This is a genomic window from Neorhizobium sp. BT27B (genome assembly GCF_050455485.1).
In the GTDB taxonomy this organism is placed as follows: domain Bacteria; phylum Pseudomonadota; class Alphaproteobacteria; order Rhizobiales; family Rhizobiaceae; genus Neorhizobium.
Genome location: NZ_JBCIYT010000019.1, coordinates 1 through 54,026, shown reverse-complemented (window position 1 = coordinate 54,026; position 54,026 = coordinate 1). Strand labels below are relative to the sequence as shown.

At 57.3% G+C, this 54,026-nt stretch carries 62 protein-coding genes and 2 pseudogenes (1 of these 64 running past the window's edge); 27 read left to right on the top strand and 37 right to left on the bottom strand.

Annotated features, from left to right (window positions below; genetic code table 11):
• The 7 genes and pseudogenes from AAIH70_RS29365 to AAIH70_RS29335 form a co-directional block, all read right to left on the bottom strand.
• Positions 1 to 709 carry the 5' portion of a ribokinase gene (locus AAIH70_RS29365; RefSeq protein WP_132281089.1) on the bottom strand. The gene continues 170 nt to the left of window position 1, outside the view, so 709 of the gene's 879 nt are visible here — the first part of the coding sequence; the start codon lies at positions 707 to 709; its stop codon lies beyond the left edge, outside the window.
• Positions 706 to 1,581 carry a MurR/RpiR family transcriptional regulator gene (locus AAIH70_RS29360; protein ID WP_132281092.1) on the bottom strand — a complete coding sequence of 292 codons (876 nt, stop codon included), beginning with the start codon at positions 1,579 to 1,581 and terminating at the stop codon, positions 706 to 708. Before AAIH70_RS29360 ends, AAIH70_RS29365 begins: the two co-directional genes overlap by 4 nt.
• Positions 1,578 to 2,552, bottom strand: coding sequence for an ABC transporter permease (locus tag AAIH70_RS29355; RefSeq protein WP_148147922.1), 975 nt, complete (start codon positions 2,550 to 2,552; stop codon positions 1,578 to 1,580). The genes AAIH70_RS29360 and AAIH70_RS29355 overlap by 4 nt, the downstream gene beginning before the upstream one ends.
• Entirely contained in the window at positions 2,545 to 4,083 is a 1,539-nt protein-coding gene (locus tag AAIH70_RS29350) for a sugar ABC transporter ATP-binding protein (RefSeq protein ID WP_132281098.1), read from the bottom strand. Before AAIH70_RS29350 ends, AAIH70_RS29355 begins: the two co-directional genes overlap by 8 nt.
• Before the next feature lie 58 nt (positions 4,084 to 4,141).
• Positions 4,142 to 5,203: a sugar ABC transporter substrate-binding protein gene (locus tag AAIH70_RS29345; protein WP_132281101.1), complete on the bottom strand. Its 1,062-nt coding sequence runs from the start codon at positions 5,201 to 5,203 to the stop codon at positions 4,142 to 4,144.
• 52 nt (positions 5,204 to 5,255) lie between these two features.
• Positions 5,256 to 6,245: a sugar phosphate isomerase/epimerase family protein gene (locus AAIH70_RS29340; protein ID WP_132281105.1), complete on the bottom strand. Its 990-nt coding sequence runs from the start codon at positions 6,243 to 6,245 to the stop codon at positions 5,256 to 5,258.
• A 453-nt stretch (positions 6,246 to 6,698) separates the two neighbouring features.
• Positions 6,699 to 6,869: pseudogene (locus tag AAIH70_RS29335) on the bottom strand (IS5/IS1182 family transposase); the annotation flags it as partial.
• A 61-nt stretch (positions 6,870 to 6,930) separates the two neighbouring features.
• On the opposite strand from AAIH70_RS29335, the pseudogene AAIH70_RS29330 reads away from it, so the two are divergent.
• Together AAIH70_RS29330 and dinB are read left to right on the top strand one after the other, a co-directional pair.
• Positions 6,931 to 7,158 (top strand): annotated as a pseudogene (locus tag AAIH70_RS29330) (SOS response-associated peptidase); the annotation flags it as partial.
• A 127-nt stretch (positions 7,159 to 7,285) separates the two neighbouring features.
• Entirely contained in the window at positions 7,286 to 8,389 is a 1,104-nt protein-coding gene (gene dinB, locus AAIH70_RS29325) for a DNA polymerase IV (RefSeq protein WP_132281108.1), read from the top strand.
• Between the two features lie 265 nt (positions 8,390 to 8,654).
• Here dinB and AAIH70_RS29320 read toward each other — a convergent pair whose 3' ends face one another.
• Together AAIH70_RS29320 and AAIH70_RS29315 are read right to left on the bottom strand one after the other, a co-directional pair.
• Positions 8,655 to 9,626, bottom strand: a complete 972-nt coding sequence (locus AAIH70_RS29320) for a 3'-5' exonuclease (RefSeq protein ID WP_430037533.1) — start codon at positions 9,624 to 9,626, stop codon at positions 8,655 to 8,657.
• 201 nt (positions 9,627 to 9,827) lie between these two features.
• Complete coding sequence (locus AAIH70_RS29315) at positions 9,828 to 10,136, bottom strand: hypothetical protein (protein ID WP_132281114.1); 309 nt, start codon at positions 10,134 to 10,136, stop codon at positions 9,828 to 9,830.
• A gap of 137 nt (positions 10,137 to 10,273) precedes the next feature.
• Here AAIH70_RS29315 and AAIH70_RS29310 point away from each other — a divergent pair, with 137 nt between their 5' ends.
• The 5 genes from AAIH70_RS29310 (at position 10,274) to AAIH70_RS29290 (ending at position 12,140) form a co-directional block, all read left to right on the top strand.
• Entirely contained in the window at positions 10,274 to 10,744 is a 471-nt protein-coding gene (locus AAIH70_RS29310) for a hypothetical protein (protein WP_430037530.1), read from the top strand.
• Positions 10,745 to 10,795: 51 nt separating this feature from the next.
• Entirely contained in the window at positions 10,796 to 11,008 is a 213-nt protein-coding gene (locus AAIH70_RS29305) for a hypothetical protein (protein ID WP_132281120.1), read from the top strand.
• A 40-nt stretch (positions 11,009 to 11,048) separates the two neighbouring features.
• Complete coding sequence (locus AAIH70_RS29300) at positions 11,049 to 11,192, top strand: hypothetical protein (protein ID WP_165932170.1); 144 nt, start codon at positions 11,049 to 11,051, stop codon at positions 11,190 to 11,192.
• A gap of 218 nt (positions 11,193 to 11,410) precedes the next feature.
• Positions 11,411 to 11,914: a ferritin-like domain-containing protein gene (locus AAIH70_RS29295; protein WP_132281123.1), complete on the top strand. Its 504-nt coding sequence runs from the start codon at positions 11,411 to 11,413 to the stop codon at positions 11,912 to 11,914.
• A gap of 58 nt (positions 11,915 to 11,972) precedes the next feature.
• Positions 11,973 to 12,140 carry a DUF2934 domain-containing protein gene (locus AAIH70_RS29290; RefSeq protein ID WP_132281126.1) on the top strand — a complete coding sequence of 56 codons (168 nt, stop codon included), beginning with the start codon at positions 11,973 to 11,975 and terminating at the stop codon, positions 12,138 to 12,140.
• Between the two features lie 185 nt (positions 12,141 to 12,325).
• On the opposite strand, the gene AAIH70_RS29285 is transcribed toward AAIH70_RS29290, so the two are convergent.
• A complete protein-coding gene (locus tag AAIH70_RS29285) occupies positions 12,326 to 13,252 on the bottom strand; it encodes a manganese catalase family protein (RefSeq protein ID WP_132281129.1) in 927 nt (308 codons plus the stop codon).
• Positions 13,253 to 13,352: 100 nt separating this feature from the next.
• Positions 13,353 to 13,745 (bottom strand): DUF6894 family protein, encoded by a 393-nt coding sequence (locus AAIH70_RS29280; protein WP_132281132.1) that lies wholly within the window; start codon positions 13,743 to 13,745, stop codon positions 13,353 to 13,355.
• On the opposite strand from AAIH70_RS29280, the gene AAIH70_RS29275 reads away from it, so the two are divergent.
• Entirely contained in the window at positions 13,746 to 14,453 is a 708-nt protein-coding gene (locus tag AAIH70_RS29275) for a Crp/Fnr family transcriptional regulator (protein ID WP_132281135.1), read from the top strand.
• A 10-nt stretch (positions 14,454 to 14,463) separates the two neighbouring features.
• Here AAIH70_RS29275 and AAIH70_RS29270 read toward each other — a convergent pair whose 3' ends face one another.
• Entirely contained in the window at positions 14,464 to 14,964 is a 501-nt protein-coding gene (locus AAIH70_RS29270) for a sigma-70 family RNA polymerase sigma factor (RefSeq protein ID WP_132281138.1), read from the bottom strand.
• Between the two features lie 199 nt (positions 14,965 to 15,163).
• Between AAIH70_RS29270 and AAIH70_RS29265 the strand changes: the two genes are divergently transcribed.
• Positions 15,164 to 15,697: a DUF4142 domain-containing protein gene (locus AAIH70_RS29265; RefSeq protein ID WP_132281141.1), complete on the top strand. Its 534-nt coding sequence runs from the start codon at positions 15,164 to 15,166 to the stop codon at positions 15,695 to 15,697.
• 179 nt (positions 15,698 to 15,876) lie between these two features.
• Here the strand turns inward: AAIH70_RS29265 and AAIH70_RS29260 are convergent, their stop codons facing one another.
• The 3 genes from AAIH70_RS29260 to AAIH70_RS29250 are packed head-to-tail and all read right to left on the bottom strand — an operon-like array spanning position 15,877 to position 19,384.
• Positions 15,877 to 16,707 carry an SMP-30/gluconolactonase/LRE family protein gene (locus tag AAIH70_RS29260; protein WP_430037522.1) on the bottom strand — a complete coding sequence of 277 codons (831 nt, stop codon included), beginning with the start codon at positions 16,705 to 16,707 and terminating at the stop codon, positions 15,877 to 15,879.
• Positions 16,704 to 18,485, bottom strand: coding sequence for a glycoside hydrolase family 15 protein (locus tag AAIH70_RS29255; protein ID WP_132281147.1), 1,782 nt, complete (start codon positions 18,483 to 18,485; stop codon positions 16,704 to 16,706). The genes AAIH70_RS29260 and AAIH70_RS29255 overlap by 4 nt, the downstream gene beginning before the upstream one ends.
• Complete coding sequence (locus tag AAIH70_RS29250) at positions 18,485 to 19,384, bottom strand: SDR family oxidoreductase (protein ID WP_430037543.1); 900 nt, start codon at positions 19,382 to 19,384, stop codon at positions 18,485 to 18,487. The genes AAIH70_RS29255 and AAIH70_RS29250 overlap by 1 nt, the downstream gene beginning before the upstream one ends.
• Positions 19,385 to 19,528: 144 nt before the next feature.
• Here AAIH70_RS29250 and AAIH70_RS29245 point away from each other — a divergent pair, with 144 nt between their 5' ends.
• Positions 19,529 to 20,395: an SDR family oxidoreductase gene (locus tag AAIH70_RS29245; protein ID WP_165932171.1), complete on the top strand. Its 867-nt coding sequence runs from the start codon at positions 19,529 to 19,531 to the stop codon at positions 20,393 to 20,395.
• 367 nt (positions 20,396 to 20,762) lie between these two features.
• On the opposite strand, the gene AAIH70_RS29240 is transcribed toward AAIH70_RS29245, so the two are convergent.
• The 4 genes from AAIH70_RS29240 to AAIH70_RS29225 form a co-directional block, all read right to left on the bottom strand.
• Positions 20,763 to 21,926 (bottom strand): zinc-dependent alcohol dehydrogenase, encoded by a 1,164-nt coding sequence (locus AAIH70_RS29240; RefSeq protein ID WP_132281150.1) that lies wholly within the window; start codon positions 21,924 to 21,926, stop codon positions 20,763 to 20,765.
• 13 nt (positions 21,927 to 21,939) lie between these two features.
• The gene (locus AAIH70_RS29235) at positions 21,940 to 23,748 is read right to left on the bottom strand and encodes a YbhB/YbcL family Raf kinase inhibitor-like protein (protein ID WP_430037517.1); all 1,809 of its coding nucleotides are present in this window, start codon (positions 23,746 to 23,748) and stop codon (positions 21,940 to 21,942) included.
• Positions 23,749 to 23,966: 218 nt separating this feature from the next.
• On the bottom strand, positions 23,967 to 25,073 hold the full coding sequence (locus tag AAIH70_RS29230; RefSeq protein WP_132281156.1) for an alpha/beta hydrolase: 1,107 nt from the start codon (positions 25,071 to 25,073) through the stop codon (positions 23,967 to 23,969).
• A gap of 31 nt (positions 25,074 to 25,104) precedes the next feature.
• Positions 25,105 to 25,671, bottom strand: coding sequence for a hypothetical protein (locus AAIH70_RS29225; protein ID WP_430037513.1), 567 nt, complete (start codon positions 25,669 to 25,671; stop codon positions 25,105 to 25,107).
• Positions 25,672 to 26,101: 430 nt separating this feature from the next.
• Here AAIH70_RS29225 and AAIH70_RS29220 point away from each other — a divergent pair, with 430 nt between their 5' ends.
• The 4 genes from AAIH70_RS29220 (at position 26,102) to AAIH70_RS29205 (ending at position 30,470) form a co-directional block, all read left to right on the top strand.
• Complete coding sequence (locus AAIH70_RS29220; RefSeq protein ID WP_132281162.1) at positions 26,102 to 27,310, top strand: sensor histidine kinase; 1,209 nt, start codon at positions 26,102 to 26,104, stop codon at positions 27,308 to 27,310.
• Between the two features lie 109 nt (positions 27,311 to 27,419).
• Positions 27,420 to 28,883, top strand: a complete 1,464-nt coding sequence (locus AAIH70_RS29215) for a PAS domain-containing sensor histidine kinase (RefSeq protein ID WP_132281165.1) — start codon at positions 27,420 to 27,422, stop codon at positions 28,881 to 28,883.
• Entirely contained in the window at positions 28,884 to 29,255 is a 372-nt protein-coding gene (locus AAIH70_RS29210; RefSeq protein ID WP_132281168.1) for a response regulator, read from the top strand.
• A gap of 132 nt (positions 29,256 to 29,387) precedes the next feature.
• Positions 29,388 to 30,470, top strand: a complete 1,083-nt coding sequence (locus AAIH70_RS29205; RefSeq protein ID WP_245519410.1) for a sensor histidine kinase — start codon at positions 29,388 to 29,390, stop codon at positions 30,468 to 30,470.
• 21 nt (positions 30,471 to 30,491) lie between these two features.
• Here the strand turns inward: AAIH70_RS29205 and AAIH70_RS29200 are convergent, their stop codons facing one another.
• The 3 genes from AAIH70_RS29200 to AAIH70_RS29190 all read right to left on the bottom strand — a co-directional run bounded on the left by AAIH70_RS29200 (position 30,492) and on the right by AAIH70_RS29190 (position 32,244).
• Positions 30,492 to 30,872: a response regulator gene (locus AAIH70_RS29200; RefSeq protein WP_132281171.1), complete on the bottom strand. Its 381-nt coding sequence runs from the start codon at positions 30,870 to 30,872 to the stop codon at positions 30,492 to 30,494.
• 700 nt (positions 30,873 to 31,572) lie between these two features.
• Complete coding sequence (locus tag AAIH70_RS29195; RefSeq protein ID WP_132281174.1) at positions 31,573 to 31,977, bottom strand: PAS domain-containing protein; 405 nt, start codon at positions 31,975 to 31,977, stop codon at positions 31,573 to 31,575.
• 69 nt (positions 31,978 to 32,046) lie between these two features.
• Positions 32,047 to 32,244, bottom strand: a complete 198-nt coding sequence (locus AAIH70_RS29190; protein WP_430037506.1) for a hypothetical protein — start codon at positions 32,242 to 32,244, stop codon at positions 32,047 to 32,049.
• A 393-nt stretch (positions 32,245 to 32,637) separates the two neighbouring features.
• On the opposite strand from AAIH70_RS29190, the gene AAIH70_RS29185 reads away from it, so the two are divergent.
• The 7 genes from AAIH70_RS29185 to AAIH70_RS29155 all read left to right on the top strand — a co-directional run bounded on the left by AAIH70_RS29185 (position 32,638) and on the right by AAIH70_RS29155 (position 37,959).
• Positions 32,638 to 32,898: a type II toxin-antitoxin system prevent-host-death family antitoxin gene (locus AAIH70_RS29185; protein ID WP_132281177.1), complete on the top strand. Its 261-nt coding sequence runs from the start codon at positions 32,638 to 32,640 to the stop codon at positions 32,896 to 32,898.
• The gene (locus tag AAIH70_RS29180) at positions 32,888 to 33,310 is read left to right on the top strand and encodes a hypothetical protein (RefSeq protein ID WP_430037503.1); all 423 of its coding nucleotides are present in this window, start codon (positions 32,888 to 32,890) and stop codon (positions 33,308 to 33,310) included. Before AAIH70_RS29185 ends, AAIH70_RS29180 begins: the two co-directional genes overlap by 11 nt.
• 1,573 nt (positions 33,311 to 34,883) lie before the next feature.
• Positions 34,884 to 35,228 (top strand): IS66-like element accessory protein TnpA, encoded by a 345-nt coding sequence (gene tnpA / locus AAIH70_RS29175; protein WP_209018763.1) that lies wholly within the window; start codon positions 34,884 to 34,886, stop codon positions 35,226 to 35,228.
• Positions 35,225 to 35,572: an IS66 family insertion sequence element accessory protein TnpB gene (gene tnpB / locus AAIH70_RS29170; protein ID WP_430037500.1), complete on the top strand. Its 348-nt coding sequence runs from the start codon at positions 35,225 to 35,227 to the stop codon at positions 35,570 to 35,572. The genes tnpA and tnpB overlap by 4 nt, the downstream gene beginning before the upstream one ends.
• Positions 35,573 to 35,644: 72 nt before the next feature.
• On the top strand, positions 35,645 to 37,210 hold the full coding sequence (gene tnpC / locus AAIH70_RS29165) for an IS66 family transposase (protein WP_430037497.1): 1,566 nt from the start codon (positions 35,645 to 35,647) through the stop codon (positions 37,208 to 37,210).
• The gene (locus tag AAIH70_RS29160; RefSeq protein WP_430037494.1) at positions 37,210 to 37,515 is read left to right on the top strand and encodes a hypothetical protein; all 306 of its coding nucleotides are present in this window, start codon (positions 37,210 to 37,212) and stop codon (positions 37,513 to 37,515) included. The genes tnpC and AAIH70_RS29160 overlap by 1 nt, the downstream gene beginning before the upstream one ends.
• Positions 37,516 to 37,575: 60 nt before the next feature.
• Positions 37,576 to 37,959, top strand: a complete 384-nt coding sequence (locus AAIH70_RS29155; protein ID WP_132281930.1) for a hypothetical protein — start codon at positions 37,576 to 37,578, stop codon at positions 37,957 to 37,959.
• On the opposite strand, the gene AAIH70_RS29150 is transcribed toward AAIH70_RS29155, so the two are convergent.
• The 5 genes from AAIH70_RS29150 to AAIH70_RS29130 form a co-directional block, all read right to left on the bottom strand.
• Positions 37,935 to 38,171: a DUF6894 family protein gene (locus AAIH70_RS29150; RefSeq protein ID WP_132281928.1), complete on the bottom strand. Its 237-nt coding sequence runs from the start codon at positions 38,169 to 38,171 to the stop codon at positions 37,935 to 37,937. The two genes, AAIH70_RS29155 and AAIH70_RS29150, sit on opposite strands and share 25 nt — an antisense overlap.
• A gap of 138 nt (positions 38,172 to 38,309) precedes the next feature.
• Positions 38,310 to 38,786, bottom strand: a complete 477-nt coding sequence (locus tag AAIH70_RS29145) for a PRC-barrel domain-containing protein (protein ID WP_132281926.1) — start codon at positions 38,784 to 38,786, stop codon at positions 38,310 to 38,312.
• 642 nt (positions 38,787 to 39,428) lie between these two features.
• Complete coding sequence (locus AAIH70_RS29140; RefSeq protein WP_132281904.1) at positions 39,429 to 39,557, bottom strand: entericidin; 129 nt, start codon at positions 39,555 to 39,557, stop codon at positions 39,429 to 39,431.
• Between the two features lie 98 nt (positions 39,558 to 39,655).
• Positions 39,656 to 39,979 (bottom strand): ATPase, encoded by a 324-nt coding sequence (locus tag AAIH70_RS29135; protein ID WP_430037490.1) that lies wholly within the window; start codon positions 39,977 to 39,979, stop codon positions 39,656 to 39,658.
• A 65-nt stretch (positions 39,980 to 40,044) separates the two neighbouring features.
• Positions 40,045 to 40,251: a hypothetical protein gene (locus tag AAIH70_RS29130; protein WP_430037487.1), complete on the bottom strand. Its 207-nt coding sequence runs from the start codon at positions 40,249 to 40,251 to the stop codon at positions 40,045 to 40,047.
• A gap of 173 nt (positions 40,252 to 40,424) precedes the next feature.
• Between AAIH70_RS29130 and AAIH70_RS29125 the strand changes: the two genes are divergently transcribed.
• Positions 40,425 to 40,601, top strand: coding sequence for a hypothetical protein (locus tag AAIH70_RS29125; RefSeq protein ID WP_430037484.1), 177 nt, complete (start codon positions 40,425 to 40,427; stop codon positions 40,599 to 40,601).
• A gap of 2 nt (positions 40,602 to 40,603) precedes the next feature.
• A complete protein-coding gene (locus AAIH70_RS29120) occupies positions 40,604 to 40,822 on the top strand; it encodes a hypothetical protein (protein ID WP_430037482.1) in 219 nt (72 codons plus the stop codon).
• Positions 40,823 to 41,135: 313 nt separating this feature from the next.
• Here the strand turns inward: AAIH70_RS29120 and AAIH70_RS29115 are convergent, their stop codons facing one another.
• The 6 genes from AAIH70_RS29115 to AAIH70_RS29090 form a co-directional block, all read right to left on the bottom strand.
• Positions 41,136 to 41,516 (bottom strand): DUF6481 family protein, encoded by a 381-nt coding sequence (locus AAIH70_RS29115; protein ID WP_132281713.1) that lies wholly within the window; start codon positions 41,514 to 41,516, stop codon positions 41,136 to 41,138.
• A gap of 378 nt (positions 41,517 to 41,894) precedes the next feature.
• The gene (locus AAIH70_RS29110) at positions 41,895 to 42,104 is read right to left on the bottom strand and encodes a cold-shock protein (protein ID WP_132281710.1); all 210 of its coding nucleotides are present in this window, start codon (positions 42,102 to 42,104) and stop codon (positions 41,895 to 41,897) included.
• Positions 42,105 to 42,595: 491 nt separating this feature from the next.
• A complete protein-coding gene (locus AAIH70_RS29105) occupies positions 42,596 to 43,105 on the bottom strand; it encodes a DUF992 domain-containing protein (RefSeq protein ID WP_132281707.1) in 510 nt (169 codons plus the stop codon).
• A gap of 26 nt (positions 43,106 to 43,131) precedes the next feature.
• Entirely contained in the window at positions 43,132 to 43,419 is a 288-nt protein-coding gene (locus AAIH70_RS29100) for a hypothetical protein (protein ID WP_430037477.1), read from the bottom strand.
• 20 nt (positions 43,420 to 43,439) lie between these two features.
• Positions 43,440 to 43,619 (bottom strand): CsbD family protein, encoded by a 180-nt coding sequence (locus AAIH70_RS29095; protein WP_430037474.1) that lies wholly within the window; start codon positions 43,617 to 43,619, stop codon positions 43,440 to 43,442.
• Between the two features lie 114 nt (positions 43,620 to 43,733).
• Complete coding sequence (locus AAIH70_RS29090) at positions 43,734 to 45,221, bottom strand: PAS domain S-box protein (RefSeq protein ID WP_430037471.1); 1,488 nt, start codon at positions 45,219 to 45,221, stop codon at positions 43,734 to 43,736.
• 197 nt (positions 45,222 to 45,418) lie between these two features.
• On the opposite strand from AAIH70_RS29090, the gene AAIH70_RS29085 reads away from it, so the two are divergent.
• Positions 45,419 to 46,309 carry a PhnA-like protein gene (locus AAIH70_RS29085; protein WP_132281698.1) on the top strand — a complete coding sequence of 297 codons (891 nt, stop codon included), beginning with the start codon at positions 45,419 to 45,421 and terminating at the stop codon, positions 46,307 to 46,309.
• Between the two features lie 362 nt (positions 46,310 to 46,671).
• Here the strand turns inward: AAIH70_RS29085 and AAIH70_RS29080 are convergent, their stop codons facing one another.
• The 3 genes from AAIH70_RS29080 to AAIH70_RS29070 all read right to left on the bottom strand — a co-directional run bounded on the left by AAIH70_RS29080 (position 46,672) and on the right by AAIH70_RS29070 (position 50,759).
• Positions 46,672 to 46,827 carry a hypothetical protein gene (locus tag AAIH70_RS29080; protein ID WP_165932187.1) on the bottom strand — a complete coding sequence of 52 codons (156 nt, stop codon included), beginning with the start codon at positions 46,825 to 46,827 and terminating at the stop codon, positions 46,672 to 46,674.
• 335 nt (positions 46,828 to 47,162) lie between these two features.
• Positions 47,163 to 50,330 carry a type II toxin-antitoxin system ParD family antitoxin gene (locus AAIH70_RS29075; RefSeq protein ID WP_430037468.1) on the bottom strand — a complete coding sequence of 1,056 codons (3,168 nt, stop codon included), beginning with the start codon at positions 50,328 to 50,330 and terminating at the stop codon, positions 47,163 to 47,165.
• Between the two features lie 237 nt (positions 50,331 to 50,567).
• Complete coding sequence (locus AAIH70_RS29070) at positions 50,568 to 50,759, bottom strand: CsbD family protein (protein ID WP_132281722.1); 192 nt, start codon at positions 50,757 to 50,759, stop codon at positions 50,568 to 50,570.
• A 678-nt stretch (positions 50,760 to 51,437) separates the two neighbouring features.
• On the opposite strand from AAIH70_RS29070, the gene AAIH70_RS29065 reads away from it, so the two are divergent.
• From AAIH70_RS29065 to AAIH70_RS29055, 3 genes are all read left to right on the top strand, one after another.
• Positions 51,438 to 52,508 (top strand): nucleotidyltransferase family protein, encoded by a 1,071-nt coding sequence (locus tag AAIH70_RS29065; protein WP_430037465.1) that lies wholly within the window; start codon positions 51,438 to 51,440, stop codon positions 52,506 to 52,508.
• A 449-nt stretch (positions 52,509 to 52,957) separates the two neighbouring features.
• Positions 52,958 to 53,335: an ArsR/SmtB family transcription factor gene (locus AAIH70_RS29060; protein WP_132281689.1), complete on the top strand. Its 378-nt coding sequence runs from the start codon at positions 52,958 to 52,960 to the stop codon at positions 53,333 to 53,335.
• Between the two features lie 22 nt (positions 53,336 to 53,357).
• Positions 53,358 to 53,624 (top strand): DUF982 domain-containing protein, encoded by a 267-nt coding sequence (locus tag AAIH70_RS29055; RefSeq protein WP_132281686.1) that lies wholly within the window; start codon positions 53,358 to 53,360, stop codon positions 53,622 to 53,624.
• Between the two features lie 13 nt (positions 53,625 to 53,637).
• Here AAIH70_RS29055 and AAIH70_RS29050 read toward each other — a convergent pair.
• Positions 53,638 to 54,026, bottom strand: a 389-nt coding sequence (locus tag AAIH70_RS29050) for a Crp/Fnr family transcriptional regulator (protein WP_430037461.1), incomplete at its 5' end; no start/stop codon positions are given.

Below are 54,026 nucleotides of genomic sequence, written 5' to 3'. Positions count from 1 at the left end.
CGTCGCGCGTCGCATAGGCAACGCCCGCACCGCCAGCCGTCACGACAGCCACCGGGAATGATTTTGCAAGAACGCGTGCTGCCGCAATCGCATCGTTGAGCGTATCGACCTCGGCACCACCGGCAAGCGCTTCCGCCTCGACGGCATTGACGACCAGAACGTCGATCAACCCTGCCAGTTCAGGCGAAAGAGCTCTCACCGGTGCGGCATTCAGAACAACCTTGCCCCCTGCCCTCTTCATCGCTGAAGCCGCAAGCACATTTGCCGGATCCGGCACTTCGTTTTGCAGGACGAGGATATTGCCCGCCTGAAACAGCGATGCCGCCTGCTGCACATCTGTTTGCCCGAGCTGAAGATTGCTGCCCGAGACGATAACTGCGCCATAATCGCCTTCGGCATCGAAAATTGCCACGCTCATGCCGGAAGCGGCGCCTTCGATCACCCTGACATGATCCAGTTCGACCGCGTTTGCGGCAAGATTGGCGGTCAGCGTGCCGCCAAAATCATCGTCACCCACGGCACCGATCATCGCAGACCGCACGCCGGCCTTCGCTGCAGACACCGCCTGGTTTCCACCCTTGCCGCCGCAGGCCGGGTTCCACGCCGAACCGGTCACCGTTTCGCCCTTTCGCGGGCGCGCCGGGCCTTTGACGATGATGTCGTAATGCAGGCTGCCGAAGACGACGACGGCGGGGGTGGATGCAGTCATAGGAATTTGTCTTTCCGTTTGGAGGCGACGGCCGCCATGGTCTTTTCGAGATGGTTTTCGGCGGCGGTGTAATCGCGCTGCGCAACAGCCACGAATACCGCGTCGAGAATATTGAGCTGGGCGATGCGGGCGGCCGCATTCTCGCCCATCAGCGGCGAACCCTGCGCTGTCGAACAGAGAACGACATCGGCATGCTGTGCCAGCGGAGATTCATTGTAATTGGTGATCGCAATCGTGCGGGCACCGTTGCGTCTGGCAGTCTGCATTGCCTCGATAACCGCCATCGTATTGCCGGAATGCGAGAACCCGACGGCAATATCGTCATTACCAAGCAAGGAGGCGGACATCAGCATCATGTGCGAATCGTCGTAGACGCTGGCGCGTACGCCGATCCTCAGAAATTTGTGGGCCGCGTCGCGGGCGATCTGCGCCGAACCGCCGACACCGTAGAAATCGCGCTGACGCGCACCATGGATCAGGTCGGCAGCACGATCGAACGCTTTGACATCCATGATCGACAGGGTTTCTTCCAGCGCCTGGATCGAAGTCCGGAACACTTTCTGTATGATTTCCTGCGACGTGTCCTCGATGGACAGTTCCTGGTGCATTTCCGCCGTCGGCAACCGGTTATACTGGGAAACCGCATTGCGGAATTCGCGATAGCCCGCGAATCCCAGTTTCTTGGTGATCTTCACGACCATGGCTTCCGAGACGCCGGCATCGGTTGCGATTTCCTTCAGCGACGTGTCGTCATTGAAGCTGCGCAGTGCAAAGACGGTCTCGACCACCCTTGCTTCCAGCGGCGTCAGCAGCGGCAGGCGCATGCGAATGCGCGGGCCGACTGCCTTCGGATCCATGTTGTCGGAATTCATCCCCGTCCCCTTGTCGCGCGATCAATCATCATTGCGACAAGAATTATAAGGCCGGTTGCGAGAAGTTGATAGAAAGCCTGAACGTTCATCAACGTCAAACCGTTGCGCATGGCACCCAGAATGATGGCGCCGAGGATGGTGCCGACGATCGATCCCTTGCCGCCCATCAGCGACGCACCACCGATGGCGGCAGCTGCAATCGCATCGAGTTCCCACAGATTGCCGAGGATAGGCTCTGCCGCACCGAGGCGACCGATCAGGATGAAGGATGCAAGCGCCGCCAGAACACCGGAGATCACATAGGCAGTGATCTTGGTGAGCGCGATAGGCACACCGGCCACATAGGAGGCTTCTTCATTGCCGCCGACGGCGAGCAGATATTCACCAATCGGCGTCTTCTTGAGCAGGACCCAGGCTCCGAAGGCTACAACCGCAACGATGATGACCGAGTTCGGAATGCCGGCAACATTGCCATTGAACAATGACCGGAAGCTCTGCGGCACACCGAGAACCGGATTGCCACCCGTATAGATCAACGCGATGGCGCGGTAAGTGCTGAGCGTTCCGAGCGTGACGATGAACGGCTGAAGGCCGACATAGGCGACCAGCACGCCGTTGACGAGACCGCAGAAGGCACCAATGCCGAGACCGGCAAGAAGCGCCACCGGCACGGGCACGCCCGTCACCAGAAGAGCAGCCGTCAGCACGGCGGAAATCGCAGCCGTCGGGCCGACCGAGAGGTCGATACCACCGGAAATGATGACCAGCGTCATGCCGAGCGCGATGCAGGCATTGATGCTCGACTGCTGCAGGATGTTGATGAGGTTGCGCTCGGACAGGAAGCCCGGCACCAGCGCCGCAAACACGGCCATGATGATGATCAGGCCGATGAGCGTACCGGCATCACGCAGCGAGAACGAGCTGAAAAGTTTCGAGGAACGCTTGGGCGTTTCGGCGGCGATATCAGACATGGGTGTGCTCCTGCGTCGAGGAATGGGTATTTGGCTCGGCATCGCCGACGGCGTGCGAGACGATGGCCTGTTCCGTCAGCTCGTGTCGTTCCAGCTGGGCGGCGATGCGGCCGTTGCGCATGACGATGACCCGGTCCGACAGCCGGATAACCTCGGGAAGTTCCGAGGAGACGACGATGACGGACTTGCCTTCGGCGGCGAGGTTTTCGATCAGATGATAGATTTCGGACTTGGCACCGACATCGATGCCGCGTGTCGGTTCGTCGAACAAGAGGATTTCAGATCCGGCGGCCAGCCAACGGGCGATGATCGCCTTCTGCTGGTTGCCACCGCTGAACAGCTTGATCGGACGATCGATCTGGAACGGCCGCAGGTTGACCCGCTTCAGCAATGTTTCGGCAGTATTGTTAACCGTCGAATGGCGAACGACGCCGACCTTTACGAATTTCCGCAAGGACGGCAGCGCCATGTTCAGCGACACCGGGCGCATGGGAATGATGCCCTCGCGCTTGCGCTCTTCCGGCAACAGACCGATCCCGGCAGAGATGGCGGAGCGCGGGTTTGTCAGCTTCAGCGCACGGCCGTCGATGCTGATCTCGCCGGATCCGATCTTGTCGACGCCGGCCAGAAGACGCAGAAGCTCGGTACGGCCGGAGCCGACCAGGCCGGCAATGCCGACGACTTCGCCGCGTCTTACTGTGAAGGAGACGTCGCGGACATGCGTGACCGCGGAGGAAAGGCCCCGCACTTCAACGCGAACGTCATCCTTCACAAACGAATTGTGTTCTTCCTGCATCAGCTCGCGGCCGACCATCATCGCGATCACGTCCGACTGTGCGGCGGTGCGCAGGTCAACCGTGCCGACCACGTTGCCGTCACGCATGACGGTGCCCTGGTGGCAGATGCGGAAAACCTCATCCATCTTGTGCGAGACATAGATGATCGCCACGCCGGAGGCCGCCATCTTCTCGATGATGACCGCGAGGCTCTCGAATTCGGCCGGCGTCAGGCTGGACGTCGGTTCGTCCATTGCGACGATCTTGGCGTTTTCCAGCAGGGCGCGGGCGATCTCGACGATCTGCCGCTGCGCCACCTTCAGGTTCTTGATCGGCGTCGAAGGGTCGATCGACGGGTCGATCATGGCAAGCGCTGCGGCCGCGCGCTTTTCCTGTTCGCGACGATTGACCAGCAAGCCGCCGGCAGTCTTCAACGGATGGCCGAGAAACATGTTCTGCGCGACAGTCAGATTGGGGATCTGCTGCAACTCCTGATGGATCATGGCGATGCCGGCGCGGCGGGCATCCTCGGGGCTCTTGAACGTGGCAAGCTTGCCATCGACGTAAAACTCGCCGCTGGTCTGGCGCGACACACCGGACAGAATGCGCAGCAGCGTCGATTTGCCGGCGCCGTTTTCGCCGAGAAGAGCGTGAACTTCACCGGGCTTTATGGAAAAGGTCGCGTCCGAAAGCGCCTTGACGCTTGGAAAGGTCTTGGTGATGCCCTCGAACTTGAGGCGAGCCGTTGTCGTCATCTCGGTGCTTTCATCAAAGGAGGGGAGCCGGCCTCGGGAGGACCGGCTCCTGTTGCGATTACTGCGCGGACGCAGCATCCTTCATCAGCACGGCGCGGACATCGACGCCGTCGCCCTTGTACTTGGCAAGGTTGTCCTTGGTGATCAGCGCCTGCGGCGTGGCGACGACACGTGCCACCTTCTGGCCTGCGACGAGACGAAGTGCCGTTTCCATCGCCACTTCACCAGTCAGGATCGGAAAACTGTCGACCGTACCGGTCAGTTCTCCGGCTTCGATCGACTTGTAGGCGTCGGAAATGCCATCCGTGCCGAACACGGCGACCTTGCCGAGCAGGCCCGCAGCCTTGACCGCCTCGATGACGCCGAGTGCCATGCCGTCATTGTTGCAATAGAAGCCGACGAGATCGGGGTTCTGCTGCAGAATGTTGGTGGCGGCATCGTAGGACTGCTGGCGATCCCAGTTACCCGGAACGCTGGCAACGACCTGGAACTTGGAGTTCTCGCCGATGGTGGACTTGAAGCCCGCCGTGCGCTGGACAGCGGCAAACACGCCGGCCTGGCCTTCGATGATGGCGACCTTGCCGCCTTCCGGACGGTTGTCGATGAACCATTTGGCAACACGCACACCGTTATCGCGCTGGACGTTGCCGACATAGTGCTCGGCCTGCGGCACGACGGCATCGTTGACGTTGACGACGGGGATGTTGGCTTCCTTGGCCTGCTCCATGACCGGCTGCAGGTTGGCATCGGTCTGCGGCGACACGAGAATGACGTTGAAGCCGGTGGTGACCATGCCTTCTGCAATCGTCAGCTGACCCAACTGATCGCCTTCGCTCTGCGCTGCCTGATAGGCAACGGTCGCGCCGGCCTTCTCACCGAACTTCTCGTAACCTTCGCCGAGCGAACGCCAGTATTCGTTGGTGAGCGTCTTGGAAACGCCACCGGCGCGCGTGCCTTCCGGAATTTTCGGAAACGCGCCGTACTTCGCTTCAAGCTGCGACCAGTCAACCCGGTCCTTTTCGGTATCCGAGTTGAGCGGTGCAAGCTCCTGCGCGAAGGCCGCGCTTGCCATCAGCGCCAGCGCCATGCCGGCAAACGCGGATTTCAGGTGTCTGTTCATAGTATCCTCCCAGGTGTGGTTGTTGGAATAGAAGATGTCTCTTGGAGCTCCCTCAAGCGACGTCGCCAAGCATTGCCTCCTGAATGATCGACTGCGCGGTGACGGCATCCTGACGGTCGATCGCGCTGCCGAGGCGGTTGTCGCCTTCGAGACGATCGACGACCTTGAGCATGCGCTTGACGGTCTGAATGTTGACTTCGCATTCATGAACCGGATCGAGGCCGGTCATGTCCGGGAAGGTGTCAAAATAGATCGCGCCATCGTAACCGTCGCGACGGATCTGGCGCAGCAGTTCGATGGTCTGGATCGAGTGCACCGCACCGACCATCAGGCCATCATCGCGCTTGGCATAACCGTCATTGAGGTGAACGCCGAGCAGACGGCTGTGGCGGGCGATCATGGCGGCGGCGAAAGCCGGCTGTTCGTCGGCATAAAGCACATGCGCGAAATCGAGCGTGACGCCGAGATTGGCACAGCCCGCTTCCTTGATGGCCAGAAGCGTGGTGGCGCAGTCCGGCATCAGACTGTAGGAGCGCGGCTCGTTGGGCTTGTATTCGATCGAGATCAGGCAGTCGGCGTCATGTTCGCAAACTTCACGAATTCCATCGATTTCGTGTTGCCACATGCGATCATAGTCAGCCTGGAAGGCATAATCGAAGCCGTCCTGACCGAGCCAGATGGTCATCAGGTTGGAACCGGCTTCGCGGGCTGCATCGATACCGGCCTTGGTCAGGTCGATCGCTTCACGGCGAACCGATTCGTCGGGATGGGTGAAGGCGCCGAGCTTGAAAGCCGGATTGGTGTAATAGCGCATGGCAAAACCGTTGATTGCCAGGCCCATATCTTCCAGCTTACGCTTCAGTTCTGCAGGCTTTTCACCGACGTGATCGGGATAATTGAGGTCCAGATCCGTCAAGCCATCGACCTTGGCGGCACGCGCCGCCATCTGCAGGACCGTCGGCTTGCCCTTCAGGTCCGGCCATTCGCCGGCAGGGTTCGAAGCGAAGGAGTTGAGGCGGGTGGCAAAACGGAGGTTCGACAATGTCTTCGGCCCTATCGAAAATGATCAGATGCCGCAACTTCACAAAATCATTCTCTCTTGTAAAGTAAAATAGTTATTGCAACGCACCATGGGCGAACAGGCCGCATCGCCCGGATACACCACTTGCCTTAAAATCAAGCAGTCTTCTGCGGCGTGGCGTGCCCACTCTCGGCTTTTTGCGGGTCATAGCTTGCCACTGTTTGTCTAAGTCACGAGAGCTATGCGTTGAGCTCATATTTTTGCGATATTGTCACTGAAAATTCCGCGCCTTAACCTTCAGCGTATCGATAGCCGAGATCGAGTTTCGCGCCTGGATGGCCGACGGCAAGCTGCGCCATGCGGCCTACAAAGGTTTGCGGGAGCGGCAGGACAATGCCGATGTTTCCAGCTCGACTAGCGGATCGCTGGCGATGCGCTAGATTTCCTCATCTGTCTGAGAGTCCGTCCGAGAATTCATGATGGTCGTGCGATGCGCCTTGTCAGCGTCATGATGGATGCAGCATAGAGAAATGCTTCGGCCGACTTTATCGTTGCCTCCGGGTCTTTCCACAGTCGTCGATTTCGGCTGATCCAGGCGAAGAAACGCTCGACGACCCAGCGCTTTGGATGAACGGCAAAGCCGACCCATCGGCCCGATCACTCAACTCAATTCTCGGACAGGCTCTGAGCGGAGGGATAGCCTGCAATGTGCGCTCTTTATCGGATGGAAGACAAGGACTGGGTCTCGAAGTGGGCCCAGGACGCCGAGAGCCTAATCAACCTCATGCCCGCCTACCAGATGAACCCCGATCAGATGGGGCCGATCGTTCGCAACACGGCCGACGGCAAAACGCAGCTGGTGCATGCGCGCTGGGGCCTTCCTTCCCCGATATTCGTGCAGAAGAAGGCCGCCGAGGCACGCGCGGGTAGCCTCCTGTAGCCGGGCAAGGGCATCCGACAGTTCGGTGCACTGAAGCAGCTGTTTGCGATCGGCGGGAACGGTGATATGTTCACTATCCGTTCCAACTATCGAGCCTCAACCTGGACCTTCCGGCAGCACCATGACAGACACGATCCCGGCAGAGACCTTCCGCAAAATCATCCATGTAGACATGGATGCGTTCTATGCGTCGGTCGAGCAGCGGGACAATCCGGAGCTGCGCGGCAGGCCGTTGGCCGTCGGCGGTGCTGCCGCCCGCGGCGTCGTGGCGGCCGCCAGCTATGAGGCCCGCAAATTCGGGGTCCATTCGGCTATGCCGTCGGTCACGGCGGCGCGTAAATGCCCGGATCTGATTTTTGTGAAGCCAAGGTTCGAAGTGTATCGTGCCGTTTCGCAGCAGATCCGCGAGATTTTTGCCGAATACACGCCTCTTATCGAGCCCTTGTCACTGGACGAGGCTTATCTCGACGTGACGGAAAACCTGAAGGGCATGCCGATCGCCACAGAGATCGCGCTGGAAATCCGCGCAAAGATCAAAGCGACGACCGGCCTCAACGCATCGGCCGGGATTTCCTATAACAAGTTCCTGGCCAAGATGGCGTCGGACCTCAACAAACCCAATGGCCAAGCCGTGATCACGCCGAAGAACGGCCCGGCTTTTGTCGGAGGCCTCGCCGTCAAGAAATTCCATGGTGTCGGGCCGGCCACCGCCGAGAAGATGCATCGGCTCGGTATCGAGACCGGCGCAGATCTCAAGGCGCAGTCTCTCACTTTCCTGACACAGAATTTCGGAAAGTCCGGTCCCTATTTCTACGGCATCGCCCGCGGCATCGATAATCGTCAGGTTCGGCCCGACCGCGTGCGAAAATCCGTTGGCGCCGAAGATACGTTCAGCCAAGATATCGACGATCTTGATCTGGCGACGAGCGAATTGAAGCCGTTGGCGGAGAAGGTCTGGAGCTATTGCGAGGGAAAAGGTTTCAGCGGCAAGACCGTCACCGTGAAGATCAAATATTCCGACTTCACCCAGGCGACGCGCAGCAAGACCACCGCCCTTCCCTTTGCCAACGGCAACGAGATTCTTGAAGCAGCAACAGGGCTTCTCGCGACCGTCTATCCGTTCAAGCTGTCGGTGCGGTTGCTTGGCGTGACCCTATCCTCGCTAACGAACGATCAGGGCGAAGATGGCGATGAGGATCAGTCGCAATTGGATTTCGGGATGTAGGTAGAAACGAAAAAGCCTGCGCAGGAGGAGTGCGCAGGCTTTTCGAAATCATTGGACACCGGCTGGGAGGAGGAGTGCCGCTGTCCATTCATGCTACCCTTGGGAGGAGGAGTGGGCCGCATGAAACCCGAAGCTCTGTGGGAGGAGGTACATCGCTTCGTTGGAGTTGTTATATACGATCCCTCACGCCGGGTCAGAGGCTGTGTCGCAGCCCAGCTATGCGCAATATGCAAATCCGAAAATTCATCTTCCTCATTTCGAACCGCTAGGCGCGGAAACGGTCAAAGGCGGTCAGATACTTGATGGGCGGATCTGCTTCCGGATATCGGTAGATTTCGGTGCGCAGATAGTGAAGCTCGTCGGCAAGATCGGGCTCGTCCACTTCGACCCACCATGATTTCGGCCGTCCTTCGCTTCCATCCGACCATCGGTATCCACGCGCCTTCAGGTGATCCTTCAGGTCGAATGGGCTGTTTTCGGCAAAGATGCGTACGCGTGATTTCAGACTGGCTCGGTAGAGTTCTGAAAACGCCGTCTCCGCGCCTTCGTTAGGTTTTCGATCCATAACCTCCAGCAAGGCGAAACAGTCATCGAGCGCTCTGTGGCCGTCATGGAAATAGCCGGCCTGACTGATGAGATATCCAAGCTTCGTTCCCTCGAAACCGCGCGCCGACCAGTCAATCTCCGCATTCGAGCAGGCCCAGGCCTTATCCGAGAATATCGGAGAAAACGCTTCACAGAACGGGCGGTCAAAGCTGGCATTGTGCGCGATCACGAGATCGGCGGGCGCGACAAGTTCGTTGACACGCTGCATATCAATCGCCTGACCGGTCACCATTTCGTCTGTGATGCCGGTCAGCTTGGTAATCTCGGGCGGGATGGATTTCTCGGGCTGCCGGAGACCACCATAGCTGCCCGTTATGTCGCCAACCGCACCGGCATGATCAAACGTGAAGGCGATCAGGCCTATCTCGATAATCTCTTCCTTGCGAGGGCTGAGCCCGGTTGTCTCGGTATCGAGGATGATGCCTCTCAATGGAAATTCGGGCCGGATTATTGCTGCGATCTCGCGTTGCTCAAGTTTTTGCAGAATGCGGAAGCGCCCGGTACCGGACAGATGTGCGACCATCTCCGCCTCGGTCATAGTCTTGCTTGTTGACTCTCGGACCGGTTGCCGGCGATCAGACGATGGCGACGCAGACAGATTGTCGGAAAACATATCGAACTGGGTGGGCAAATCTGACTGTCCTATCGCAGAGCACGCGAACGGCTACCACGATGATCGATTTCAGTCATGCAGTGACTGAGTCTTGAGCAGATTCGAACCGACGATCCATAGTTGGATCGCAATAAACTACCGAGGTTTTTGGCTTTTCATCTTCAACGCATTGATGTGCAAACGAGCGGGGCCGGCACTATGCCGGCCCCACAAAACTTTTCAGCGTCCAGACACGCGGATCGCGCCCGCGTCACCGAGGCTGCGTTGAACAGCCGCAATCTGGTCAGAAGCGATATCAGCCGAGACCTCGATTTCCCCTTCGAGCGGGGCGTCATTGCGTGATCCGCCCTCGTGCGACGCGTCGCCACCGGAAGGCTTGGAGCCTATTGTGTTTCGATCGGTCGCAGACTGGATGAAGATGTCTGGGCGCGAAACCCCGTGTTGCTGCACTAGATGCTCGACGGCAAGGTCTGCTGCTTCGCGCGTATCAAACGTAGCGCGGATGGTGGTGGTGCTATCGTCGGCCATGAGGCTGTCTCCTGTTTCAAGAGGTCACAACTACAAACGCAGGGAATTGCGGCTGGTTTCGTTGACCGACGATGATTGAAACAAACGGAACCTTACGCCTCAGCAAGTGTTCGTGGATGGAACCCAGGAGGACACCGATGACCCCGCCGAAATCCCCAGCAGTCGAGGCTCTTGAACAAGAACAAGCGCGGCTATCCCAAGGCACCGAATCCGAACTCGAGGCTAGTCTGAAAGGCTCATTCCCGGCCTCCGACCCGGTCTCGGCGACAACAACCTCCGTTCCAACCGGGATCGTGCCGTCTCTCCCAAAGGAGGTTAGCTTTGGCTCAGACGCGCCGCTCGTCGATAAGGCTCTGGCAGCGACGAGGGAGCCCGAGCAGACCGATGCGGCGACATTTGCATCTTCCCGCGAAGAGCTTGAAGCTCTGAAGGCGGAGGTGGCACGCCTGCGGGAGAGCGCCAGCGAGATCGGTTCGGCGGCAATGCGCGTCGCGAAGGCGCAAGCGTCTGATGTACTCGTTGACCTAAAGGAGCGCATCCGCGCCAAACCATTGCCGGCGGTTGGTATCGCCGCCGTCATCGGCTTCGTCTGCGGCATGAACCGTTGATGTGACCTCAAGAGCGCAGACCGCTCAAAGTGAACCAAAATGGAGGAAAAAATGGCCAACCCGGAAGACGATGCAAAAGGTCGATACGCGCCGTCCCAGGCGGATCCACATGCATCCGGCGTCCACAGCGCCAAGCCAACTGTAATAACTGGATCCGAGGACGTTACCGAGCGTAAGGTCCCGCTCGGTCAGAAAGGCCCCAATAAGGATTGGGACATAAATTTTGATCCCGCAGAAAGCAGTTCGGAAAAAACGCTAGGTTAACAACTAGATTCCGAAACGTTCGACGGAAGAGGACGCCACTGTGACCGACGACACTCCAGACCCGACCAGCGATGCTGCGCGCAGCGACCCCGCAGTCGCGGACAAAGATCGCGAGAAGCTAAAGAAAGCGGCGGAGGATGGGCTGCGTAACGCTGAGGGCAAATTACCCAAGGACGAAGTCTAGATCCCCGCGAACCGAAAGCGGCCGCTACTCGACAGACCGAATCCGGCTTGTCGCCCGTCGTCATAGAAGCTTGCAACGGCCAAAAACTGACTTTCGTACGACACCGTACCGTCGACACAGCGTCCGTATCACGACGGAACGACGTCTGCGAGATCACGTTATCGGCCCGCACACCGCAGGGCATCGACATGCCCGGCTTCCCGTAACTCAGGAGAACAATCATGGCAGAGAAGAAACTGGACGACCTGTTTCTCGATACGCTGAAGGACATTTACTTTGCGGAGAAGCAGATCCTGAAGGCATTGCCGAAAATGGCCCGCGCTTCGCAGTCCGAGGAAGGCAAGGCAGCTTTCCTGAAGCACAAAGAGCAGACGGAAGGCCAGATCGAGCGCCTCCAGCAGGTGTTCGAGCTGATCGGCAAGCCGGCGCGCGGCAAGACCTGTGAAGCCATCCAGGGCATCATTGCAGAGGCCGAAGAGATCATTGACGAGTTCAAGGGTTCGGTTGCGTTGGACGCCGGCCTGATTTCATCCGCGCAGGCCGTCGAACACTACGAGATTGCCCGCTACGGCACTCTGAAAAGCTGGGCGAAACAGCTTGGCCTGACCGAAGCCGTGGAACTGTTCGACACCACCTTGCAGGAGGAGCTCGAGACCGATCAGCTTTTGACCCAGCTCGGCGAAGCATCCGCGAACCCCAAGGGCTCGAAGAAAGCCGCGTAATGTAAATGGGGCCGCGCAGGAGAGCGCGGTCCCGCTACAAGCCACAAAGGGAGGAAGCATGGAATCCGAACGTGACGACTGGATTACCCGCCGGGCGTACGAGCTGTGGGAACAGGCCGGAAATCCGGATGGGCAGGAGCATCAGCATTGGACGCAAGCGAGCGCCGAGTGGGACGACAATAATGCGACGTCGCCCACGAGTTCCTGGGATGACGAAGCCGAATAAACGCTGTGAACGTCCCTAATGACGTCACCTGACATAAAATAGGCCCTTCGAGTTTTTAACTCGGAGGGCCTGTTTTATGTGACATTCCAAGAGCTTCCTGCTTACACACGACCAGGGCACCCAAATCCTTGATACAGAAAAGCCCGCCAAGGCGGGCTCCTTTAGTCTGTGATACTTATCAAGGCTCAGCGAGACTTCTTGTAAAGTTTTTCGGCGATCTCGAACATTTCCTCGGGAGCATAGTCCGGCGTGAAAGCTGATGGTACGCCGACAAGCTGCTGGATCTTACCGCCGTCCGGCATTCCATCGACCACCTCAAGTTCGCCTGGAGGATCACCCGGCAGCGCGACTTCGTCGTTGCTCCAGATCCCCGCGATCTCTTTATAGTCGTTCGGGCTCCAGGTGTAGAGGCGCCGATGCGAACCCTCGTCGAGATACTTCTGGCATTCGGGAATGTTGGCGAGCGGGATGTTTGGGGTCGGCAGGAATTTCTTCACGTCCACTCCGGTGATTTTCTCCAGCGCCAGCGCGTACGCATGCGCATGCACCGAACCGCGAACAAGAAGATAGCCGCAGACCTCGCGGCCTGTAGGATCGGTCACAGTCTCGTAGACCCGCAGCTTGTGAAGCCGGGCGCCGCATTCCAGGTGAAAGTTGTGCAGCAGATCGAGAACGACGTTGCCAGTCGTGGTGATGAAGTCGTTGTTCCAGGACTGGCCGTTGCTGTTGATTGGCATCGCGCCGCCGCCACCCGATAGAAAACTCGCGGCCAAACGGATATCTGCCATATCCTTGAACGGAGCACCGGATATGTCTCCACCGTCGCCTTCGTCACCGTCAGGAATGTCAGGCCCATTATTCAGCATCGCGACGCCGTTACTGACGAGCTCAACATGCCCGAGCTCTTCTGCCGTGATGCTGGCAACCAGGCTGTAGAAGGGCTTGAGCTTCGATTTCGAGCGGAAGTTGAACGACTGGAACATATAGTTTCCCAGCGTAGACATTTCCCCGTATTTACCGCCGAGCAATTCTTGAAGGGCGGCTGCAGCATTTGGGTCAGCGGCTTTCGGTGCGGGCAGCTCCGCCTGGAGCTGGTCTACTCTCATGAACATGAGATTTCCTTTCGGTTTGAGACAAGCGCCCAACCTCATGGCATCGCGATAGTTCCTCAGCTTTCACGACCGTGCGGTATCGTACCGGTTCCCGTTCACGTCACTCCAGACGCATGACATCCTTGAAACGCACGATGACAGCAACCGTCCCGTCTTCGCTCGTTAGCTCGAACGCCTGACCGTCCACGACGTCGCCACGCAGGATACGTTGCGAGAGAAGTTCACGCGCGGAATTGATCGCTTCCTTCCGCGCGGCCTCCAAGCTTTCGAATTCCGCGCCCTCCGGATCTGCTGCGAGATCCTGTCCGTCGCGGAGGTGAAAATAGAATTTCGGCATGCTGGCGCTCCCCGGTTTCGAGCTACCAACCTTGAAACTGGCCACAGGTTTCCGCAGCTCGAACAATTTTTGCGACATGACGAACTGGACCTTGCCTCCTTTCGCCTTATCTCGGGCGAAGCTCCCATCCTCGAACAGTTCAGTCAGGAACCGCATATGTCGTGGACCAAGAATCGACTTCTTTCAATTCTTCCGCAGCCCGACGCGGCGTTGCTGCGCCCAAGACTGGAACCTGTCAGCCTCGCGCAGGGCGAAATGCTGTTCCGATCCAACGAGAAGATCAGCCATGTCTTCTTCTTCGAGGGAGGACTTTCCTCAGAGATCGCTGGCAGCGATGAAACGAAGAAAATCGAAGTCGGATGCATTGGGTACGAAGGGTTTTCGGCAGTGCCCGCCGTCCTCGGGGTCGATAGCAGTCCGCACTACGCGTTCATGCAATGCGCGGGTCCGGCATTGCGTATCGGTATTGAAGAGCTGCGCGCGGTAATAGACGAAAGCCGCTTTATTCGGGACCTCCTGCTGAAATACGCGCATGTCTTTCTAATTCAGGTCGCTGCCACAGCTCTGGCCGACGGCCGCTACGACATCGAGCAGAGGCTGGCCAGATGGGTCCTGATGAGCCAGGACAGGATTGGCGACGAACTCCCGCTCACGCACGACTTCCTGGCGCTTATGCTCGGCGTCCGTCGGTCGAGCGTGACTGATGCGCTGCATCGACTGGAAGGTTCGTTGGCGATCAAGGCTGAGCGCGGTCTGATTTCAGTCAGGGATCGCGAAACCCTCAAGGCCGTAGCAGGCCCGTCCTATGGCATGCCCGAACAAGAGTACGAAAGGCACCTCGGACAAGACTGGCGGGTACGGTGACCGCCCGCGCTCAATCATCCTGCCCCATGGAAATCGCAAGTTGGTGGCGAGCACGGTTGACCCTACTCTTTATCGTCCCGATGGCGCAGCCCGATTGCTTAGCTGCATCCTCATAGCTAAGCGCATCGATCAGAACCATTACCAAGGCGTCAGATTGGTGTCTTGGAAGTACGGCGATCGCCTTCTCCAGTTCGTGGCCCCGAATGCTCCATTCCTGCGTTGGCAAGGTGACCATCCTGCCGCTCGCATCGTCCTCGATCCCAACCATCTCCCGCTTCGAGCTAGCAAACTTGGTGCAGAAGCGATTGCGCATGATGGTGAACATCCACGACCGAAGCCTGGACCCGGGATGGAACTTGTCCGCGCTGGCCATAGCCCTCATCAGGGTGTCCTGAACGAGATCCTCCGCATCGGGACCATTCCGGTGAAAGCGCCGCGCGAAAGTACGCAGGGCTGGGACTTCTACGAGCATTTCGGCATGCGAAAACCCTGCAGTCGGAGCAACGACCATTGTAGTCTCCCTTTAGGACAATAACAGTCGGCGACTGCCTCGCGTTCCGCATTTCGTCCAGAGGGTACGATCCCGTACGGTCTGGGGAAGACGCTCGGCTAGCCGTGTGTTTCTCTTTCGGCTTCAAATCAGCTCTCCCCACGACGGAACTTCCCCGGTCGGCGGCTGTTAAGCGGTCCCACGAACAGGAGTTGCACCCATGATCAAGACCAGCCTAACCGCCGCAAGCCTTGCATTGCTTCTAGCATCCTCTGCCATGGCCCAGACCGCCGCCGAAAAGAGCGGCGTGAACTCGGTCCTTGGAGTGGCGCCGAAGACGGAAGACTTCGTTGCCGAAGCCGCCACGAGTGACATGTTCGAAATCGAGTCCAGCAAGCTCGCCATCGAGCGCGCCGATTCCGCAACGAAGACATTCGCGCAGCAGATGGTGGCTGACCACACCAAGACATCCGACGAACTCAAGGCGCTTGTGTCTTCAGGCAAGGTGAAGGCTGCCGTCCCCGCCGAAATGACCTCCTCGCAGCAGAGCATGCTCGACAAGCTGAAGGGCCTTCAGGGGGAGGATTTCACGAAGCAGTATCATTCTGACCAGGAAGATGTTCACGAGGATGCAGTCGACCTGTTCAAGCGCTACGGTGAAGAAGGCGAAAATGCTGATCTGAAGGCCTGGGCAGCGACAACGCGACCCGCGCTGGAACACCATCTGATGATGGCGAAGGACCTCAATAAGTAGTCTTCCAGACAATGTTAGAGCGCCAGCACGCACCGAGTCGGTGCGTGCTGGCGCTTACGGGTCTACACCTTGTCCATCTACTTAGTATCTGTTGCTCCCAAATTACCTTTGCGGCGTCGGGAAAAGCATCGTCGGGGGACCGCCGCAAAACCAAAAAATGAAAGTTTTTGCCCACCTAACTACTTACAATAGCTGTCGATAACGAAGACTTGCCCCGAGAGTGGGAACCTTTGCCGCTGTTCATTGTCCAAACCATCAAAAGCCGTGGTGATGAACAACGCGTTTCCGGCCAATACGCAGCTCGTCGGATTTGGAACCGGCAGATCTAGCCGCTCAAGCAGGTCACCCCGCGGAGAAAACACGTTCAGACTGGAGCTCCCGTACATTGCAGCTATGACGTTGCCGTCATTGTCCAAACACAGGCCATCCGGACTGTTCTCCCCCGTTTTGACGAACACGCGCTTATTCAGGGCGACACCGGTTTCACTATCGTAATCGTATTGCCAGATCGTGTTTCGGGCCGTGTCCGCGTGATACATGACACGTCCGTCCAGGGACCAGGCTTTGCCATTGGCGTTAGCGTAGCCCCCCTCGACTTCTTCCAGATGATCGCCGCGAAGGAGGTAGAGCGCTGCTGTCGGCGAAGGATCGTCAGCGGTGTTGATCGTACCAACCCACAGCCTCCCTTGGGGATCAAGCTTGCCGTCGTTGAGCCGGTGATCCTTTGGAAGGTCCAGCAAAGCGATGGGCGTCTCCTCCCCGCTTTCGAGATCGAGATGATAAACGCCATCGGCCATGCACAGAACAAGCCGTTTGTCTTTGGGATAGGCAAAGCTGACTTCCCTCGATACCACCCAAGTCTGATGCGCTCGCTTATCCGGGGAGTACCGATGCACCGAGCGCCCGATGATATCCACCCAGTACAGGGAGGCGGTTGGCGCATCCCAATAAGCACCTTCACCCAGTTGGCATGCCGGCAAGCGCGCGTCGAGAATTCGAACATCCATCATGTGTTCTCCTGGAGCGAGAATATCGCGTGAAGCAAAGCGAGGTGGCTTAAGCCCTGCGGGAGGTTGCCCAGCCCTCCCCCGGTTGCGGGGTCCATCTGTTCGGTGAGAATACCGAAATTGTTGCCGAGTTTTTCAAGCAGCTGAACGAGCATATCCTCGGCGCGATCGACCTCCCCGAGAAATGCATAGGCTTCGACCAGCCAGCAGCAACAGGCGACAAACGCCCCCTCTTCTTCGCTAACCCCGCTGTAACGATAAACAAGCGGCCCGACAGCGAGCTCTCGCTCAATTGCGTCCCTTGTCCTGCGCAAACGATCATCATGCTCGAAGCCGAAACGTGTTGTCAGCAGGAGTGCGGCATCAAGATTGTCGGTTCCCGCATAAAACGTGTAGGCCTGCTGCGCCTCCGACCAGCAGTTTGCGTCGATCCACGCCCTGACTCGACGACTTTCAGCATCCCACCGATCCGCATCGCCAGCGATATGCCCAGCCCTCGCCATCTCCGCAGCCTTCGCTAGGGCGAGCCAGCATCCAATCTTTGAGAATGTGTAATGCTGCTGATCCTCGAGCTCCCAGATGCCGGCATCTTTTTCTTGCCAGCGATCGACGACCTGTTCTGCCAGTCGCGTTAACAGCTTGCTCGTCCGGGGATCCAGGACATGTCCCATATCAGCAAATAGGGCAGCGGTTTCCAGCAGGTCGCCATAGCAGCTCAATTGGACCTGCGTTTTGGCACGGTTGCCGGTGCGTACCGGTGACGACCCCTTGTAGCCGGGCACATCAATAATCTCTTCGTCTGGAACCTCACCGCCTGCCAACGTGTAGACAACCGACGGTGTCGGCCCGTCATCGTCGATTGTGCGCACCAGCCAGCCAAACGCAGCGATCGCCTCGGAAAGAGCGCCAGCCCGCAGGAAGGCCTTGATCGTGTAAGCTGCATCACGGATCCAGGCGTAGCGATAGTCGTAGTTCTTGTCCCCTCCGATGCGCTCCGGCAGTCCGGAGGTTGCCGCGGCCGCGATTGCGCCGGTCTTCGAGTAAAGCAGGAATTTGAGCGACAGCGCACAGCGGATGAAGTCTGTTTGGAATGGACCATCATAGCTGAGTTTCTCCGACCAGCGCCGCCACTCGTCATCGCTGAAATCGATCCGCGCATCGATCTCCGACAGTTTGGGTATCGCCAGCGGGGCTTTGTCAGCCACTAGATAGGCGATGCAGGTTCGCGATCCATCTGTTGCCGTATACCGCGCGTTCGTCCGCTGATCTTCGTCGGCCGTGATTACCACATCGTCCGAGTGGCAGAATGTCGTCGTCAGATCGCCGATGTAACGAACCGCCGCATTGGGATGATCAATCCGCCTCACCTCTCCCTGCGCACAGATCGGGTTGACCACGATCTCGAAATCCACGGTGCCAGCCAGCCCTTCTATGCGACGGGCCAGCTCGCACCACGGCAGCCTGCCACCAGCGCCGCTGTTCAAGGACTCGGTCACTCGGGCTCGGCCGGTATCGGTAATGAAGATGGTCTCCAGCACATTGCTGTCTTTGCAATACTGGCGCTCGATCTTAAATGGCCGAACCGGCGTCAGCGAAAACCGTCCTCCATCTTCGTCATGCATGCGGTTAAACAGGGGCGGCGAATCCATATCGGGCGCGCACCACCAGTCGACCGAACCATCCGCTCCGACAAGGGCCACCGAGCGACCCTCACCGATCGCGGCGTAATGCTCGAGCGGCAAAAAGCCGCCCGAGCGCACAGGCTCCAGAGATTTGAGCATCAGGGCAGCGTGTTACCGCCGGTGACGCCAAAGACCTCGCCCGTGATGAAGCTCGATTCCTGCGTTGCGAGAAACACGTAAATTGGAGCACATTCCGCGGGCTGGCCGGGCCGCTTCATCGGAACCTCGCTGCCAAACTCGACGATCTTGTCCTGCGGCTGGCCGCCAGACGTTTGCAGCGGTGTCCAGACTGGACCGGGTGCGACGACATTGACGCGGATCCCCTTCGGCAGGATCTGCTTAGACAAGGCTTTGCTGAAAGCAACGATCGCGGATTTTGTCGGGGCATAGTCAAGCAAGCTTTCCGATGGCTGGTAGGCTTGGATTGAGGCGGTGTTGATGATCGTGGAGCCCTCCGGCATCAGCGGAATTGCGGCCTTGCAGATCCAGAACAGCGCATAGACATTGGTCTTGAACGTCTCGTCGAACTGATCCGTCGTAAGATCGGCGATCGTTTCAACCGACTTCTGACGGCCAGCTACATTGACCAACAGATCAAGGCCGCCGAGTTCGGCGTTCGCCTTTGCGACCAATTCCTGGCAGAAGCTCTCGCTTTTCAAGTCGCCGGGAATGGCGATAGCCTTGCTGCCCTCGGCCTCAATTAACTTGATGACCTCGTCGGCATCCGCCTGCTCTTCCGGAAGATAGTTGATAGCGACATCCGCGCCTTCGCGAGCATAGGCGATCGCAGCCGCACGCCCGATACCAGAGTCCCCGCCTGTCACAAGCGCCTTACGGCCCTTCAGTCGGCCGAAACCCTTGTAGGTTGTTTCGCCGTGATCCGGGACAGGCTGCATTTTTCCGGCAATGCCCGGGACGGGCTGAGGTTGCTCGGGGAACTTTGGCTGAGGGTATTGGGTCAGCGGATTCTGGATGTCGAACTGATTGGCTGAAGCCATTGTTTTTCTTCCTTTCGCGTTGGACGGAGACGAAAGCCGCGGGACCAACAGAAGTTCCGTAGATAATCGCGGAGGCAGCAGCAGATCGCGGAACAGTTACCGACCCTGCCGGTTAAGCCTCCGTCATTCAACCGGAGGAAGATCATGACCGAAGAACAACGTCGCCCGATACCACCCTATCCGGAACAACAGCAGGAGCCGCCAGGCGAAACCGCCTTGATGCAACCCGTCCCGGATCATGGCGAGAAATCTTATCGCGGCAACGGGAGGCTGGACGGCAAGGTCGCGCTGATCACTGGTGCGGATTCCGGTATTGGCAAGGCCGTGGCAATTGCTTTCGCGCGCGAGGGCGCCGATATTCTGATCTCCTATCTCAACGAAGATGAGGACGCAGCTGACACCGCCAGATGGGTCGAGGATGCAGGACGCAAGGCACTCGTCATTCCGGGGGACATCACATCGGAAGATCATTGCCAGGAACTGGTCGCGCGCGCGGTTGGTGAGCTCGGCGGTATCGACATCCTGGTCAACAACGCCGCTTTTCAGCGCACTTATGACGACATCGCCGATATCTCCGCTGAAGAGTGGGACAAGACCTTCCGAACAAACATCCACGCGCAGTTCTTCCTGTCAAAGGCGGCCGCTCCGCATATGAAACCCGGAAGTGCCATCATCAACACCACCTCCATCCAGTCGCGACAGCCATCGCCGCAGCTTCTCGCCTATGCATCCACCAAGGGGGCTGTCTCCAACTTCACAGCCGGCCTTGCGGAAATGCTTGCTGAAAAAGGCATTCGCGTGAATGCGGTGGCCCCCGGCCCTATCTGGACACCCCTCATCCCGTCCACCATGCCGGCCGAAAAAGCCGCGAAGTTTGGGCAACAGACCCTGATCGGCCGCGCCGGCCAGCCCGCCGAGCTCGCAGGAGCCTATGTCCTCCTGGCTTCTGAACTTGGAAGCTACATGACGGGCGCCGTCATTCCGGTCACCGGCGGCGAGATAATGATCTAGCGTTCATACTACCGAGGCAGATTGGTAAACCTGCTTCAGCGGCCTCTGTGGTTCCCACTCGGGTGGGAATAGGCCGTTGATGGTGAACTACCCGCACCGCTTCCAGGAAAAGAAGGGCTCTCGGCTTTGTCGCGCAACTGGGCAAACTTCAGATCTGGGGGCGCGAGCCGTCTGTAAAGCTTGGCAAAGCCTCGCCACCGGCCAAGTAAGCAAAAAGGGCGCAGCAATGCTTGCTGCTCCCTTTGTCTAGCTGACTGGAATGAAATGCGGGTAGTGACGACCGCTCAGATTTACCAATTTTCCGGCGACTTAGTTACACGCGATGAAGGGCTGCGGCTCGCAGACGTGGTTGCGAGCCGCAGCATATTTAGCCATTCGGTCGAATGACGACTTTGACGCATCCGTCTTCTTTGTCGCGGAAGGTCTTATAAGCTTCCGGTCCTTCCTCCAGCCCGATCCTGTGTGTGATCACAAAGGAAGGATCTATCTTGCCTTCGACGATCAGGTTGAGAAGTGGCTCCAGATATCGCTGTACATGGGTTTGTCCGGTTTTCAGGGTCAATCCCTTGCCGACAAGGGCCCCGAGCGGTGCGGGAACAGCAGAGCCGACGAAGACACCCGGAAGAGACACTATCCCACCGGGCCGGCAGGCAAGGATCGCTTGGGCGAGAGCGTAGGGCCGCTCCGTTGAAGTCAGTTTTGTCTGGAGGGTCTCCATCACACCACCCGCCCCATGGCTTTCCATGCCGACCGCCTCGATGACGGCGTCCGGCCCAAGTCCGTTGGTGATGGCGAGGATACGCTCCTGCAGGTCCTCATCCGCATAATCGAGCGTCTCCGCACCGGACGCTCTGGCGAGCGCCAACCGCTCCGGAACGGTGTCTATGGCAATGACCCGCTCTGCCCCCAGCAGGAAGGCAGACTTGATGGCAAATAATCCGACCGGACCGCAGCCAAACACGGCGACCGTCTGTCCTTGCTTGATGTCGCAATTTTCCGCCGCCATATATCCCGTCGGGAAAATATCGGAGAGAAACAGGACCTGTTCGTCGGTCAAGTTATCCGGCACTTTGATCGGACCCACATCGGCATATGGCACCCGCAGATATTCCGCCTGGCCACCGGGAAAGCGTCCATAGAGTTCCGAATAACCGAACAGGCCTGCCGTCGGATATCCGATCTGTTTTGCCTGCATCTTTCCGTTCGGGTTCGAGCGCTCGCAAAGGGAAAACTGGCCCCATTTGCACTGGCGGCACTCGCCACAAGAGATGGTGAAGGGCACGACGACACGATCGCCGACCTTGAGCTTGGCATTGCCGCGACCGACCTCGACCACCTCCCCCATCGTTTCGTGGCCCATGACATCGCCGTGATGCATGCCGGGAACGAAGCCACCGTAAAGGTGAAGATCAGAGCCACAGATCGCACAGCTCGTCACCTTGATGATCGCGTCTCGGTCATGCTGGATGACCGGATCATCGACCTGCTCGCAGCGAATGTCACCGCTTCCGTGCCATGTCAGAGCTTTCATCGTCGTTCTCCTTCTATTTCGTTGCCATCTCGCGTTCGAATGTCCCGACGGCCTGACCTTTTGCGAGGACATGACCTTCCATGGCTTTCAGCACCGCGTCGCGCTTTGCACCGGGTTCGAGACCCAGGGTCTCGACATCCAGCGCGAAGACCTGGAAATGATAATGGTGGGCCGGGTCGCCAACCGGCGGCTTCGGTCCGGTATAACCGACCGATCCCATGCTATTGGCGCCCTGCTTCATCGCCTTTGGCTCCTGAAGGACCGGCGTGCCGGGAACACCTTCACGCAGCTTTGTCGTTGAGGCCGGAATGTCATAGGCGAGCCAATGCGTGAATGGTTTCGGCTTTGCCGCATCCGGGTCGTCGGCGACCAACACAAAGGACTTGGTGCCCTGAGGCGCTGCGGACCATTCGATTGCCGGAGAGGCGTTATCTCCGTCGGCTGCATATTGAACCGGGATCGGCCCATCTTTTTCGAAGGCGGGCTTGACCGTGATCGCCTCTTCGCTCCGGGCCTTGGCGAGATCGAACGCTATCTGCGAGGCCTGCATGTCGGTGACGCCATTGGGGATCGTCGTGGCTTCGGTGGATTGCCTCGCCACCGCGCCGGTATACGAGACCTTGTAGACGATGCCATTGCTGTCGTCGGCGACGAACAGCGAACCATCCCTGCCAACGGCGATACCGGCCAGGCGTCCAAGGTAGCCAAACTTGCCGTTCTCTTGCTGCAGCAGGAAACCCTCGAGAAATTTCTCGAACGTGACCGGCTTGCCGTTTTCGAAGTTGACGCGCACGACTTCATATCCGCTCGGAGGACGGCGGTTCCAGGATCCCCGCATGGCGATGAAGGCGTCGCCCTTGTAGTCCGCAGGAAACGCCGTCCCACCGTAAAACGCCATCTGCATCGGCGCGCTGTGGGCGGTGTAGCCGAGAACCGGCTCGGTCGACTGCTTCGCCCACTGATCGAGCGTGATGCCTTCCGGTGGATTGATGTGCGGGTTGATGCCGCTCATGCCGTAAACATAAGGCCAGCCGTATTTCTTGCCCTGTTCGATCCGGTTGAGTTCTTCGATCTGAACTTCGTCGCCTAGCCAGTCTATGCCGTGATCAATACCGTAGAGTGCGCCGGTCGTCGGCTCCCAGTCGAAGCCGATCGTGTTGCGCAGGCCAGATGCAAAGATCGTGCGCGTCTTGCCGTCCTTGGATGCTCGAACGATCGTCGCGTTTTCCGGATTATCTTCTTGGCATTCGTTGCAGGTACTACCGACAGAGATGTAGAGCATGCCATCCGGGCCGATCTTGATCGTCCGGTTGGCGTGCTGGCCCGCATCGGGAAGATCGTCGATGATCCGGGTCAGAGGGCCGAACGTGCCATCTTCTCCGACGTCGGCGGTGTAGACGTCGTGGATCGTGACGAGGAACACCTTGTTGCCGTCGAAGGCGATGCCATGCATGTTCGGTCGGCTCGCGACGGTGACCACGTCATCCGCCTTGCCGTCATTGTTGGCGTCCTTCAGCATGATCACATCGCCGACCGCCCTTCGGGTCGCGTAGACGGTGCCGTTTTGCGAGACGGCGAGCATGCGCGGATTGATCAGATCTCGGGCAAAAACATCGACCTCGAAGCCGGCGGGCGCCTTGATCAGGCCGGTGAGCTTGGCGTCATCAGCTACGACCAGCTTTTCTGGCTCTAGAATCGAGCCCTGAATGATGACATCGGATGCTTCCCCCACCGTTCCCTTGACCTGGGCGGAACCGGTGGATGGCAGGATGAGAGCGAGCGCGGTGGCGGAAACCGCGAGGACGGACAGACGGTTGGTCATGGGGTCTCCTGATGGGGCGAGGATGACGTGAAAAGCCCGGCCTCCCGGCCGGAGATCAAAGTGGCTTCGGATGAGACTCGTGCGCAGTTGGCTGCGAACTCATTGACCGCCGCATCAACGCCGCCTTTCGCAAAGGTCAACGGATGCGCCGCTCCTTTGGTTTTCACGACACGACAGCATAAGGACACCGGCTCATCACTGAGCCGGTGTCTCAAACATCACATCTTTCCGAATGCCTTGGTCAGATCATTGACGGCAAAATCCTGGGCACGACGTGCATCGTCCAGAACAGCGTCCATCCCGAAGAACTCGTGCGTCACACCATCATTGTTCATGTAGGTTGTCGTGACAGCCGCATCCTTCAGTTTTTCCGCCAGCATCACACCGTCGGACATCAGTGGATCGATCTCGGCTGTGATAATCGTCGCAGGCGGGAGGCCCTTGAGATCGGCCTTTGTCGTCAGATTGAGCATCGGGTTCATGGCGTCCTCGGGCTTGGCGAGCACCTTGCCGACGAACCAGCCCATGGCGCCCTTGGACAAGGGCATGGCGTTCTGGTTGGCGATATAGGATGGCGTGTTCATGTCGGTACCAGTCACCGGATAGACGAGCAGCATGTGGACCGGCATCTGAACCTTCTGGTCACGCGCCATGATCGCGACATTGGCTGCCAGATTGCCGCCGGCGCTTTCGCCGGCCACCGCCACACGTGCCGGATCGCCGCCGAGGCTTGCAGCCTTTTCCAGGGCCCATTTGTAGGCCGCGAAGGAATCTTCATGCGCTGCCGGGAACTTGGCCTCCGGTGCATGACGATATTCGACGCTGACGACGATCGCCTTTGCTTTCGACGCCAGGGCAAGTGCCGAGGACTCATAAGTGTCGATGTTGGCGATCACCCATCCACCGCCATGATAGTAGACGATGACAGGCAATGGGCCGGAGCCTGCGTTCTCTGGCGTATAGATGCGGACCGGCTGGGTGCCGCCCGCGATCGGATAGGTCATGTCCTGCTTTTTGACGGCAGGCATCGGGACCATCTTGCCCTGGTCCTTGAGGACTGCCTTAACCGCATCCGCAGGTGTCGGCTGGGTGCGCGCTTCCTCGACTGTGCGGGACTCGATCGGTTTTGCACCGAGTTCCTGCATCTTCTTGAGAACGAGAGCCATGTCTTCCGTGTCGGCGCGTTTCATCGTGCCGCTGTCTGGCGTTTCCGCGAGAGGATTGGGTTTCGGCTGTTCCTGCGCGAATGCGGACGGTGCTGCAAAAAGCGCGGTGCTGGCGATCAGGTGGGCGGCCAGAATGGAGATGTGAACTGAGGTCTTCATCGGAAATCCTTGTGACGTTGACTGAGGGCGCTTACGCGTCGAGCTCTTTGGTGATGCGCTTGCAGATCGCGACATGTTCCTTGAACACGGCCAGCATCAGCATGCTGAGATGGCGCCCCTGAACCTCGGCCGGGTCTGTCACCCCGGTGGAGTTGTGGATGAAGGCATCGGCGAGGTCGCGCAGGTACTCGTGGTTCTCGAGCTGGAGGCCGATATAGGCTTTGTCGAACGCCTTGCCTTTTCCGGCAGACACCACCTTTTCGACCATGCCATGCGCATCCGCATCCATGCCTGGGCCCATCGCACCCGTGTCCTTGAGAACCATGTTGACGGTGATAGCTTCACCCAGCTCGAAACCGGCGAACTCAAGCGCGTTCTTCTGGGTGGCTTTTTCCGAAGCGACCTGCGAGGTGGCGAGGGAAATTTCGGCGCGGCCGATCACGGTCGAATAGAACTGCGCGGCGGTTTTGACGTCTGCAAACGACGTGATCGGCATTGCCGCCAATGGGGTTGCAGCCAAGACCAGACGCGTCTGCGCCAGAATAATGGGGGCTGCGCCAACGGCCAAGAGGCCGGTCAGAATTGTACGGCGGTCCATATGAATGCTCCGGGAAGACACAACTTCTGGACGCAGCTATCCAGCAGCGAAACAGCCGTTTTGTGGGGGATGAGGTTTGACAGGAATTGTCAGAGTGCTCGTGATCTAAACCACAGGCTGCTGTTTAAGTTCCACCTGATAATTGACACACGACATATGCTTGTCGGCTCCGGGACCCATTGGCCCGAGACCTTCAGGCCCAGTGAAACCGTTGAAACAACGAGTGAGCGGCTAAGCGCAACGTCGTCGTTTCAGAAACCATTACGCATCGCGTCTGATACAACCGTCTACGACATCGCCGGGAGCGAAACGCTCCCGGCGAACCTTGTTCAAAACCAAGCAGCTTAAATCACTGGCATCGTAGGTGTGCTGCCCTATCTAAGGGCTACATGCGGTCGGAAGTCCCGGCTTCCGAACCGAGGCGCCGCCGATGACTGTGATGAACATCCCCTCAATTCAGTCTGAACTCATTATCGCAGAGCGAGACATCCTCGCTCGCGTCGCGCTTGGCGGTCCGATCAAGGACGTGCTGAGCGACATCATTCTCCTCGTCGAGAAACCCGCAAACGGCGAGTTGCTCGCCTCCGTCCTTCTGCTTTCAGAAGACGGAAAAAGCCTGCTCGAAGGCGCGGCACCCAGCCTTCCTTCAGAATACAATGCAGCGATCGACGGCATTCCAGTCGGGCATGGGATAGGTTCTTGCGGAACGGCAGCGTTTTCCGGAGAGGCGGTGATGGTTTCCGACATCGATACCGACCCGCTATGGGCGGACTTCAGGGAACTCGCACTTGGCCATGGTTTGCGCGCATGTTGGTCGATGCCGATCAAGGCGGCCGACGGACGTATTCTCGGGACGTTTGCGAACTACTATCACGAGCCCAAGGAGCCGACCGAGCGCGATATCGAAGTGATTGGCATGGTGACCCGTACGATAGCGATCGCAATAGAGCGATACAACTACGAACAGGCGCGGGAGCGAGCCGAAGAGCAACGTGTGCTGCTCCTGAGAGAACTGAACCACAGGGTCAAGAACGTGTTTGCCCTGACAAATTCCCTGCTTAAGATGAGTGCGCGCACGGTATCAACGGCGACTGAACTGGCAGCCATTGTCACATCGAGGCTGACGGCACTGAGTAAAGCACATGATTTGGTGCAACCCGTCTTCTCGCTGGAGAGTGTGGAGCCTCCGTCAGACGTGTCCTTGCATCGGGTGATCACCGATATCCTTGCGCCCTATGTTGAAGACGAAGACAAGCAGAGGCTGGCGCTCGTCGGAGGTGATGATGTATTCGTCTCGTCGAACAACATCACCGCCATTGCGCTCGTTCTGCATGAACTGGCAACGAATGCCGCCAAATATGGATCTCTAAGCACACTTGAGGGACGGCTGGTGGTGTCATGCGTGCGATCCGACAAAATCGAGATCGTGTGGAGCGAACGCGGTGGGCCAACGGTCTCCGAACCGTCGGTTTCTGGCTTCGGCTCAACGCTTGTGACGCGGAGTGTCCAGGGGCTGCGGGGAGAAATCACTTATAGTTGGAGCAGCGAGGGGCTGGATGTCGTGATCGGCCTCCCGTTGTCAGCTCTCGAGGGCCCGCCGGATAAATCTGGAACATCAGCTGACCAACCGTCGACCTGATGGCCGAGGCGTTAAAAGCTTTGGTGGAAATGGCGAGAACGGCGCGCTAGCTGGAACGAATTACAAGTCCATGCGTTAGGTCGCGCGGGAAAAAAAGGGACGACAGGATTTGGCGCTGGAAACCAACCCAGAATGCCGCAGGCTATGCAACGAATTCGATTGGGACACGGCGAGCGTGGGGCCGGTGGATGGCTGGAGCGTCGAGCTTAGGACTCTCGTGAATGTTATGCTCGGCTCTCTGCAGCCGATGCTCATAGTCTGGGGACCATCTCAAACCACGCTTTACAATGACGGCTACGCTGCCATGTGTGGCCACCGGCATCCGGCTGCATTCGGCCGGCCCTTCGGTGAGCTCTGGCACGACATCTGGGACCAGGTTGAACCGATCATATCCGCAGCCTTCGCCGGACAAGGCACCTCGATGGAAGACATCGAGTTCGTCATGCACCGCAACGGTTACCCTGAAGAGACCCATTTCGCGTTCTCCTACACGCCGGTTCGAGACCCCTGGGGAACGGTGCTGGGGATGTTCTGTGCCTGCACCGAACAGACCGCGACCGTCGCAGAGCGCAAGGCGGAGCGGACGTTGCGAGAACGTTTCGAACAGGTGTTCGAGTTGAGCCCCGGCGGCATCGCACTACTGGGCGGTCCTGACCACGTCTTCGAATATGCAAATGAAGTATACTATTCGATGATCGGAACGGACCGTGAGATCATCGGCAAGACGGTCGCCGATGCGGTTTCCGAGGTCGTTCGGCAGGGCTATATTGACATTCTCGACGGCGTTTATCGGACGGGCGAGCCTTTTGTCGCGAAAAATCTCGAGATCGAGCTAAACCGCGGGACTGCCGGCGAAAAGCAGAACCGCGTCATCGATCTCGTATACCAGCCGATGCGGGAGGACGATGGGACGGTGAGCGGTATTCTGGTCCAGGCGCTCGACGTAACCGACCTTCGTGCAGAGCAGCAGAAGCAGGAACTGCTCTCCCATGAGCTTGGGCATCGCCTCAAGAACCAGCTTGCCATGATCCAGGCCATCGCGTCACAGACACTTCGAAACTCGCCGGATCTTGCCAGTGCCCGACTTCGCCTGTCTGACCGTATTGGCGTGTTAAGCGCTGCCCACGATACGATCTTGCTCGGAGGAGTGGGCGCTTCGACCGTCAATCAACTGGTCGAGCAAATTATATCGACCCACGACGACCCGGCCAATCCGCGCATCACCGTTTCCGGAACGAGGGTGAAGGTTGGCTCTCGTCCATCCCTTTCGCTGTCGCTGATCCTTCATGAGCTGGCGACGAATGCGACCAAGTTCGGCGCCCTCTCCGAGCCGGACGGGCGCGTCAGCATACGGTGGATGGTTACCGGGCCAAAATCCGACCGCTTCGAACTGATCTGGAGCGAGAGCGGAGGACCGCCTGTTGCGCAGCCAGAAACTCTTGGCTCAGGCATGAGGCTGATCAACGCCGGCCTCAATGGCACATCCGACAGCACCGTGGAATTCTCTTACCCGCCCGACGGTCTGGTCTGCGTGATAGGCGCCGACCTCGACGGCTTCCAGCAGGAACACTGAATGGCTCAGCTCCCCATCCTCGTTGTAGAAGACGACGGCCTGATCCGGATGGATTTGGCCGACGTGCTCGGTGACAGTGGCTTCACCGTGCTTGAAGCGGCGAATGCCGATCAAGCCCTCGTCATTCTTGAGACGCAGACGACAGTGAGTGCAATGCTGACTGACATCGACATGCCTGGATCGATGAACGGCATCAAGCTCGCCAATCTCACCGCCTCACGCTGGCCCGACTGCAAGATCATCGTAATATCAGGGCGGTACTCGCCGGACCAAGGCAGCCTGCCTGAAGGCGCACGGTTTCTTTCTAAGCCCATATCGGAACGGCTACTGGGTGCTACACTCGCCGAAATGGGCATCGAGGCCACCACTTAGGTCTCGGCGGCCTAGTCGTTCAACGGCATCCATGAGATTTATCAACATGGCTGCTTTCAATACCCTATAGTGCGAGGGGCACTTGTCGGCCCTCCCTTCGCTCATGTCGACACACCGAATGGCGAGAGGTCCATGGACAGCATCATCCAACATCCGACTTTCGGGGCCGGCCGCATGGGCCGAATGACAGCAGAGTTCAACTGGGCCTCGACGCCACTCGGGCCGATATCCTCTTGGTCGAAGGCGCTCGAAGCGATTGTCTCGCTGATGCTTGGTCAGCGACACCCGATCTGCATGTTCTGGGGCGAGCAGTTCACGATGCTTTACAACGATGCCTATGCGCCGCTTCTTGGGGCTAAGGAACACGGTGCGCTTGGCCAGCCTGCCAATGTTGTCTGGTCGGACATCTGGTCCGACATCAAGCCGTTCGTTGATCAGGCCATGTCTGGAGACGGCACCTGGGCCGAAGAGTTGCCGCTCGTCATGACCCGCAACGGCTTCGATGAAGAGACCTTTTGGACATTTTCCTACAGCCCGCTCTTCGAAGAGGGCGAGGTGAAAGGGATGATGAACGTGGCGATCGACGCGACCGCGGGGGTCATAGCTCGCAGGAACCAGAACGCACTACAGCGCGAACTGGTCCACCGTGTCAAAAATACGCTTGCAGTGGCAGGTGCAGTCGTGTCCTCCACGCTTCGCCAGGCGACAAGTCTCGAACAGGCGCGGGCGACCGTCGCAGACCGCATCACAGCACTCGGAAACGCCCAGGAGCTTCTCCACGAGTCGGCGGAAGACACACCCGTCCGCGGTATCGTCGAGGCCGCGATGAAGGCGCACCTAGATCGCCCTGACCGGGCCGTCATCAGCGGCCCGGATACGCGGGTGGCATCCCAGCAAGCAGTTGGGCTATCGCTTGCCGTCTACGAGCTGGCAACGAATGCCGTCAAATACGGAGCCCTGTCAGACGATGCCGGCAAGGTCGAAATCTCGTGGGATTTGACCGCCGGAGATCGTTTCACCTTCACCTGGCAGGAGGTTGGCGGCCCCGCGGTCGCAAAGCCTGCGAGAACCGGGTTCGGTTCGCGACTGACGAACAAGATTGTGGCGGCTTATTTCGAGGGCCAGGGCCGAACCCTCTATAATCCCGACGGTGTCAGGTTTGAGCTTGAAGGTATCATCCACTCGGGACAATCGGACCAAGTGGAAATCGGTTGAGCGCTGTCATCCCGACCGCACTCACGCTTCACGTTCGAGTTCCTGAAGTGTTTCGATCACCAAGGCTTCGTTCAGCGGCTTTCCCAAGAACCGCGCCCGCTCCGGCAGATCGTTATGAGCCGGAACGATAGCGCCCGAGGCGACAACGACATGCACCTCGGGCCAATGTTCGCCGACGTAGCGGGCGAGAGCCAAGCCATCCATCTGGCCTGGCATCTGGATGTCCGTCATCAAAAGTTTGAGGGAGCTGTGCTTGGCGAGAAGTTTGAATGCTTCGTCGGCGTTCCTTGCCTCAATGACGTGATAGCCTGCTGACGACACTATGTCGGCGGTATCCATTCTGATCAACGGTTCGTCGTCAACGACCAAGGCAATCGGCTCTCGCATTTCATCAGCTCCCATGTTCAGCTCCCATGTTCAGCACATAAGCGCCAGACCCGAATTCTGTTCCTTAGATGTCTAGTTTCCATCGAAATAACGGAGCATTGGCGCGGAGCCCGGGCCTGACCTTCAACCCGTTTCTGAGATGCCAAATCTTTGCGGTATCGACTTCCCCCGTTATCGGCGTAGACTGTTTACTATCGTCACCACACGAATTCGTAGGCGGTGGCGGCTAAGGGTTCGTACGTGCTCTTGCCTGCCTGATTACAGGAGGAGGGACATGTCACTCCCCTCAATCCACGCAGCAGACAATGCCGAACTTCGTCGAAGGCTCTATCAGAGGGCATCGCTCTATACAGTGGACGAAGAGGTATGCCGACGGATTGTCGACCGCACCATATTCGCCATCGTCGAAGATTTGGACTTACTGAACGGAGAAGACATCTGGCACGAGGTATTCAATGTTCTGCATGGTTTCGCTCGGGCTGAAATTGGAGTTTCCGATCACCCTCCGCCAGCAACAGCCACCCCAATGATCGCGGACGCCCGGTCTGACGAGTCGATGATCGCGTCCGAGATGTGTGATCATTTGGCCCGAAGACATTCGTTTGGAGTTGTCGCCAACAGTGCAAAATCAAGGACGGCCTAGGTTGCAGCGGGAGGAGCGAATGAATTTAAAGCATAGGCCCCCGTGCCACCGCCCGGTAGCACGTTCAGTCATTCAATGCGACGTCTCTTGCTGATCAGCATCGGCGGGAATGACGATACCGACATATCTCACCGGGCTGCCACTGGCGTCCCGGAAGCCGCGACCATACGATGCCACGGCGACGTACGCGCCTGTCGCGTTGAGCACGCGGTAGGTCTCCTGCTGCGGTAGATGCCCGACGATACTGTCACGTATGGTTTTCGCGAGACGCGGACGATCATCGGGATGGACGCGCGCGAGATATGCCTCTATCGGCAATCCTCTCTCCGCAAGATCTGGATCTAGCCCGAACAAAGCGGCCAGTGCGCTGTCTGCGTAGAGAATATTTTCAGGTAGGTCCCACGAGTAAAAACCTGCATCCGGCACGCTGCCGCCCATCAACGCGGCTTCAAAGTTTAGCTCCACTATTTGACGCATCAAATCTCCTGTCTTCACGTCGATTCGTACTTTAGCGCTCGTGAATGTTGTTTCAAGGGTATTGGTGCGTCAGTCCCGCTTGGTGATGTAGAGTTCTTCCAGCATCTGTAGAACGGCCATGACACCAGGGCTGGACGACCTATGATGCAGTGGCTGCGCCGGAGTGATGTGAGCGGGTCGTCTAAGGCCGGTGAGATAGGAAGCCAGATCATCCAACAATGGATCAGCAGGCCCTGACGTGTCCGGAACAAGGAGAACTTTGGTCATAGATACAATTCTGAAGGAGGAGGCGGATGCCTTGACTTCCTATGCGCTGTTTTAGATCTTCTGTATATTCATTTATTTGCAACGAGGCCGCTTCACCTCATACGATCAAGGTAGTGGATTGATGGACGCGCGACGCACTGTTTGCAGCAGCTCGCGCAACGTGTTTCGTTATTTTGACTCACATGGGTTCCGCGGCGGCCAGCGCTGAAGCTCTTGAGTGGATCAGAACCCTCGGCCCATAATTTGATAGTCTCGTTTTCGCAGAGCAGATCTCGGCCTTATATTTCCGATTCAAATAAATGCGCTCGTCACTCCATCAACTTTCTGAAAAACGAAATATCTTGATAATCTGGAAATTCCAGATATTCTGGATATCCAGTTCGGAGATTGTCTATGCGCCATTACACGACGGGTGACCTCAACAAGCAGGTCGGCGATGTCACAGATGCGGCCAGCCGTGAGCCGGTAGTTCTCACCAAACACAGGAAGCCACGCTTCGTGTTGATGAGCTATGAGCATTATGAACGGCTGCGCACCGGTGGCGACCCGCGCAAGCCTCATCGGGCCGCGGACATGCCCGATGAGCATATAGAGCTGTTTGGTGCAGAAATCGATCGGTTGGCGCGTGGTGAAGGCTACGGCGATGAGCCGTGAGTTCCTTCCCGGTCAGATAATCAGCTATCCGTATCTATGGAGTTGGCAGGATGAGCGTGGTGAGACTGAAGGACGCAAGTCGCGCCCGACCTGCGTCGTCGTTGCGGTTCGTAGTGCCAAGGACGGCGTTACCCACCTGGCTCTTCTCGCAGTGACAACGCAACCGCCACAGACCGACCGCGCCGCCTTGGAAATCCCTGATACGGAGGCACGTCGAGCCGGCCTGAGCGATCTGAAGCGCTGTTGGGTGATGGTCGATGAATACAATTACGATGTGGCTGAGCGTTCTTGGTATATCGAGCCAGACGAGAAGACACTCGGTCGTTTCAGCAAGGCGTTCATGATGAAGATTGCGGCGGCCTTTGGCGAAGCTTCCAGAAATTCAGGCCGCCGGATAAACAGAATGGATTGAATCGCTAGATTCGATTTTCGCGAGTTAACTACCCACCATCATTCCGGCTAGTGTTGGAGCAGCCACGCCCACCGATGACGGTCTTGCTCTTGAACCTAATTGAACCGTCGACCCCCTATTTCAGTTGTGTGGGGGTACAATGAAGACCACTGCCGTCAATGGTACGATCAGTTAAACGACTTAGCTCGCTCATATATTGCCAAAGCGAAGGCTTCGAACCCTCGCAAGTTTGCTGCATTTCGGGCTTCAATTGCAAAAGCTGTTAAGCGCCTTTCGATCGACAAGACCGAAGATGCCTGTATCAGCCTGACTTCATCGTACCAAGCAGGTGGCGATGCGGCCGACGCTGGTTCTAATGCCAGAACATCGCTTGATTTGTCCGATCAGCAAAAACAGCTCACCGGACGCTCACGCAACACGCGTCGCCTGGTGAACAGGAGAGACAACCATCAGGGTCTCAGGTCCCGGTCGGGCACATGAGGAAAGCGCAAAAATGGCAATGAGGACTAGAAATGTGAGGCGCAATGGACGGAACTCTTGACTCTGGTGGCAGGGACTTAGTCCCAATCGACATTCCCGAAAAAGCTGGGAAATCGGAAGAAGAACAATATTCTATCGTGTCACCTCGTCACAACAGGTCTACCAATCTGGACCTGCCTCTCCACATCATGCTCGAAAAGCCGAAACGGAGTCTATCTTCAATGCGCCGCGTAGGCAGGTGGCCTTCTTAGCTTTCAAGGGATCCGAACCATCCGTGTGAACAGCACCCCATACTGGAACCTGTTAGTTTCAATGAAACTTCCGAGTCTTCACTATATATCTTTTCCTACGCCCGCCCTGCCAGCGCAGTTCTTACAGAATAGTCTATCGGGCACCGCGCGCAGCACACAGCCCTTCATAGTTTTGAAATGGTGCTGCTGGGAGCTATCAGGAGCTGTAGTACGGTGAAGCGAAGGTTACACAACACTAGTGCGACGCACAGATCATGGCTTCACAGTCGTCGTTCCCGACGGGTTCGTTGTCGGTACCGGACCACCTGAACCGCTCTGCGAATGCGGTATGCTTTCCGTCGGAGCGGTGTTGCCGGTTCCCGCTGTAGGTGCCTGACTAGGGGGCGCCGGCGCCGCCGGTGGAGCGGCTGTACTTTGCTCCGTTGGAGAATCCGTTGCCTCTCCCCACCACTCTGCCGATCCCCATGCGATAAGCGCCAAGATCAGGCCCGCCGCAAGAACGAGAAGTACCGGCATGCCTGTTCGTCCTTGCCGGGCTTCTGTCGCATCCTCGACGACTGGTGGATCAACTTTTCTATCCATAGGCTTCGGCTCCTGCGATTGATCATCACAACTCTGTCGTGTGATACTTGTTCCAGAGCCAACGGGTTAAGCGCTGCATGACGCCGCATCCAACTGGGCATTAACATTATATATAGCCCTCAACCTATGGCGTGCTACGTGAGCGTCCGGTGAGCTGTTTTTGCTGATCGGACAAATCAAGCGATGTTCTGGCATTAGAACCAGCATTAGTGCTGACATTAATACCAGAACAAAGAGGTTACATGGCTCGCATAGAGATCATGTCCGGTACCGAGCGCAGACGGCGTTGGTCGGACGAGGCGAAGCTGAGGATACTTGCGGAAGCTGATGAGCCCGGTGCTCGCATCGGGGATGTGGCGCGCCGGAACGACATTCATCCGGGCCAGATCCGCTTGTGGCGGCAATCATTCAGCTATGCCGATCGGCCAACGGTATTCCTCCCAGTGGAAATCACCGAGGACGTTGGCGTAAGCCAGCCGTCTACCGCAGCAACGAGGCCGGCGATCGTCGAGATCTTGCTTCGAAACGGTCGGAGCTTGAAGGTTCCGGTTGACGTCGAGTTGAAACTGCTTGGCCTGCTCGTCGCTTGCGTGGAGGCGGCATGATCGGGCCATCGGGGAATGTGCGGGTCTACCTGGCCTGCGGAGTGACCGATATGCGGCGTGGCATCGATGGCCTATCGGCGCTGGTCGAAACGGTCGTGAAGGAGGCGCCGGGCTCGGGCGCGATCTTCGGCTTCCGCGGAAAGCGCGCTGACCGGATCAAACTCCTCTGGTGGGACGGCCAAGGGTTCTGCCTGTTCTACAAGATTTTGGAGCGCGGGTACTTTCCATGGCCGACGGCGAAGGAGGGTGTAGCGCCCTTGACGCGGGCGCAGCTTTCCATGCTCGTTGAGGGGATTGATTGGCGACGCCCGGCGTGGACGTCCGCTCCCGGCCGAACGGGATAAAAGCCATATTTTGCAGGGGCATCCGAGGCTTCACGCTGGCGCGTCATTTGCAAATCGGCTAGATTCGCGAGTATGGAAACAGCGCCGCTGGACAGTCAGGACGAGCTCACTGCTTTGCGCGCACTCGTCGCGGAACAGGCGGCGAAACTTGAGAGCCAGGAAGCCGAGGTCATCAAGCGAGACTCCATAATCGGGCTTCTTCGCGCGCAACTGGAGCTTCTCCGACATCGGCAACATGGCGCGTCTTCGGAAAAGATCGACCGGAAGATCGAGCAGTTCGAGCTGATGCTGGAGGAGATCGAGGCCTCTCGTGCCGAAGCTGAGCTGCGCTCCGGGAAAACTCCTCTGCCGGAGTTGGATGACGCATCCGAGAAGCCGAAGCGCAAGCCTCTACCCGATGATCTCACCACCGAAGAACTGGTCTATGCGGCTCCGTGCAATTGCCCGACCTGCGGTGGCACTTCGTTCCTGAAGGCGGCCGACAGAGTGGTCCAGGTGCTGGAGCACGTGCCGGCGTCAGTCAAGATTGTCCGGCATGTCGAAAAGCGCATGATCTGCAGGGAATGCGATACGACAGTGGCTGGCGAGATGCCGACCTTGCCGATCGAGCGCGGCAAACCCGGACCGGGGCTGCTCGCCCATATCATGATCGCAAAATTCGACGATCACATTCCTCTCTACCGCCTGTCCGAGATGTATTACCGGTTGGGGATAGACATCTCCCGATCCGTAATGGCTGACTGGGTCGGCCGCGTATCAGGTCTGCTTGCGCCACTCGTCCTTGCCATCAGGGCCCATATCGCCGCGCTCGACCGAATACATACGGACGATACCCCGGTCGATGTTCTCGACCCCGGACGGGGCAAGACAAAAACCGGCAGGGTCTGGGTCTACGTCTTCGACGGCAGTGGCTATCAGTCCGCCACTCCCGCAGCCATCGCCTATTACTACAGCCCTGACCGCAAAGGCGCGCATCCGGCTGACCACCTCGCAAACTTCAGCGGCGTCATGCATGCCGACGGCTACGGAGGTTACAAAAAGCTCTACGGCAACCAAATCATTGAAGCCGCCTGCATGGCGCATGTGCGCCGCAAGTTCCATGATGTGATCAAGCTGAAGCCTTCTCCGATCGCTGAGGAAGCACTGTCGCGCATCGGCGCTCTCTACGATATCGAGAACCGTATCCGAGGCATGTCGGCTGATGAGCGGCGTAGCCTGCGGCAACAACACGCCAGACCCATTCTGGACGAGCTGAAAGTCTGGATCGAAGCCATGCTTTCGACGCTGCCACAGAAGCAGAAGCTCGCCGAGGCAATGCGATATGCGCTGTCGCGATGGGCAGCCCTAAGTGTCTACGTCGACGATGGCCGCGTCGAAATCGATAACAACGTAGCCGAGCGCGCGATGCGTCCGCTTGGGATCGGAAGAAAAAACTGGCTCTTCGCCGGCTCCGATAAGGGCGGCGAGCGCATCGCCAACATCCTGACCATCATCGAAACGGTCAAATTGCACGGCCAAAATCCGGAGGTGTATCTGACAGATGTCCTCGCTCGGATCCAGGATCATCCCAAGGATCGAATTGAAGACCTGCTGCCCTGGAACTGGACGCCAGCAAACGCTTCATACGAGGCCCTCTGATGGCACGCTCGAGGTTCATCTACACACTCAGCCAAGTCGCCGGCATGATCGGCGAGAACCTCGAACTGATCGAAGAGGTGACCGCAAACTCGGACAACATCTCCGAGGGTGAACTGGTTTACGTTAGCGATGGCACTGAAGGTGGCACGAAGGGTTTGACCGAGAATGGCATCGAAGAACTTCAAAGCCTGCTCGCCGACATCAGAATGTGGGATGGCGGTATAGGCGAGTTCCTCATCGACACACAGTGCGATCCTGAAATAATCGAACGCATCATGGCCGATGAAATGAAACGCGACCTATAGCTTCCATCTCTCACACCCGAAAAGTGCGTTCGCCGGACGCTCACCGTGCTACAGAGGTCCATGCAAGAACAAAACAAGACCGCTCTCGTTCTCGACGACGAAATGCTGATCGCACTCGACGTGGAAGCTATGCTTTTCGACTTAGGTTTCGCTCGCGTCACGGTCGTTCCGAGCGTTAGTGAGGCCCTGGACTATCTTAGCAGGGAAAAACCGGACGCGGCTGTCATTGACTTTCACGTGCGCGGCAAAAACTGTGAGCCAGTTGCAGGTGCGCTTCGAAGCTTAGGCGTACCAACTGTTATTCACTCAGGAACGAGTTTCGATCCCGACTATCACGGCACGTTCTTCGCGGACTTTCCTTGGTTAGCTAAACCGTCGTCGCGAGAACATCTGGCGAGTTCGCTCTCAGCCGCGATTGATCAATCGAAATTAACCACCGACTGAAACGGCACTGCTTCGACAATTTCGCCGTCTTCGGAAGTGATTTCAAATGTTTCATTGGCAATAGGCCGCCCGTGCCATAGGCCGTCCGAAACCATTTCCCTTGCCGCCCGCACCGCTTCTGATCTCGCTTCAGCTGCTGAAATGAAATCGGCTTCGAAAGTTTCGCCCAAAGAGCCGTTAGAGTTCCGAACCTGAAAGTGAAATTTTGTCATGTCGCACCAGTGCCATTAGAGCTATCTAACGAAATCATGAGAAAAAAGGACCGCGACGTTTCCACGCCCGGCCCTTAATGTCGACTCTATCCGCTCCAGTACATCCGTGGTAGCCGTCAGAAGCGACACATGTGATGATTACTTCTTCATCTTGTCGTAATCGAACTTCGGAGCTGCAGTGAGGTCTTCCTTGTTCGTGTCGACATACGCCTTCCACGTGCCGTTGTCGTCAGCGATGGCCATAGATGCCGGGTCGATTACGACGTAGCTGCTGCCGAGGCCCAGGAAGCCGCCAACGCTCGCGATCACTCCGATCACCGATTTACCATCACCAATGACGATATCGGAAATCTCGCCAACTTCCTCATTTTCCTTGTTATAGATGTTCATGCCGACAAGCTTCGACGTCACGAGATCGGCGCCTTTGATCTCTACGTGCTTGAGCGGCATGGTAGCTGCCTTGCCCATAGTGAGGCCAGGACCGACCATAGTTGCATCGGCGCCAGATGCGGCCGGCTCCACAGCTGCCGGGGCTGCCGGTGCAGCAGGCTGCTGCGCATAAGCAGCAGTGCCCATCATCGCAACTGTAATGGCGGCGGCAATCATCTTCTTCATGAGTATTTCCTCGTATGCGTCTGTTATTACGTCATTTCAAGACGGTGAGTAACGAGATCGGGTCGGGATAGTTCCGCAACCTTCAAGAAAAGAGAGACCCCGCCGTAGCGAGGTCTGCTTTTTTGAATGTTTTGGGGTAAAATGCGATACGAAGATGTTTAACCGTCGCGATTGTTTCCGGCTGCCGCTATGCGACGTCGCTGATTACAACGACGCATGAATCGATCGATCCGGGTTTTCTCACTGCCAAACTTGTCGAGAATGTTCATGGCTTGAGCTATGCTGAGTTCGTACGACAACTGAAGCTCTTCGAGTGTATTTCGGGACTGGGCGCGCCGTGTGCATAGTCTTCTCCTCGGTCAACAGAACAATGCGACAAGAAGTCAGAAGTTCCTAAAGCACGCCAGCCACTAACAGACTGACGAAGATTAACGAGAAAAGCGCCGCGTTCAGGCCGAGGTAAAACGCTAGGTCATGTGTGCTGCTTGGTGTTTTATGCATGATCGTTTCCTCCTGCATCACAACCTGTATAGACTGCCAATGTTCCCGTAATGTTTCACGCTATTTTGCGGTTATAAAATGGAAAGGCCGGCGCGATCGCTCGCCCGGCCTCCTTTCGCATAATACTGTCGCTATCGCAGCTTAGTAGCGCGCGGCGCGATCAACGCGCTTCCCAGCGCTCTGAGTAGCATCAACGGTGTTTGCCGTGTCCCGCCCCACGCCGCGGATTGTGTTGCCGCACGACGCCAAAGCGGCGGCGATGAATGTCATTGCGAGCACGGTCGCTAAAGTTTTCTTCACGGAAATTATCCTCTCTCCAGATGTTCACTTTGAACACATAGGGCTTATTTCCGTGAGGGCGATACCTCTCAGGCCGACCGCACGAACACCGCCGTCTCTCGCCGGATTGGATCTCGCTCTTCCTTTTCGACCAATGCGCCTTCCTTGATCAGCGCCCGCACGAGCCCGCTGACGCGCTTCTTCGAAGGCTCGTCCGCTAAGTCCAGTCCGAGCTCGAAAGCCACCGCTACCCCCACCCAGTTCTTTGCCTGTGGCGATTTCTTGTGTTCGGCATTGGCAACGGCAGTAAAGATCGCGGCCCGCTGCTCTTCGCTGATCCCGCCCGCGACGTCCTCAGCGCTGGGCAACTTCCATTCCGTAAACATCGGCGCGAAATCCTGCGGCTTTGCCATGCCTCGCCCGTTTCCAAACGGCACGCTGGCTAGGTGTCGCCACTCGAAACGATGCGATAGCGGCGTCAGGTTGCCTTGCCGTCGGTTGTGTAGAAGTAGCCAAACCGATCAGTCCCCGGCACGCCAGCCTCTGCCGCCTGCTCTTCCGACATCCGGTTGAGCACTCGACGGATCGAGCCGTACCGATAGCCTCTCATCTCCAAATGAAAAAAGAACCCGCAGCTTTGTGGCCACGGGTTGCTGGAGTTTGGCAGTAATGTTCCGTACTTCATAATGGCGATCTGCTAATGGACAGCCTCGTATTTTGAGAAAACTCTAACGATTGCAGGGAATCGGCTTGCCATATCCCAGCAGCTCGCGCCGCTGGCTTTCAAGCCGTAGTTTTTGTTTGTACTGGGAACCCAAGCGCGCCTGACGCATTCTTCGCCCGGAAATGGAGGAACGCATGTCAGGGCAGTCTGTTTACACCGTAGAGCAGTTCCGTAAGGAATACGCTTTGTTTCGCGAGGAAGCGGAACGCATTTTCAACATCTCCGGCCCATCGAGAACCAATCTGGATGTTTTTATGAAGGTCTACCGCCGGCCCAAGTCGGCGGAGCAGCTTTTAGAAAGTGACCGATAGGCATGGCCAAATACAGCTTGCAAATCGGCGTGGGCGGTATTGGAGATGATCCGCTTTTATCAGTCCAGCACTCAAGTGACTTCCATGCGGAGGACGACAGCAGTGCTGTCGCGCAAACTATGCAAACGATCGAAGCCGACAATGCATATATGGGCCTCGAGCGAGCTGTCCTCATCGCCGAAGACGGCAGTGTCATATGGTTCCGTCCGGCAGGTGGTTAAAATAGCAGCCAGAATCTACTACTTCGGGCATCCTACGCGGCTGCCGCATACCGCAGCGATTTATTAACCACGTACGTTTACCATCCGTGTTATGTCCTGAGAACCTGTCGCGCTTCTCTCAGGCTCTCCACAGCACTTATTCCGGCCCGCCTCGGCGGGCCTTTTTTACGGTTAGAACTGTCTTGAGCGCATTGATCGCCAGCATATCTTTGGTGTCAGGTTCCACGATCGCGCCCCTATAGTCAAATAAGGGTGCGCCCCGGTTGAGAGAGCAGCTAAATCGGCCGATGGATAGTTCCGGCATCTTACAAGCCTAGGCCCGCTTGGCCTTGCGGTTGGCATAGCGACGGTCACGCTCGGCCTTACGGGCAGCCTCGTCTTCAACCACACGTGAGATGCGGGCGTTCTCGGCAGTCTTGCGTGCCTCTGTTTCAGCCCTCACTGCCGCCTCGATAGATTCCTGCTTTTCAGCCACTTCTCTTTCGTGCCGGGTGCTCTCTTCAAACTTGAGACGCTCCCGTTCGGCACGACGAGCTTCTCGCGCTTCAACCAATGAGACGCGCTCCGCTTGCCTGGCGATGCGAGAAAGCTCTGCGGCCGTTTTCGCGGCTCGGTAGGCGTCGAGTAGAGCCGCTTTTGCACCTGATGCGGCGGACTGTCGGTCGGCGAGTTCGTTATTTCTGAGTTTTCTCAATTGTAGATCCTAATAATGGTAGACGGCAGCGACCAGTGGGAATTGATGCGCTTGGCAACAAGCGTGGCGGTCGCAGTCGCTTGGTCAGCTTGGTCCTTTGCAAGCCGCGCTTCGAAGCCGTAAGGTCTCAGCATCACGCGCCTGCTCAACCGACTGAAGTTATTTCCGTGCGTTGTTTTGGAAAAGTCCTCGGTCCGGACCAAGCCGGAAATAGTCTCTGCGTCCTAGTGAGGTTTGCTGTATTTTTCTGTCATTGTGTACCTCGATATTGGCGACGAGGCTGAAATGAATAAGGCCAGGCAGACTGCCTGGCCTCAAACTGATAGCGTGCTTCCGGCGATGCCAGTACATCCGTGGTCAAAGGGAAGCAGATATCGATTAAGCGGACTGCAGATTGCAGGCCGACATCTTGCCCGACTTCACGTCGCGCTCGAGTTCGAAGCCGATCTTCTGACCTTCGACGAGCTCGCGCATCCCTGCGCGCTCAACAGCCGAGATGTGTACGAAGGCGTCAGCGCCGCCGTTGTCCGGCTCGATAAAGCCGAAACCCTTGGTGGAATTGAACCATTTTACTGTGCCAGTGGTCATGATGAACCCTTTCAAAGCATAGAGTGAGGAGCCGTGAAGCAGACGCCACACGGATGAACCGACTATTTTTGAAAGAGAAGTTCGCTTAGAGCGCGGTGCCAATCGCGCGGTAGACAAAGCTCGGCAACAAAAGATCGATGGCGCAGAACTACCGAATAAAGATTGCTGCGTCAACGTTTAGTTTTCAGACCGTGCATTTCACATCCATCGGTTGAACACGTCTTACTGACCATTTCCATCGTCACTACCCACATCCTGGCATTGAAATGCCTGTCTTAGCTTACGAACAGTGTCTTGGACTTTCAGTCGGCGTTCACGGAGGCCTTCGGTCGAGTTGGGCCTCGGGGACCGAAGCGATCTCACCAGTTTAAGAAGATCCTTAAGTGCGTTTGTTGACGTCATGGCCTGCCTCCATTAGCTTATTTTGGCGGACGGCGATGTGCCATCCGCTTCCTTTTTGCCTGGGGCGAATAAGGTATTTCCGCGTTGCGCTATCCAGCCCGTTCAAGCTTCAGCTGAGACACGCCAGCGGCAATGTTAAGGCCAGTGCCAGCCTCGCCGCTAATAGGCTGCAAGGCGAGATTCTTGGCATTTCCCCCAATCAAAGCATTCGCGCCCAGGCCGAGGCCTACAGACGCGCTGGCGGATGCGCCGATATATGTCCCGGCTAGTACGCCCTCTCCCACCCGGGTTGGCGCCGTATTGACGACGATCCAGCTCATATAGCGTTTGCCGGTGACACCAACGTCCAGGCCCAGTCGTCCTATGCTGCCAGTGTACCGCTCAGTCTTGCCGGTCCGCTGCCTAAAGGTGCAGTCAACGCTTCGGTTCGATCCGATAAGCAACCCGACGCCACCGGCGACCGCGCATGACAGCGTTCCGAGACGCTGCTTCGGCTGTTCTGCCATCTGGCTCCTGTGGCTGCTATGTTTGGGAGCAGAGGCGGCGGCGCTTACCAAAGCAAGGCTCGTGGCAGTCGCGAGTGCGATTATTTTGAACATGACGTTCTCCTTAGCGAAATTTTTGTTTAGCTCGACAATCGGCCTGCCGCGCCGTCACCTTCAGGCGTGTTCCGAACGGTAACGAGGCAGACAATCGGGATAGCGGTAAAATCGTGCACGATGTCGAGTAGCGTCTGGCGATGCCTTTCACTGGCCACGGTGCCTTCAATCGCAATCGAGTGCCCTTCGAGCCGCACATCAAGGCCGCTAGTGGCCAGGCCAGGTTGGTAAGCGAGAATGGCTCGCAGGGCGGTTGCGGTCGTCTGATCGGCAATAAACATCGGGAAAGTTTGCTGGGTGGCGGAAAACAACATTGTTCAACCTCCGGCTCTGATCAGAGCAGTTTGTCTTTGGCGATATCTTTGGCTTTGCCAGCAGCCGCCTGGACCTTGCCGGCTGCCTTGTCGGCCTTACCCTCAGCCTCGAGCGAAGTGTTGCCGGTGAGTTTGCCAGCCACCTCTTTGATGCTGCCCTTAAGCCCCTTGGCGGATCCTTCGATACGGTTCTTATCCATGACTGTCTCCTTCCACGCCGCGCTCCTTGGCGGCTATGGCTAGAAACTTATGGTGGCCGTGACGCTTATCGTAGAGAGAAATGTACCAACCAGACTGGTACTTGATGACCTATTTTAGGTCCTTGAAGGTGCTTTTCCGGAAAATCCGCGATCTCTCGCCCAGGCAACTGCTGCCGTTCGCCTGTTGACGCCGATCTTCGAATATAGTGAGGAGACGTGGTTCCGGATCGTGTTTTTCGACAAATTCACAATCGCCGCCATTTCAGCGTCGCCCATGCCCTCGCATATCAGCCCAAGGATCTGTCGCTCCCGCTCTGTCAGATCCAAAAGCATCGTATCCGATACTTTCCCCTTTGACTTTTGGCGGATGGCGGCAAGTCGCTCGACAATCGATCTGCCAAACCAGGAGGTATCCGCCATGACGCTGCCTATAGCTTCGACCAACTCGTCTTCAGTGCGCTTTCGATCCGTGACATCTTGCAACGACCAGATGACTGTTTGCTGATCGTTCATCTCAACCCTCTCAGCAGAAACAAGACAGTCTACTGTTCCATCACCCTTGACCGACAACCGCGCCTCGACATTTTGCACTGGCTCATTGTCTCGTAGCATACGCTCCAACGCCCGACGGTCCGTCACATCAGCAAACAGATGGATGTCGCTCGGGGATTTTCCAAGCAGCTCTGTCTCTGCGAGTCCCGTGAGCTGCAGGAACGCAGCGTTGGCCTCCATGAATGCGAAGTCCTCCAGCCTCGTGATCGCCGCGGCAGACGGCGACTGCCGGAAAGATTTTGAGAACCGTTCCTCGCTTTGGCGCAATGCGTTTTGGGCGCGACGGCGGGCGTCGAGATCGGCGAAGGTGAACAGCATGCACGGTTCCTCCTGCACAGCAATCGGCTCGCCCGCCACCATCACCATCCGGTCGCCGCCAGCAGGGAGTGGAACAAGCGCCTCTCGGTGTCGAATGACGCGACCCTCTGCCAGCTTTATAAGCGCTTCTTCCCCCGTTTCGCAGTTTTCGAACAGACCTAGATCTTCAACCGTTTGTCCCACAACCTGCTCCTTGGTGTAGCCGGTCATCTCAATGAAACCCTGATTCACTCTGATGAAACGCTGATCTTCAAGACGACAAATCAAACCTGGAGCGGGGTTGGCATTAAACGATCGTTCGAAGCGCTCCTCTGCCTCAAAAAGCGGCGTTTCGTCTCGCAGGATCAAAGCCAACAAAGCGGGATGACCATCAATTCCATCGAGGACCAATCCGCGAGCCGCATGCACCCAGGTCAAATCGCTATCGGTCACCGGCGAGATCTCTATTGTCACGCTGTCGAACGTTTCCCCAGCCTGTAAACGTTCAAGCGGGTACTGCCCCTTGTCCAACAAGTGGTTGTTCCGGTAGCGCAGACTGAACCTGCGGCGGTATTCAGCGACGGTCTCCCCCAGATCGCCAATCGCCGCGATCCGATGCATGGCGAGGGCGGAATCGTTCGCCCAACCTATCACGCCGTTTGGCTCAATGACGATGATGCCATCAGTCAGCCCGGCAACGAGCTCTCTGAGGACATTGCGGGTGGCTTCGAGTTTGGGGGCGGGATCTGACAAAGGAACTCCACGGCTAATGGCTATCCCAGCAGAACTTAGGCCCGCGCCATCGAAAACAAAGGCGTACTGCCAAATTCAAAGCGACCAGATGACGTGACAGAAATACTACAGATGATCACGTTTTGGACTTGAGGAACCAAAGATTGGAATCAGCGTTATTTGCCACCCGCGATCAAGCGGCCCTTGGGAGAAAAACGATGACCGAACCACACCTTTCCACGTTCGGCGTGGCGCATGAACGACGCGTCCTGATAGACGCCGAGCTACATAAGGTATCTTGGGGTGCAATCTTCGCGGGGGTCGTAATTGCCACAGTTGTTCAGCTCCTACTTAATCTCCTGGGGGTAGGCATTGGCGCCGCAGTGATTGATCCGGCAACCGGCGACAATCCCACTGCAACGGCATTCTCAATCGGAACAGCCGGCTGGTTTATCGTAAGCGGCGTCCTGGCGGCCTTCGTCGGCGGCTTCGTGGGAAGCCGACTTTCGGGCAAGGTGAGCCGGTCAACAGGCTCGCTTCATGGGCTAACAACATGGGCAGTTACCACATTGCTTGTCGTCTACCTTCTCACGACGTCCGTTGGTGCATTAGTAGGTGGGGCATTTTCTGGTCTCAGCGGTATCCTGTCCGGCACCGGCTCGACCGTTGCAACTGCTGCTGCGACAGCTGCCCCCTCTTTATCGACCGCGACCGACCCGATTGGTACAATCGAGCAAAACATTCGTCAGGCGAGCGGAGGTAACGATCCGGCAGCTCTGCGCGACACCGCGATCACCGCAGTTCGCGCTGCGCTGACCGGAGACCAAGCTCAGGCGGAAGAAGCACGCAACCGCGCAGCTGACGCGTTGGCACGCGCTCAGAATATCCCGGTTGATGAAGCGCGACAGCAGGTTGCTCGATATGAAGAGCAGTACAAGACTACCGCGGCGGAAGCAAAACGACAGGCAACCGAAGCGGCGCAAGCTGCGACAAAAACGATCTCGGTTGGCGCGATTACTGCTGCTGTGGCGCTGCTTCTCGGAGCAATAGCAGCATGGATCGGCGGCGCAGCCGGGATTACTAAGCACGTACATCGTGAGGATGCGTAAACTCTTTAAGTCGCTGGCTGGGTGACGGGACACGGATCGGTTTCCCGTCCACCTTCGAATACCAAGTGGTCCACAATAAGGGCTTGCATAAATGTCGAATGCGACCAGTTCACAGTAACTAAATCGAGGTCTTATAGAGACCTTAGGGTTTGCCCGCGATGGAATGCAGGCGGTGATCTTGCGTTGGGCCAAAGCCTCTCGAAACCAGTCGGCGTCGTAGCCTTTGTCGGCCAGTAGGGACTTGGCCTTGGGAAAGGCGACGATCATCTTCGCCGCTCCTTTGTAATCGCTCATCGGCCCTTCGCTTACAAGCAGGATGAGCAGTCGGCGGTGATCCTCGCAGACAGCATGCAGCTTGGAGTTCAGGCCGCCTTTGGTGCGTCCGATACGTCTAAGAACATCCCCCTTTTGAGCGGGCTGGCTGCGGTGCGATGGGCTTTCAGATGGGTGGCGTCGATCATCAATTGCTCGGGCTCGCCCCGTCTGGCGGTCAGTTCGGCCAAAATCCGGTTGAACACGCCGAGCCTGCTCCAACGGATGAGACGTTTGTATATCGTCTTGTGCTGACCTTATTCCGGGGCGCGTCAAGCCATCGCAACCCATTGCGCAAGACGAAGGTGATGCTTCTCAGGACCAGCCGATCAACTCGATCCGGCGCATCTGCGCCTCAGACAGCAACAGCAAATCGATCATCGCGGCGACCTCCGTTCGGTCCAAATGAATCAAAGCCATCGCAACAAGGCAAGCTATTTAATAGGTCCTGAGCCTAAATCCTGCCGACGCAGGCCGCACCCATACAGGATAGCGCCAAGCGTAATGCGCCACGTCATTTGATAGACTTCGGCGCAAGCAACTAAGCCTCCTGCGCGTGATCGTTGTTCTCCCCAGCAACTTTTTCCTCGCCACGCTTATCGGACCCCGCGTTGGCTATCGCCTCTGCGAGTTTCGTCGCGTCATAAGGCTTAGCCACGACCGTCGCCCCTCGTTCTCCGCGGACCGCCGAAGGATCGCCTGTGGCATATACAACGAGAGTTGAGGGCCTAAGGTTTCTGGCTTCGTTCGCCAACTCTATACCGGATGCACCTGGTAGATTGAGGTCGGTCACGAGCACATCGATTGCCATGGTCTGGAGGGCCGCCTTCGCTTCCTCGGCGCTGCCGGCCTCCACCACAATCATGCCAGCATCCTGCAGCATTTCGGCTGTATTGATGCGGATGAGCGCGTCGTCCTCGACAAGCAGTACCGTGACGCGCCCTACTTTTTCCTTGCCTGCCTCCGCCTCGCGTGAAGATACAGCCAGAGACGCCTCGGGCTCTAACGAAGGTTCTCGTTGTGGTTCCTTGGTTGAAACATTCAGTCGTTGGGCTTGGTTTGCCAACACGTGACGAAACTTCCGCGCCAACGCTTCGCGCGTGTAAGGCTTCGACAACAACTCGACGCCGGCGTCGAGTTTACCGCCGTGGACAATTGAGTTCTCGGTATAGCCGGATGTGAACAGAACGACTATGTTTGGCAGCCGCTCCTTTGCTTTGCGCGCCAGCTCGGGGCTTTTCAGCGTGCCCGGCATGACGACATCGGTGAACAGGATATCGATCGGGATACCACTATCGATCACTGTGAGTGCACTCGAAGCATCAACTGCCTTCAGCGTGCGATAGCCAAGGTCGGTCAGCAACGCGATGACCGTTTCGCGCACCTCTGCGTCATCTTCGACAACCAGAACGGTTTCCGTGCCCCCGACGATCGGCCCGTTGTCGACAGCGACTTCAACATCTTCCGCTTCAACTGCGCGCGGCAGGTAAAGCTTGATCGTCGTGCCGTGGCCGACTTCCGAATAGATTTTCACATGTCCGCCGGACTGTTTGACAAAGCCGTAGACCATCGACAAGCCGAGGCCGGAGCCCTTCCCTTCAGCCTTGGTGGAAAAGAAAGGCTCGAAAACTTTCTCGATGATCTCGGGCGGCATGCCGGAACCGGTATCCGTGACTGCCAACATGACGTACTGACCCGGGTTAACCTCGTCATGAGTGCGAGCATATGTGTCGTCGAGATGAGCGTTTGAGAGCTCGATCGTCAGCTTGCCCTGCCCGTCCATTGCATCGCGCGCGTTGATGGCGAGGTTCAGCAAAGCATTTTCGATCTGTGTCGGATCGATGAATGTATTCCAGAGCCCACCGCTGACAATTGTCTCGACCTCGATCGCTTCACCGATTGCGCGGCGGATCATGTCGTCCATATCGCGGATGAACCGGCTGATATTGACGACCTTGGGCTGCAGTGCCTGACGCCGCCCGAAAGCCAGGAGTTGACTGGCAAGTTTTGAACCTCGCGATACACCAGCCATAGCGTTGTTGATTTTCGCCTCGGCGCGTTGATTACCAGCAACCTCCTTCGCCAGAAGCTGCAGATTGCCAGACACGACCTGCAGCAGGTTGTTGAAATCATGGGCGACCCCGCCGGTTAACTTTCCGACGGTTTCCATTTTCTGAGCCTGCGCCAGCTTGGCTTCAGCCTGCCGGCGCTCGGCGATCTCTGAAATGACGCGCGCCTCAAGGTTTTCGTTGAGCTGCTTAAGCTGCTCCTCGGCCCGTTCACGGTGTCGGACTTGCCGGGAAAGTGCTTCGGCGTGTTCCCGAAGGGCGTCCTCTGCCACACGCTGATGTGTGATGTCGGTATGTACTCCAACCCATTCAACGATATCGCCCTTTGAGCCGATGATCGGAAGCGCCCGAATTGCAAACTGGCGCCATGCGCCGTCGTGGCGACGAACCCGATGCTCGTGCACGTACATGGATTTCGCTTCGACTGCGGCGTTCCAGGTGTTGACCGATGCTTTCATATCGTCCGGGTGCACGGCTTCGGCCCAGCCAAAACCCTGGTATTGATCGAAGGTCTGACCGGTCAGCGACGCCCAGCCCAGTTGCTCGCCAACCATCCGTCCATCAGCACTGTTTGTCCAAAGGACGCCATGCACTGCATTCATGGCCGTGTGAAAACGGGTGTTGCTCATTGCGAGCTCGGCTTCGCGTACAGTTCGCTCTTCGATATCGATGCCAAGGATGTAGACGCCAGAGATTGTCCCATTGGCTTCGGCATGCGGTATGTAACGGATCTCGAGCCGACGAGGCGCGCCGCCCTGTACTGGCATGTCGGTTTCGCCGGTCACGACTTCACCAGCCAGTGCACGATCAATGTCAGGCCGTCGATTTTCGTACGGCCCCTCACCGATCACTGCTGCGATATGTTTGCCGATCATGTCATCGGGTTTCATACCAAACCAAGCCTCGTAAGCGTGATTGGCGAAACGATAAACGTGCTGGCGGTCGACATAAGATATCAGCATAGGCACTGCGTCCGTGACACGGCGGAGTTGGCCTTCGCTATCGCTCGCGCGTTTTTCCAGCGCAACGCGACCACTGTTATCAACGACGGTGCACATGACACCGCCGATTTTGCCACTGGCTTCATAAACAGGCGTGTAGAATAGATCGAAAATGAACTCTTGAGCCTGACCGTTCCGAATGAGCGTCATGCTTTGGTCTCGATACGAACGAAGCTCGCCACGAAGAGCGGCCTCGATCATCTCCCGATTCCAGTCCCAAACCTCAGGCCAGATTTCCGCAACATTGCTTCCAAGAGCAGCTGGGTGTTTGTCTGCCACGAGCTCTGCGTAGATATCGTTGTAAAGCATGGTGTGGGACGGACCCCACATGAGGACTTTGGCGACCGGAGAGTTGATGATATTGGCAACAGTCGTCCGTAGTTCGATCGACCAGTCATCTGGAGGCCCCAGCGGTGTTTCGGTCCAACCTTTTTCACGAATGACTTTCCCGCATTCTCCGCCGCCGACTGGCCAGATTGACGGATTTGCCACAGCTGGCTTGCCACTTTCACGGAGCAGGCGAAGTCCTGATCGGACGACCTCGCTCGCATTGCCGTAATCTCCCGATGACAGGCACTCAGCGATGAAACCCTCAAGCTCCGGGGTCAGGGAAAAATTGCGTGTGAGACGTTTGGCCATAAATCGCTCGTTCCATGGAACGCGAAATGTGTCAACATGTATCAAGCAGCTGGAGGCGCGAGATAATCTCGTGACACATGGCCTAGCTGAACACGAGCTCGCGTCGGCCCGCAGCTCTGCAACATCTATAATACCAATCGAAAGTCGGATTCATCTGCAATATACGCAACCCAACGCATTTCGATCACATGAGAAAGGCCCGCTTAAAGCGGGCCTCCGTAAAATCTCTGTAAAGACTTAGGCCTTGTCGACCACGTTTTTCAAAGCATCCTTGGCATGTCCCTTGGCCTGCTGCGCATCGCCCTTTGCTTCCTGAGCGACGCCCTTCGCTTCGAGGGTACGATTGTCGGTAGCGTCACCGACGGCCTGCTTTGCCTTGCCGATCAACTCGTTGGCTTTGCCGGAAATCTTATCAGATGTCGAACCCATGGTCTTAATCTCCTTGTTGATTACGGCATAGTTTGGCTCGCTTTCCAACCGAGCCTCTCTGCCCAGAAGGTCGATGTCCGCCTCACTACGAACCGCTGGAGCGAGAATGTAAATCACGGGTTTTCGTTCCGGATATCTCCAGCGTTCACGCAAGCTTGAGAACTGATCTTAGTTTAAGACTGAAGACAAGCCTCTGGTGATCGGTCTTAACCTCGACGGCGCGGCCGACGAGATAGCGGTAGAGGTCAGCACCTATGGCCGCTTCAGCTTCGGTTTGATAGGGCAGCATCCCGTTCATCTTTCCGTGTGAATCAGTTTGGCAGCAGGCAGTGAGGTCACGGCAGGCTGCTGCACGTCCGTTGCGTGCTCGATTTCACCCGATGCCTCCTGACGAAGGTAGGCTGCAAACGTTTGCGTCTGCGGATTATCGATAATGTCCGGTGTGCCCTGCTCCACCAGAACACCGTTAAAAGGTGGCGCTGCTTGCCCAGAACGTCGAGGCGAAGACCGCCTAAGGGCCGAGGTACAAGGCATCGTCAGCCAACAACAATTTTTGCAACAGAGCCCGGGTTTTAGAGCTCCTATCTGAAGCACATCCGGAGCTGAACGGCCGTGTTGACAGCCGATAAGTGGCGTTATAATTTTTTTGTAATTTCATTATAACGACGGGTTTGCTTGATGCGGGAAATAGACATTGCCTATCGAACGATGTTCTCCGAACTCGCCCAACGTTCGCTGGATGCCCAATTCGAAGCCGATTATCCGATCGAAGGTCGCTTCGTCACCGTGCCTGTCAAAGGCAAGGACTACTGGTATTTCGACTTTCCTACGCCTGAGGGCGACAAAAGGCGATATGTCGGCCCCCATGCCGATCCCGAAATCACGGCTCGGGTCGGGCGGTTTCGCGATATCAAGGAACACGCAAAGGACCGCCGCCGCCTCGTGAGCACGCTTCTCCGATCAGGCGGCATGACTGGCCCTGACCGGTTCGCGGGCGACGTTGTCGAAACTCTCGCTGACGGCGGGCTTTTTCGACTGCGAGCCGTTCTGATCGGAACGGTGGCGTTCGGGTGTTATGCTGGCATCCTTGGTGTTCGTCTACCGAATACCGCCATGCAGACAGGCGATGCAGATTTCGCCCAGGATTTTGCGATTTCCGCTGAATTGGGCGACAGCCTGCCGCCTGTTCTCGATCTGCTGCAAACAATCGACGCAACATTCCGGGCGGTTCCGCACCAGGCCGATAGGGTGAAGGTGACGGCTTTCGCCAATGCTTCGGGCTACCGCGTGGAATTTCTGACGGGCAATCGTGGGAGCGACGACTTTACAGGCAAGCCTTCGCCTATGCCTGCGCTTGGTGGTGCATCGGCGGAGAACCTGCGTTTTCTGGATTTTTTGATACGCGACCCGATCCGCACTGTGTTGCTTCACAGGTCGGGAGTGAGCGTCCTTGTGCCGTCTCCTGAACGATATGCCGTCCACAAGCTCATCGTGGCCTCAAGGCGGCGGACGAACGATATTACGGGCCGTGGCAAGCAGGACAAGGATTTGCAGCAAGCTGCGCTCCTATGTGAGGCCTTACAGCAAACGCGAAGGTCCGACGATCTGGCCGATGCTTACACGGAGGCATGGGAAAGAGGATCGGCGTGGCAGGAGGCAATCACTGCGGGCCTGGCGATGATGCCTGACGTCGGCAAGGCGGCCTTGGGTGCTTGCCTCGGAGTCGCATCCGAAGAACTCGGCAGTTAGCATCTGCGGGATGTCCAAGAGGGCGAAGGAAAGCAGGTCAAGCCGATGTCGGAGGGCAAGTCTTGCGACCTTGGTGTTTGGAGGGTCACATTACCGCAATTTGATTAGCTGGCGATGAGAAGGCATAATATTGTTTGTGCGATATCGGACAATCTTGGCCCCTCTTTTGAGTTATGGGTGACGGAAAGCCGCGTCACCGCCGACACTGAGAGAAAAATAGCTATATTTAATTGAACATGAGCAAATTTGCACTCACCGCGTCCAAGACCGGCCCCCGCAGATGATTAGCACGATACCGGACAGATGGCTTCGAGCTCATGTTGTGAGAATTCTAAAACAGTGTTACAAAATCTGCACCGCCCCACAATAAAAGTCGAGCGCACGCGAGATTAACCGCTTCGATCGCGCCGCCTGTTTATGGTGTGATCGAGCATGGCTGGGAGCCGAAGATGCAGGCCTTACTCGTTGACCCACACGCCGTGATCCAAGCCTCCAATCTTTTGGCGGTGATGGCGAACCAAAAACGACTGCACATTTTGGATGTTCTAAGGCAGCATGAAACGTCTGTCGGCTCGCTGGCCATCCAGGTTGGGTTGAGCCCATCTGCTCTTTCTCAGCATCTCGGAAAGCTCCGTGGAGCGCGGCTCGTCACCACACGACGAGAAGCCCAGACAATTTTTTACTTCTGCAAGTCACCCCGGGTCAGGTTTCTGCTCAAGGCGCTTTATGAAATCTACGGAATCGAAGATTTCCCGCAGGAGTCCTCCTTGCTCGAAGCTGAAACGGTCCAGATGGATCTAGTCGCGCTTGCAACCACCCGAGAATGATGCAGATTTCAGTGAAACCGCTATGAGCATCATTGCTGTTGGATTTTCGCTCCGTTGGAAGGTGCCGGTGCACGTCGGGGAAGACGCTCGCCTGTCGAGGAAGGTTGAAGGACCGGCTGACGCTCTGAGGCACTTAAAGACATTCAGCTATAAGTCCGGAGCGAATTATCGGCGTGCCCATGACCTTTGCCAGCTTGCTTTAACGGGCGGCATTCATTCAGAAATGTGCCGTAAGCCTTTTATCGCCGCCTGCGCTGACGAAGACGCACACCGCTCAGAAGACGATTAGTTTGGTTCCTTGCTTAGAAAGGGCCAATAAGCTTTCGGTATTCGTCCTCCGCCGGACCGTAGGCACCACCTGCAAAGCCCTCTAGGCCGCGCCGATTATGGATGGTTATCTCATTTCGCTTCGCTTCAATAAAATGCAAGCCTTCTAGAACATGCAGTGTAGTGGTGATACTTTGGCGCCTGACGGCAAGCATCGCAGATAGAAATTCATGAGTCAGCGCGATTTTATCTCCGTCGGATCTGTCGTGACACATCAATAGCCAACGGGCGAGACGCTGTTCGATCTTGTCGGTCGCGTTTGAAAGCGCTGTATATGATCCTTGGACGGTAAGCGCGAATTTCTCCGCACCTTCTGCAATTGATTGAGCTTTGGCATGTGGTGTCCACTTAAAAAGAGGTGGAC

Excerpts from the sequence above, each read along its gene's own strand:
- AAIH70_RS29305 (WP_132281120.1), top strand. The coding sequence starts at position 10,796 with ATGGCCAACCCGGAAGACGATGCAAAAGGTCGATACGCGCCGTCCCAG.
- AAIH70_RS29255 (WP_132281147.1), bottom strand. The coding sequence starts at position 18,485 with ATGCTCAAATCTCTGGAGCCTGTGCGCTCGGGCGGCTTTTTGCCGCTC.
- AAIH70_RS29310 (WP_430037530.1), top strand. The coding sequence starts at position 10,274 with ATGACCCCGCCGAAATCCCCAGCAGTCGAGGCTCTTGAACAAGAACAA.
- AAIH70_RS29360 (WP_132281092.1), bottom strand. The coding sequence starts at position 1,581 with ATGAATTCCGACAACATGGATCCGAAGGCAGTCGGCCCGCGCATTCGC.
- AAIH70_RS29120 (WP_430037482.1), top strand. The coding sequence starts at position 40,604 with ATGGCCAAATACAGCTTGCAAATCGGCGTGGGCGGTATTGGAGATGAT.
- AAIH70_RS29285 (WP_132281129.1), bottom strand. The coding sequence starts at position 13,252 with ATGTTCATGAGAGTAGACCAGCTCCAGGCGGAGCTGCCCGCACCGAAA.
- AAIH70_RS29200 (WP_132281171.1), bottom strand. The coding sequence starts at position 30,872 with ATGGGAGCTGATGAAATGCGAGAGCCGATTGCCTTGGTCGTTGACGAC.
- AAIH70_RS29195 (WP_132281174.1), bottom strand. The coding sequence starts at position 31,977 with ATGCGTCAAATAGTGGAGCTAAACTTTGAAGCCGCGTTGATGGGCGGC.
- AAIH70_RS29130 (WP_430037487.1), bottom strand. The coding sequence starts at position 40,251 with ATGAAGTACGGAACATTACTGCCAAACTCCAGCAACCCGTGGCCACAA.
- AAIH70_RS29210 (WP_132281168.1), top strand. The coding sequence starts at position 28,884 with ATGGCTCAGCTCCCCATCCTCGTTGTAGAAGACGACGGCCTGATCCGG.
- AAIH70_RS29350 (WP_132281098.1), bottom strand. The coding sequence starts at position 4,083 with ATGACGACAACGGCTCGCCTCAAGTTCGAGGGCATCACCAAGACCTTT.
- AAIH70_RS29275 (WP_132281135.1), top strand. The coding sequence starts at position 13,746 with ATGTCGTGGACCAAGAATCGACTTCTTTCAATTCTTCCGCAGCCCGAC.
- AAIH70_RS29245 (WP_165932171.1), top strand. The coding sequence starts at position 19,529 with ATGACCGAAGAACAACGTCGCCCGATACCACCCTATCCGGAACAACAG.
- AAIH70_RS29250 (WP_430037543.1), bottom strand. The coding sequence starts at position 19,384 with ATGGCTTCAGCCAATCAGTTCGACATCCAGAATCCGCTGACCCAATAC.
- AAIH70_RS29355 (WP_148147922.1), bottom strand. The coding sequence starts at position 2,552 with ATGTCTGATATCGCCGCCGAAACGCCCAAGCGTTCCTCGAAACTTTTC.
- AAIH70_RS29155 (WP_132281930.1), top strand. The coding sequence starts at position 37,576 with ATGCAAGAACAAAACAAGACCGCTCTCGTTCTCGACGACGAAATGCTG.
- AAIH70_RS29160 (WP_430037494.1), top strand. The coding sequence starts at position 37,210 with ATGGCACGCTCGAGGTTCATCTACACACTCAGCCAAGTCGCCGGCATG.
- AAIH70_RS29180 (WP_430037503.1), top strand. The coding sequence starts at position 32,888 with ATGAGCCGTGAGTTCCTTCCCGGTCAGATAATCAGCTATCCGTATCTA.
- AAIH70_RS29125 (WP_430037484.1), top strand. The coding sequence starts at position 40,425 with ATGTCAGGGCAGTCTGTTTACACCGTAGAGCAGTTCCGTAAGGAATAC.
- AAIH70_RS29260 (WP_430037522.1), bottom strand. The coding sequence starts at position 16,707 with ATGATGGATGTTCGAATTCTCGACGCGCGCTTGCCGGCATGCCAACTG.
- tnpA (WP_209018763.1), top strand. The coding sequence starts at position 34,884 with ATGTCCGGTACCGAGCGCAGACGGCGTTGGTCGGACGAGGCGAAGCTG.
- tnpC (WP_430037497.1), top strand. The coding sequence starts at position 35,645 with ATGGAAACAGCGCCGCTGGACAGTCAGGACGAGCTCACTGCTTTGCGC.
- AAIH70_RS29065 (WP_430037465.1), top strand. The coding sequence starts at position 51,438 with ATGCGGGAAATAGACATTGCCTATCGAACGATGTTCTCCGAACTCGCC.
- AAIH70_RS29280 (WP_132281132.1), bottom strand. The coding sequence starts at position 13,745 with ATGCGGTTCCTGACTGAACTGTTCGAGGATGGGAGCTTCGCCCGAGAT.
- AAIH70_RS29085 (WP_132281698.1), top strand. The coding sequence starts at position 45,419 with ATGACCGAACCACACCTTTCCACGTTCGGCGTGGCGCATGAACGACGC.
- AAIH70_RS29140 (WP_132281904.1), bottom strand. The coding sequence starts at position 39,557 with ATGACATTCATCGCCGCCGCTTTGGCGTCGTGCGGCAACACAATCCGC.
- AAIH70_RS29105 (WP_132281707.1), bottom strand. The coding sequence starts at position 43,105 with ATGTTCAAAATAATCGCACTCGCGACTGCCACGAGCCTTGCTTTGGTA.
- AAIH70_RS29220 (WP_132281162.1), top strand. The coding sequence starts at position 26,102 with ATGACTGTGATGAACATCCCCTCAATTCAGTCTGAACTCATTATCGCA.
- dinB (WP_132281108.1), top strand. The coding sequence starts at position 7,286 with ATGACAGACACGATCCCGGCAGAGACCTTCCGCAAAATCATCCATGTA.
- AAIH70_RS29070 (WP_132281722.1), bottom strand. The coding sequence starts at position 50,759 with ATGGGTTCGACATCTGATAAGATTTCCGGCAAAGCCAACGAGTTGATC.
- AAIH70_RS29100 (WP_430037477.1), bottom strand. The coding sequence starts at position 43,419 with ATGTTGTTTTCCGCCACCCAGCAAACTTTCCCGATGTTTATTGCCGAT.
- AAIH70_RS29185 (WP_132281177.1), top strand. The coding sequence starts at position 32,638 with ATGCGCCATTACACGACGGGTGACCTCAACAAGCAGGTCGGCGATGTC.
- AAIH70_RS29145 (WP_132281926.1), bottom strand. The coding sequence starts at position 38,786 with ATGAAGAAGATGATTGCCGCCGCCATTACAGTTGCGATGATGGGCACT.
- AAIH70_RS29315 (WP_132281114.1), bottom strand. The coding sequence starts at position 10,136 with ATGGCCGACGATAGCACCACCACCATCCGCGCTACGTTTGATACGCGC.
- AAIH70_RS29055 (WP_132281686.1), top strand. The coding sequence starts at position 53,358 with ATGAGCATCATTGCTGTTGGATTTTCGCTCCGTTGGAAGGTGCCGGTG.
- AAIH70_RS29190 (WP_430037506.1), bottom strand. The coding sequence starts at position 32,244 with ATGACCAAAGTTCTCCTTGTTCCGGACACGTCAGGGCCTGCTGATCCA.
- AAIH70_RS29205 (WP_245519410.1), top strand. The coding sequence starts at position 29,388 with ATGGACAGCATCATCCAACATCCGACTTTCGGGGCCGGCCGCATGGGC.
- AAIH70_RS29060 (WP_132281689.1), top strand. The coding sequence starts at position 52,958 with ATGCAGGCCTTACTCGTTGACCCACACGCCGTGATCCAAGCCTCCAAT.
- AAIH70_RS29290 (WP_132281126.1), top strand. The coding sequence starts at position 11,973 with ATGGAATCCGAACGTGACGACTGGATTACCCGCCGGGCGTACGAGCTG.
- AAIH70_RS29270 (WP_132281138.1), bottom strand. The coding sequence starts at position 14,964 with ATGGTCGTTGCTCCGACTGCAGGGTTTTCGCATGCCGAAATGCTCGTA.
- AAIH70_RS29240 (WP_132281150.1), bottom strand. The coding sequence starts at position 21,926 with ATGAAAGCTCTGACATGGCACGGAAGCGGTGACATTCGCTGCGAGCAG.
- AAIH70_RS29265 (WP_132281141.1), top strand. The coding sequence starts at position 15,164 with ATGATCAAGACCAGCCTAACCGCCGCAAGCCTTGCATTGCTTCTAGCA.
- AAIH70_RS29345 (WP_132281101.1), bottom strand. The coding sequence starts at position 5,203 with ATGAACAGACACCTGAAATCCGCGTTTGCCGGCATGGCGCTGGCGCTG.
- AAIH70_RS29235 (WP_430037517.1), bottom strand. The coding sequence starts at position 23,748 with ATGACCAACCGTCTGTCCGTCCTCGCGGTTTCCGCCACCGCGCTCGCT.
- AAIH70_RS29095 (WP_430037474.1), bottom strand. The coding sequence starts at position 43,619 with ATGGATAAGAACCGTATCGAAGGATCCGCCAAGGGGCTTAAGGGCAGC.
- AAIH70_RS29075 (WP_430037468.1), bottom strand. The coding sequence starts at position 50,330 with ATGGCCAAACGTCTCACACGCAATTTTTCCCTGACCCCGGAGCTTGAG.
- AAIH70_RS29230 (WP_132281156.1), bottom strand. The coding sequence starts at position 25,073 with ATGAAGACCTCAGTTCACATCTCCATTCTGGCCGCCCACCTGATCGCC.
- AAIH70_RS29110 (WP_132281710.1), bottom strand. The coding sequence starts at position 42,104 with ATGACCACTGGCACAGTAAAATGGTTCAATTCCACCAAGGGTTTCGGC.
- AAIH70_RS29150 (WP_132281928.1), bottom strand. The coding sequence starts at position 38,171 with ATGACAAAATTTCACTTTCAGGTTCGGAACTCTAACGGCTCTTTGGGC.
- AAIH70_RS29135 (WP_430037490.1), bottom strand. The coding sequence starts at position 39,979 with ATGGCAAAGCCGCAGGATTTCGCGCCGATGTTTACGGAATGGAAGTTG.
- tnpB (WP_430037500.1), top strand. The coding sequence starts at position 35,225 with ATGATCGGGCCATCGGGGAATGTGCGGGTCTACCTGGCCTGCGGAGTG.
- AAIH70_RS29225 (WP_430037513.1), bottom strand. The coding sequence starts at position 25,671 with ATGGACCGCCGTACAATTCTGACCGGCCTCTTGGCCGTTGGCGCAGCC.